General features: G+C 67.1%; 53 protein-coding genes and 2 tRNA genes (1 of these 55 only partly in view). 39 read left to right on the plus strand and 16 right to left on the minus strand.

Features of this window, described 5'->3' with window-relative positions; all coding sequences use genetic code 11:
* The first annotated feature begins 51 nt into the window (after positions 1-51).
* From EH231_RS01705 to EH231_RS01725, 5 genes are all read left to right on the plus strand, one after another.
* Positions 52-1,194: an alpha/beta hydrolase family protein gene (locus EH231_RS01705; protein ID WP_124711762.1), complete on the plus strand. Its 1,143-nt coding sequence runs from the start codon at positions 52-54 to the stop codon at positions 1,192-1,194.
* 60 nt (positions 1,195-1,254) lie between these two features.
* Positions 1,255-2,055 carry a fumarylacetoacetate hydrolase family protein gene (locus EH231_RS01710; RefSeq protein WP_090425025.1) on the plus strand — a complete coding sequence of 267 codons (801 nt, stop codon included), beginning with the start codon at positions 1,255-1,257 and terminating at the stop codon, positions 2,053-2,055.
* A gap of 9 nt (positions 2,056-2,064) precedes the next feature.
* Positions 2,065-3,531: a glutamate--tRNA ligase gene (gltX, locus tag EH231_RS01715; protein ID WP_124711763.1), complete on the plus strand. Its 1,467-nt coding sequence runs from the start codon at positions 2,065-2,067 to the stop codon at positions 3,529-3,531.
* A 141-nt stretch (positions 3,532-3,672) separates the two neighbouring features.
* A tRNA-Gln gene (locus EH231_RS01720) sits at positions 3,673-3,747 on the plus strand.
* Between the two features lie 68 nt (positions 3,748-3,815).
* Positions 3,816-3,888: transfer RNA gene (locus EH231_RS01725), tRNA-Glu, on the plus strand.
* 190 nt (positions 3,889-4,078) lie between these two features.
* On the opposite strand, the gene EH231_RS01730 is transcribed toward EH231_RS01725, so the two are convergent.
* A complete protein-coding gene (locus tag EH231_RS01730) occupies positions 4,079-4,780 on the minus strand; it encodes an IclR family transcriptional regulator (RefSeq protein WP_029111385.1) in 702 nt (233 codons plus the stop codon).
* Between the two features lie 118 nt (positions 4,781-4,898).
* Between EH231_RS01730 and leuC the strand changes: the two genes are divergently transcribed.
* From leuC to EH231_RS01745, 3 genes are all read left to right on the plus strand, one after another.
* Positions 4,899-6,353, plus strand: a complete 1,455-nt coding sequence (leuC, locus tag EH231_RS01735) for a 3-isopropylmalate dehydratase large subunit (protein ID WP_090425027.1) — start codon at positions 4,899-4,901, stop codon at positions 6,351-6,353.
* Positions 6,354-6,366: 13 nt separating this feature from the next.
* Positions 6,367-6,960, plus strand: a complete 594-nt coding sequence (gene leuD, locus EH231_RS01740; RefSeq protein ID WP_090425028.1) for a 3-isopropylmalate dehydratase small subunit — start codon at positions 6,367-6,369, stop codon at positions 6,958-6,960.
* Positions 6,961-7,175: 215 nt separating this feature from the next.
* Entirely contained in the window at positions 7,176-7,844 is a 669-nt protein-coding gene (locus tag EH231_RS01745) for an HU family DNA-binding protein (protein WP_124711764.1), read from the plus strand.
* A gap of 62 nt (positions 7,845-7,906) precedes the next feature.
* Here the strand turns inward: EH231_RS01745 and mutT1 are convergent, their stop codons facing one another.
* Genes mutT1 through cofC form a run of 3 tightly spaced genes read right to left on the minus strand, consistent with a single transcriptional unit; the run spans position 7,907 to position 11,794 of the window.
* Positions 7,907-8,845, minus strand: coding sequence for an 8-oxo-(d)GTP phosphatase MutT1 (gene mutT1 / locus EH231_RS01750; RefSeq protein WP_090425029.1), 939 nt, complete (start codon positions 8,843-8,845; stop codon positions 7,907-7,909).
* Positions 8,846-8,895: 50 nt separating this feature from the next.
* Positions 8,896-11,103 carry an RNA degradosome polyphosphate kinase gene (locus tag EH231_RS01755; protein ID WP_124711765.1) on the minus strand — a complete coding sequence of 736 codons (2,208 nt, stop codon included), beginning with the start codon at positions 11,101-11,103 and terminating at the stop codon, positions 8,896-8,898.
* A 22-nt stretch (positions 11,104-11,125) separates the two neighbouring features.
* On the minus strand, positions 11,126-11,794 hold the full coding sequence (cofC, locus tag EH231_RS01760) for a 2-phospho-L-lactate guanylyltransferase (RefSeq protein WP_090425031.1): 669 nt from the start codon (positions 11,792-11,794) through the stop codon (positions 11,126-11,128).
* A gap of 64 nt (positions 11,795-11,858) precedes the next feature.
* Here cofC and EH231_RS01765 point away from each other — a divergent pair, with 64 nt between their 5' ends.
* The 3 genes from EH231_RS01765 (at position 11,859) to EH231_RS01775 (ending at position 15,188) form a co-directional block, all read left to right on the plus strand.
* Positions 11,859-12,857, plus strand: a complete 999-nt coding sequence (locus EH231_RS01765) for an NAD(P)H-dependent glycerol-3-phosphate dehydrogenase (protein WP_205263319.1) — start codon at positions 11,859-11,861, stop codon at positions 12,855-12,857.
* Positions 12,858-12,886: 29 nt separating this feature from the next.
* A complete protein-coding gene (locus EH231_RS01770; protein WP_090425032.1) occupies positions 12,887-13,993 on the plus strand; it encodes a cystathionine gamma-lyase in 1,107 nt (368 codons plus the stop codon).
* Between the two features lie 61 nt (positions 13,994-14,054).
* Positions 14,055-15,188, plus strand: coding sequence for a D-alanine--D-alanine ligase family protein (locus EH231_RS01775; protein ID WP_090425033.1), 1,134 nt, complete (start codon positions 14,055-14,057; stop codon positions 15,186-15,188).
* A 4-nt stretch (positions 15,189-15,192) separates the two neighbouring features.
* Here EH231_RS01775 and EH231_RS01780 read toward each other — a convergent pair whose 3' ends face one another.
* Both EH231_RS01780 and EH231_RS01785 read right to left on the minus strand, forming a co-directional pair.
* Positions 15,193-15,756: a DUF3515 domain-containing protein gene (locus EH231_RS01780; RefSeq protein WP_090425034.1), complete on the minus strand. Its 564-nt coding sequence runs from the start codon at positions 15,754-15,756 to the stop codon at positions 15,193-15,195.
* Between the two features lie 10 nt (positions 15,757-15,766).
* Complete coding sequence (locus EH231_RS01785) at positions 15,767-16,009, minus strand: Lrp/AsnC ligand binding domain-containing protein (protein WP_044517483.1); 243 nt, start codon at positions 16,007-16,009, stop codon at positions 15,767-15,769.
* A 106-nt stretch (positions 16,010-16,115) separates the two neighbouring features.
* Here EH231_RS01785 and EH231_RS01790 point away from each other — a divergent pair, with 106 nt between their 5' ends.
* Together EH231_RS01790 and EH231_RS01795 are read left to right on the plus strand one after the other, a co-directional pair.
* Complete coding sequence (locus tag EH231_RS01790) at positions 16,116-17,108, plus strand: thiamine-phosphate kinase (protein ID WP_090425035.1); 993 nt, start codon at positions 16,116-16,118, stop codon at positions 17,106-17,108.
* Between the two features lie 24 nt (positions 17,109-17,132).
* Complete coding sequence (locus tag EH231_RS01795) at positions 17,133-17,846, plus strand: uracil-DNA glycosylase (RefSeq protein WP_124711766.1); 714 nt, start codon at positions 17,133-17,135, stop codon at positions 17,844-17,846.
* Between the two features lie 5 nt (positions 17,847-17,851).
* On the opposite strand, the gene EH231_RS01800 is transcribed toward EH231_RS01795, so the two are convergent.
* Together EH231_RS01800 and rpmB are read right to left on the minus strand one after the other, a co-directional pair.
* Complete coding sequence (locus EH231_RS01800) at positions 17,852-18,187, minus strand: hypothetical protein (RefSeq protein ID WP_124711767.1); 336 nt, start codon at positions 18,185-18,187, stop codon at positions 17,852-17,854.
* A 69-nt stretch (positions 18,188-18,256) separates the two neighbouring features.
* The gene (gene rpmB / locus EH231_RS01805) at positions 18,257-18,451 is read right to left on the minus strand and encodes a 50S ribosomal protein L28 (protein ID WP_003881125.1); all 195 of its coding nucleotides are present in this window, start codon (positions 18,449-18,451) and stop codon (positions 18,257-18,259) included.
* 262 nt (positions 18,452-18,713) lie between these two features.
* On the opposite strand from rpmB, the gene EH231_RS01810 reads away from it, so the two are divergent.
* From EH231_RS01810 to EH231_RS01820, 3 genes are read left to right on the plus strand one after another with little or no spacing between them, the layout of a single operon-like run.
* Positions 18,714-20,354, plus strand: a complete 1,641-nt coding sequence (locus tag EH231_RS01810) for a fatty acid kinase ATP-binding subunit FakA (protein ID WP_090425038.1) — start codon at positions 18,714-18,716, stop codon at positions 20,352-20,354.
* Positions 20,354-22,603, plus strand: coding sequence for an ATP-dependent DNA helicase RecG (gene recG, locus EH231_RS01815; protein ID WP_090425039.1), 2,250 nt, complete (start codon positions 20,354-20,356; stop codon positions 22,601-22,603). The genes EH231_RS01810 and recG overlap by 1 nt, the downstream gene beginning before the upstream one ends.
* Entirely contained in the window at positions 22,600-23,307 is a 708-nt protein-coding gene (locus EH231_RS01820) for an HNH endonuclease family protein (protein ID WP_124711768.1), read from the plus strand. Before recG ends, EH231_RS01820 begins: the two co-directional genes overlap by 4 nt.
* Before the next feature lie 251 nt (positions 23,308-23,558).
* Here the strand turns inward: EH231_RS01820 and EH231_RS01830 are convergent, their stop codons facing one another.
* Complete coding sequence (locus EH231_RS01830) at positions 23,559-24,401, minus strand: aldo/keto reductase (RefSeq protein ID WP_090425041.1); 843 nt, start codon at positions 24,399-24,401, stop codon at positions 23,559-23,561.
* 5 nt (positions 24,402-24,406) lie between these two features.
* Entirely contained in the window at positions 24,407-25,234 is an 828-nt protein-coding gene (locus tag EH231_RS01835) for an aldo/keto reductase (RefSeq protein ID WP_090425042.1), read from the minus strand.
* 13 nt (positions 25,235-25,247) lie between these two features.
* Here EH231_RS01835 and EH231_RS01840 point away from each other — a divergent pair, with 13 nt between their 5' ends.
* The 10 genes from EH231_RS01840 to mutM all read left to right on the plus strand — a co-directional run bounded on the left by EH231_RS01840 (position 25,248) and on the right by mutM (position 35,531).
* Positions 25,248-26,384 (plus strand): alpha/beta hydrolase, encoded by a 1,137-nt coding sequence (locus EH231_RS01840; RefSeq protein ID WP_124711769.1) that lies wholly within the window; start codon positions 25,248-25,250, stop codon positions 26,382-26,384.
* A gap of 27 nt (positions 26,385-26,411) precedes the next feature.
* The gene (locus EH231_RS01845; RefSeq protein ID WP_124711770.1) at positions 26,412-27,275 is read left to right on the plus strand and encodes a DsbA family protein; all 864 of its coding nucleotides are present in this window, start codon (positions 26,412-26,414) and stop codon (positions 27,273-27,275) included.
* Positions 27,272-27,898 (plus strand): vitamin K epoxide reductase family protein, encoded by a 627-nt coding sequence (locus EH231_RS01850; RefSeq protein ID WP_090425045.1) that lies wholly within the window; start codon positions 27,272-27,274, stop codon positions 27,896-27,898. The genes EH231_RS01845 and EH231_RS01850 overlap by 4 nt, the downstream gene beginning before the upstream one ends.
* Before the next feature lie 34 nt (positions 27,899-27,932).
* Positions 27,933-31,361, plus strand: a complete 3,429-nt coding sequence (locus EH231_RS01855; protein ID WP_090425046.1) for a pyruvate carboxylase — start codon at positions 27,933-27,935, stop codon at positions 31,359-31,361.
* Positions 31,358-31,912, plus strand: a complete 555-nt coding sequence (rsmD, locus tag EH231_RS01860; RefSeq protein WP_164481132.1) for a 16S rRNA (guanine(966)-N(2))-methyltransferase RsmD — start codon at positions 31,358-31,360, stop codon at positions 31,910-31,912. The genes EH231_RS01855 and rsmD overlap by 4 nt, the downstream gene beginning before the upstream one ends.
* Before the next feature lie 38 nt (positions 31,913-31,950).
* Complete coding sequence (gene coaD / locus EH231_RS01865) at positions 31,951-32,427, plus strand: pantetheine-phosphate adenylyltransferase (protein ID WP_090425048.1); 477 nt, start codon at positions 31,951-31,953, stop codon at positions 32,425-32,427.
* Between the two features lie 110 nt (positions 32,428-32,537).
* Positions 32,538-33,275 carry a cell division protein SepIVA gene (gene sepIVA / locus EH231_RS01870; protein ID WP_090425049.1) on the plus strand — a complete coding sequence of 246 codons (738 nt, stop codon included), beginning with the start codon at positions 32,538-32,540 and terminating at the stop codon, positions 33,273-33,275.
* Positions 33,276-33,342: 67 nt separating this feature from the next.
* Positions 33,343-33,960 (plus strand): YceD family protein, encoded by a 618-nt coding sequence (locus EH231_RS01875; RefSeq protein ID WP_044517498.1) that lies wholly within the window; start codon positions 33,343-33,345, stop codon positions 33,958-33,960.
* Positions 33,957-34,658 (plus strand): ribonuclease III, encoded by a 702-nt coding sequence (gene rnc, locus EH231_RS01880; RefSeq protein ID WP_044517499.1) that lies wholly within the window; start codon positions 33,957-33,959, stop codon positions 34,656-34,658. The genes EH231_RS01875 and rnc overlap by 4 nt, the downstream gene beginning before the upstream one ends.
* Positions 34,659-34,664: 6 nt before the next feature.
* Entirely contained in the window at positions 34,665-35,531 is an 867-nt protein-coding gene (gene mutM, locus EH231_RS01885) for a bifunctional DNA-formamidopyrimidine glycosylase/DNA-(apurinic or apyrimidinic site) lyase (RefSeq protein ID WP_090425050.1), read from the plus strand.
* A 10-nt stretch (positions 35,532-35,541) separates the two neighbouring features.
* Here mutM and EH231_RS01890 read toward each other — a convergent pair whose 3' ends face one another.
* On the minus strand, positions 35,542-36,342 hold the full coding sequence (locus tag EH231_RS01890; protein ID WP_124711771.1) for an Rv0361 family membrane protein: 801 nt from the start codon (positions 36,340-36,342) through the stop codon (positions 35,542-35,544).
* Positions 36,343-36,480: 138 nt separating this feature from the next.
* On the opposite strand from EH231_RS01890, the gene EH231_RS01895 reads away from it, so the two are divergent.
* From EH231_RS01895 to smc, 3 genes are read left to right on the plus strand one after another with little or no spacing between them, the layout of a single operon-like run.
* Entirely contained in the window at positions 36,481-36,888 is a 408-nt protein-coding gene (locus EH231_RS01895) for an OsmC family protein (protein ID WP_044517502.1), read from the plus strand.
* A complete protein-coding gene (locus EH231_RS01900) occupies positions 36,885-37,193 on the plus strand; it encodes an acylphosphatase (protein WP_090425053.1) in 309 nt (102 codons plus the stop codon). Before EH231_RS01895 ends, EH231_RS01900 begins: the two co-directional genes overlap by 4 nt.
* Before the next feature lie 26 nt (positions 37,194-37,219).
* On the plus strand, positions 37,220-40,807 hold the full coding sequence (smc, locus tag EH231_RS01905) for a chromosome segregation protein SMC (protein WP_090425054.1): 3,588 nt from the start codon (positions 37,220-37,222) through the stop codon (positions 40,805-40,807).
* 79 nt (positions 40,808-40,886) lie between these two features.
* Here the strand turns inward: smc and EH231_RS01910 are convergent, their stop codons facing one another.
* Positions 40,887-42,458 (minus strand): PE-PPE domain-containing protein, encoded by a 1,572-nt coding sequence (locus tag EH231_RS01910; RefSeq protein ID WP_124711772.1) that lies wholly within the window; start codon positions 42,456-42,458, stop codon positions 40,887-40,889.
* 403 nt (positions 42,459-42,861) lie between these two features.
* Between EH231_RS01910 and ftsY the strand changes: the two genes are divergently transcribed.
* From ftsY to EH231_RS01940, 6 genes are all read left to right on the plus strand, one after another.
* Positions 42,862-44,217: a signal recognition particle-docking protein FtsY gene (ftsY, locus tag EH231_RS01915; RefSeq protein WP_205263328.1), complete on the plus strand. Its 1,356-nt coding sequence runs from the start codon at positions 42,862-42,864 to the stop codon at positions 44,215-44,217.
* 233 nt (positions 44,218-44,450) lie between these two features.
* The gene (locus EH231_RS01920; protein WP_205266331.1) at positions 44,451-45,755 is read left to right on the plus strand and encodes an ammonium transporter; all 1,305 of its coding nucleotides are present in this window, start codon (positions 44,451-44,453) and stop codon (positions 45,753-45,755) included.
* Between the two features lie 6 nt (positions 45,756-45,761).
* Positions 45,762-46,100: a P-II family nitrogen regulator gene (locus tag EH231_RS01925; protein WP_003881099.1), complete on the plus strand. Its 339-nt coding sequence runs from the start codon at positions 45,762-45,764 to the stop codon at positions 46,098-46,100.
* A gap of 81 nt (positions 46,101-46,181) precedes the next feature.
* The gene (locus tag EH231_RS01930) at positions 46,182-48,680 is read left to right on the plus strand and encodes a [protein-PII] uridylyltransferase (protein WP_090425056.1); all 2,499 of its coding nucleotides are present in this window, start codon (positions 46,182-46,184) and stop codon (positions 48,678-48,680) included.
* Positions 48,681-48,743: 63 nt separating this feature from the next.
* Positions 48,744-50,297: a signal recognition particle protein gene (gene ffh / locus EH231_RS01935; protein ID WP_090425057.1), complete on the plus strand. Its 1,554-nt coding sequence runs from the start codon at positions 48,744-48,746 to the stop codon at positions 50,295-50,297.
* 4 nt (positions 50,298-50,301) lie between these two features.
* On the plus strand, positions 50,302-51,360 hold the full coding sequence (locus EH231_RS01940; protein WP_090425058.1) for a metal-dependent hydrolase family protein: 1,059 nt from the start codon (positions 50,302-50,304) through the stop codon (positions 51,358-51,360).
* A gap of 77 nt (positions 51,361-51,437) precedes the next feature.
* Here the strand turns inward: EH231_RS01940 and EH231_RS01945 are convergent, their stop codons facing one another.
* The 3 genes from EH231_RS01945 to EH231_RS01955 form a co-directional block, all read right to left on the minus strand.
* Positions 51,438-52,934: a diflavin oxidoreductase gene (locus tag EH231_RS01945; protein ID WP_241178074.1), complete on the minus strand. Its 1,497-nt coding sequence runs from the start codon at positions 52,932-52,934 to the stop codon at positions 51,438-51,440.
* A gap of 150 nt (positions 52,935-53,084) precedes the next feature.
* Complete coding sequence (locus EH231_RS01950) at positions 53,085-53,912, minus strand: D-alanyl-D-alanine carboxypeptidase (protein ID WP_090425060.1); 828 nt, start codon at positions 53,910-53,912, stop codon at positions 53,085-53,087.
* 78 nt (positions 53,913-53,990) lie between these two features.
* A complete protein-coding gene (locus EH231_RS01955; RefSeq protein ID WP_164480735.1) occupies positions 53,991-54,893 on the minus strand; it encodes a D-alanyl-D-alanine carboxypeptidase family protein in 903 nt (300 codons plus the stop codon).
* A 32-nt stretch (positions 54,894-54,925) separates the two neighbouring features.
* Between EH231_RS01955 and EH231_RS01960 the strand changes: the two genes are divergently transcribed.
* A complete protein-coding gene (locus EH231_RS01960) occupies positions 54,926-55,345 on the plus strand; it encodes a nuclear transport factor 2 family protein (RefSeq protein ID WP_090425061.1) in 420 nt (139 codons plus the stop codon).
* A gap of 31 nt (positions 55,346-55,376) precedes the next feature.
* On the opposite strand, the gene EH231_RS01965 is transcribed toward EH231_RS01960, so the two are convergent.
* Positions 55,377-56,006, minus strand: a complete 630-nt coding sequence (locus EH231_RS01965) for an Rv0361 family membrane protein (RefSeq protein ID WP_124711774.1) — start codon at positions 56,004-56,006, stop codon at positions 55,377-55,379.
* A 308-nt stretch (positions 56,007-56,314) separates the two neighbouring features.
* Between EH231_RS01965 and rpsP the strand changes: the two genes are divergently transcribed.
* The 3 genes in view from rpsP to rimM are tightly spaced (at most 10 nt apart) and all read left to right on the plus strand, a layout consistent with a single transcriptional unit that may run on beyond the window.
* Positions 56,315-56,791 carry a 30S ribosomal protein S16 gene (rpsP, locus tag EH231_RS01970; RefSeq protein ID WP_036445451.1) on the plus strand — a complete coding sequence of 159 codons (477 nt, stop codon included), beginning with the start codon at positions 56,315-56,317 and terminating at the stop codon, positions 56,789-56,791.
* Between the two features lie 8 nt (positions 56,792-56,799).
* Entirely contained in the window at positions 56,800-57,042 is a 243-nt protein-coding gene (locus tag EH231_RS01975; protein WP_003881089.1) for an RNA-binding protein, read from the plus strand.
* Between the two features lie 10 nt (positions 57,043-57,052).
* On the plus strand, positions 57,053-57,296 hold the 5' end (the start) of the coding sequence (gene rimM / locus EH231_RS01980) for a ribosome maturation factor RimM (protein ID WP_090425063.1). The gene runs 284 nt beyond the window's last position; 244 of the gene's 528 nt are visible here — the first part of the coding sequence; the start codon lies at positions 57,053-57,055; its stop codon lies beyond the right edge, outside the window.

Here is a 57,296-nt window from a genome sequence, read left to right on the forward strand (position 1 = left end):
CTGCCATAGGCTGTGGCGGTGAAGTTGTGGCTGACAGCAACCGTTTTGCTGATGTGTGGACTCCTGGCGGCACCGACTGCGGCGGCGGCCGCGCCGAACTGGTCAGGTCTGGATGCTCGTCACTACGACGCGCCGGTTCCCGCGCCAGGCACGCTGATCGAGACGGTCCCGTTGGATCCCGCACTGTCGGTGCCGGGTGCGGCGAGCGCCTACCGCATCCTGTATTCGACTGTTGATCAGCATGATTCGCCGGCGCTGAGTACGGCCGTGGTGTTCATCCCGAAGGGACAGGTGCCCGAGGGCGGCTGGCCCACGATCGCGTGGGCGCACGGCACGGTCGGACTCGGTGACGATTGCGCACCGTCGGCGCAGCCGCGCAGCGCGAGGGACGTCGAGTATCTGACGCACTGGCTCGAACAGGGCTACGCCGTCGTCGGCTCCGATTACGCCGGACTGGGTACCCCGGGACTGATGAGCTACCTCAACAGCGTGGCCACCGCCCACAGCGTTGTCGACTCGGTGATCGCGATGCACCGGATGGACCTGCCGTTGTCGCCGAAATGGGCCATCGTCGGTCAGTCTCAGGGTGGCGGAGCCGCGGTCAACAGCGCGCGCTGGGCCACCGAATTCAGCCGGGGGACCGGTCTGGACTATCGCGGCGTGGTCGCCACCGGTACGCCGTTCAATGTCGAGGGCATCGTCAAGCAGGCCGGCCCCGACATGGCGCTGCCGCCGAATCTCGGTCCTGCGGCCAACAGCTACACCGGGTACATCCTGGCCGGCCTGCGGGAGGCGCGGCCCGACCTGGACATCGACAGCGTGCTCACCCCTGCCGGGCTGGATGCGGTCGACAAGGCCGAGGTGTTGTGCAAGCCGCAGCTGGACCAGGCGCTCGCCGGCATGACGCCGACCGGTTACTTCCGCGCGCCGCTGTCCACCCTGCCCGGTGCCCCGGAAGCTCTCGACGCCTACCTGGGCACGCCGACCAGCGGTTACGACCGGCCGATCTTCCTCGGCGTCGGACTCCTGGACCGCGATGTCCCGCCGAACATGTCGCTGCAGCTTGACGAGCAGCTGCGGGCAAACGGACAGAACGTCACCCTGAAGGTCTATCCGGACGAAGATCACTCGGGCACCGTGCTGGCGTCGGTTCCGGACTCCACACCGTTCCTCGCCGCGGCGTTCGCCGGCTGACGGAGACTGACAGGAGGCGTCAACACTGGCGGTAAGACGCTGCGCACTACCCTGGTCAAAATGCGCTTAGGTCGAATCGCCAGTCCCGACGGCGTCGCTTTCGTCAGTGTCGAAGGCGACGGTGCCGATGCCGTCTGCAAAGAAATCGCCGAGCATCCGTTCGGCAATCCCAACTTCACCGGACGGAGCTGGCCGCTGGCCGACGTCCGTCTGCTGGCGCCCATCCTGGCCAGCAAGGTGATCTGCATGGGCAAGAACTACGAGGCCCACGCCGCGGAGATGGGTGGGGTAGCTCCCGAGGATCCGGTGATCTTCCTCAAGCCCAACACCGCGATCATCGGCCCCAACGTGCCGATCCAGCTGCCTGCCGACGCCAATCCGGTTCACCACGAGGGCGAGCTGGCCATAGTCATCGGGCGTCCCTGCAAGGACGTGCCCGCCGCGCGCGCCGCCGAGAACATCCTGGGCTACACCATCGCCAACGACATCTCGGCGCGTGATCAGCAAGCCAAGGACGGTCAGTGGATGCGGGCCAAGGGCCACGACACCTTCTGCCCGGTGGGCCCATGGATCGTCACCGACCTCGACCCATCGGACCTGGAGATCCGCACCGAGGTGACCAGTGGAATTGCCGGCACCGCCGGCGTCGAAGTGCGGCAGCTCAGCCGGACCTCGCTGATGATCCATGACATCGGTGCCATCGTCGAATGGGTCTCGGCGGTGATGACGCTGCTGCCGGGCGACCTGATCCTCACCGGCACCCCAGAGGGTGTCGGCCCCATCGAGGACGGGGACACCGTGAGCGTCACCGTCGAGGGCATCGGCACCCTGACCAATCCCGTTGTACGCAAGCAGAAGTAGAGGTAAGTGATGACATCTCCCTCTGGTCATGTCAGGGTGCGGTTCTGCCCGTCGCCGACCGGAACCCCGCACGTCGGGTTGGTGCGCACCGCGCTGTTCAACTGGGCCTACGCCCGGCACACCGGCGGAGCATTCGTCTTCCGGATCGAGGACACCGACGCCGCGCGGGACAGCGACGAGAGCTACGCCGCGATCCTCGACGCCCTGCGGTGGCTGGGTCTGGACTGGGATGAGGGGCCTGAGGTCGGCGGCCCGTACGAGCCATACCGGCAGTCGCAGCGCGGCGAGATCTATCGCGACGTGATCGCACGTCTACTCGAGGCCGGCGAGGTCTACGAGGCCTATTCGACACCGGAAGAGGTCGAGGCGCGCCATGTGGCGGCCGGGCGGAATCCCAAACTCGGGTACGACAATTACGACCGCGACCTCACCGACGAGCAGCGCAAGGTATTTGCCGACGAGGGTCGTAAACCCGTGCTGCGCCTGCGTATGCCCGACGATGACCTCGCCTGGACCGATCTGGTGCGCGGTCCGGTGAGCTTCCCGGCGGGCTCGGTACCCGATTTCGCGATCACGCGGGCCAACGGAGATCCGTTGTACACCTTGGTCAATCCGGTCGACGACGCGCTGATGAAGATCACTCACGTGCTGCGCGGCGAGGACATCATGCCCTCGACCCCGCGTCAGATCGCGCTGTACCGGGCGCTGATGCGGATCGGTGTGGCCGAGCGGGTACCCGAATTCGCTCATTTGCCAAGTGTTCTCGGCGAGGGCAACAAAAAGCTGTCCAAGCGTGATCCGCAGTCGAATCTGTTCCTGCACCGCGACCGCGGCTTCCTGCCGGAGGGGCTGCTGAACTACCTGGCGCTGCTGGGCTGGGGCATCGCCGACGATCACGACGTGTTCAGCCTCGAGGAGATGGTGGCCGCGTTCGACGTGGCCAACGTCAACTCCAATCCGGCGCGCTTCGACCAGAAGAAGGCCGACGCGATCAACGCGGAGCACATCCGGCTGCTCACGCCGGAGGATTTCACGGCCCGGCTCCGTGCCTATCTCGATGCCCACGGTCACGACACCGGTTTGGACGACGCGGCATTCGCCGAAGCCGCCGCGCTGACCCAGACCCGCATCGTCGTGCTCGGCGATGCGTGGGGACTGCTGAAGTTCTTCGACGACGACTCCTACGAGATCGACGAGAAGGCCGCCGCCAAGGAGCTTCGTGAGGAGGCCGCGCCGGTCCTGGATGCCGCTCTGAGCGCCCTGGAGGGCGTCGGGGAGTGGAACACCGCCAACATCGAGGCAGCGCTCAAGACGGCGCTTCTGGACGGTCTTGAGCTCAAGCCCCGTAAGGCGTTCGGACCCATCCGCGTCGCCGTCACGGGCGCGACGATCAGCCCGCCGCTGTTCGAGTCCATGGAACTGCTGGGCGCCGACCGCAGCCTGACGCGGTTGCGGGCTGCCCGGGGCCGGCTGTGAACGCCCGGGCGTGACGGGGCTTGGTAAAGAGAGCCGAAAATCTTTGGTAGTCTGCTCGTCGGTCCGAAAAGCAAAACGGGGAAGCCCCCGCTGAGCCGATCGGATCGAAATTGCCTGTGACCTGCGGTGATGGGCAATTATTGGGGTATGGTGTAATTGGCAACACAGCGGTTTCTGGTACCGCCATTCTAGGTTCGAGTCCTGGTACCCCAGCCATCCGGACGGCATCAGACGGATTAGGTGAGCAGGACCGCCTAGGCTATGCTGACCATCCGGAAGTTCTAGCCCCCGTCGTCTAGCGGCCTAGGACGCCGCCCTCTCACGGCGGTAGCGTGGGTTCGAATCCCATCGGGGGTACAGAAGTAAAAGCGCTCAGTTCTCACGAACTGGGCGCTTTTGCGTTATCCGGACACAGCGCCCGACCGCACCCCTTCACCACGCCAGAGTGGGTCTGGGTGTCGAACGTCACGCCGGCGTGACAGCCGTCGGATTTCGACGCGACGCCGGCCCGCCACGCCGGGCGCTCAACCGCGTGCTGAGATTCGCCTCACAGTCGGCGGGTGAGTGCGTCGGCGGCGGCAAGCAGATCGGCGGCCCAGCGGGCTCCGGGGCGCCGGCCCATGCGGTCGATCGGTCCGGATACCGACACCGCGGCGATCACGGCGCCCCTGCCGTCGCGCACCGGCGCCGAGACGCTGGCCACACCCGGCTCACGCTCGGCGGCGCTCTGCGCCCAGCCGCGCTTGCGGACCTCGGCCAGCGTGCGGTCGGTGAACTTGGCGGCCGGCAGCACCGCCTGCTGGGTCGCCGGGTCGGCATAGGCCAGTAGCACTTTGGCGCCCGAACCGGCCGTCATCGGGAGGTGGGTGCCCACCGGCACGGTGTCGCGCAACCCGGCCGGAGGCTCCAGCGCCACCACGCAGACCCGGGATTGCCCTTCGCGCCGGTACAACTGCACGCTCTCGCCGGTGATCTCACGCAGGCGGGGCAGGACCGCGGCCCCGGCCGCCAGGAGCGGATCGTTGACGTGGGAGGCCAATTCGGTCAATGCCGGGCCGAGCCGCCAGCGTCCGTCGCCGTCGCGGGCCAACAGGCGGTGGGTTTCCAGCCCGGCGGCCAGCCGGTGTGCGGTCGCCCGCGGCAGCCCGGTCCGCTCGCACAGTTCGGCCAGCCCGCAAGGTGACTCGGCCACGGTGTGCAGCACACCCACGGCTTTGTCGAGAACGCCGATGCCGCTATCATTTCTCACAGAGAGATACTAGCGTCTCGCATTGTGAGATGACAGATGAGATGGCGACAGTAACTCCCAGCCCTGGCGGACTCTTGATGCAAGCCCGCATTGCCGTTAATCGAATCGAGAAGTAGCGATGGACCAATCGACACAGACATCCGTGAAGCCGCGCACCCTGGCCGAGAAGGTTTGGGAAGACCACGTCGTGGCGCGCGGTGAGGGAGAGGGCGCTGCCAGAGAGCCCGATCTGATCTATATCGACCTGCATCTCGTGCACGAGGTCACCAGCCCGCAGGCGTTCGACGGCCTGCGATTGGCGGGCCGGCCGGTGCGACGGCCTGACCTGACGATCGCCACCGAGGACCACAACGTGCCCACGGTCGACATCGACAAGCCGATCGCGGATCCGGTTTCTCGCACCCAGGTCGAGACATTGCGGCGCAACTGCGAGGAATTCGGCATCCGGCTGCACCCGATGGGCGATGCGGAACAGGGCATCGTGCACATCATCGGCCCGCAGCTGGGGCTGACGCAGCCGGGCATGACGGTCGTGTGTGGGGACAGCCACACTTCAACCCATGGTGCGTTCGGCGCCATCGCCATGGGCATCGGCACATCCGAGGTCGAACACGTGATGGCCACGCAGACACTGCCGCTCAAGCCGTTCAAGACCATGGCGGTCAACGTCGACGGCGTGCTGCCGCCCGGCGTGAGCGCCAAGGACATCATCCTGGCCGTGATCGCCAAGATCGGCACCGGCGGCGGCCAGGGTCACGTCATCGAATACCGGGGCAGTGCCATCGAGGCGCTGTCCATGGAAGGCCGGATGACGATCTGCAACATGAGCATCGAGGCAGGGGCACGGGCCGGAATGGTCGCTCCGGACGAGACCACGTTCGAGTTCCTCAAGGGCCGTCCGAACGCTCCCAAGGGGGCCGACTGGGACGCCGCTATCGAGGCGTGGAGCCAGTTGCGTACCGATGAGGGCGCCGAATTCGACACCGAGGTCTACCTGGACGCCGCCACGTTGAGCCCGTTCGTGACGTGGGGCACGAACCCGGGACAGGGAATCCCGCTGTCGGCGTCGGTCCCGGATCCGGAGTTGATGGGCGACGACGGAGAGCGTCAGTCGGCGGAGAAGGCTTTGGCCTACATGGACCTTCGGCCCGGGATGGCGATGCGCGACATCGCCGTGGACACCGTGTTCGTCGGGTCCTGCACCAACGGCCGGATCGAGGACCTGCGGGTGGTCGCCGACGTGCTGCGCGATCGCAAGGTCGCCGACGGGGTTCGGATGCTGGTCGTGCCGGGCTCGATGCGGGTCCGGGCCCAAGCCGAATCGGAAGGGCTCGACCGGATATTCACCGCCGCGGGCGCCGAGTGGCGTCAGGCCGGCTGCTCGATGTGCCTGGGCATGAACCCCGACCAACTGTCGCCGGGGCAGCGCTGCGCCTCGACTTCCAACCGGAATTTCGAAGGTCGGCAGGGCAAGGGTGGCCGCACCCACCTCGTCTCGCCGGCCGTCGCGGCAGCCACCGCCGTACGCGGAAAGCTGGCGTCCCCTGCCGATCTGCCTGCCGCGTCCCGCTGAGAGGAACCCAAGAATGGAAGCGTTCAACACTCACACCGGCATCGGCGTCCCGCTGCGGCGGTCCAATGTCGACACCGACCAGATCATCCCCGCCGTCTATTTGAAGCGGGTCACCCGAACGGGTTTCGAGGACGGATTGTTCGCCGCGTGGCGCACGGATCCGTCGTTCATTCTGAATCTCCCGCCATTCGACAAAGGCTCGGTGTTGGTCGCCGGACCCGATTTCGGCACCGGATCATCACGCGAACATGCCGTCTGGGCGCTCATGGACTATGGCTTCCGGGTGGTTATCTCATCTCGTTTCGCCGACATTTTCCGCGGCAACGCCGGCAAGGCCGGGCTATTGGCGGCTGAAGTCGCTCAAGATGATGTCGAGCTCTTATGGAAGCTGATCGAGCAGAATCCTGGGCTGGAAATCACTGTGAATCTTCAAGATCGAAATATCGTCGCCGGAACGGTTGTGCTGCCGTTCAGAATTGACGACTACACGGCTTGGCGCCTGCTCGAGGGACTCGACGATATAGGCCTTACGCTGCGGAAACTCTCGTCGATCGAGGATTACGAGAAGCGTCGGCCGACCTGGAAGCCGCGCACTCTGCCGGCCTGATCGAGGGCCCCGTACGGGTGCTTCCGCGCCCGAATTAGCCGCGTGCCGAACCGCTTCAGAACCCAACCGGGCGGAGTCCAAGTGGGGCAAGCGGATTGCCGGATTGTTCGCTAGCTACGCCTGAAATTGCGCGTGGCTCTTGGAAATCAGTGGTCGCAGGGTTTACCGTGTCCTCTAGTCGGTCCAAGGAGGACCACTGGTTTCGGAGGTTTTGGATGAACAAAGCGGAGCTCATCGACGTACTCACAACCAAACTGGGCACCGATCGTCGGCAGGCTACCGCCGCGGTGGAGAACGTTGTGGACACCATCGTCCGCGCGGTGCACAAGGGCGACAGCGTCACGATCACCGGCTTCGGTGTTTTCGAGCAGCGCCGCCGCGCTGCCCGTGTGGCGCGTAACCCGCGCACCGGCGAAACGGTGAAGGTCAAGCCCACCTCGGTGCCGGCTTTCCGTCCGGGCGCTCAGTTCAAGGCGGTTGTTTCTGGGGCGCAGCGTCTCCCGTCTGACGGCCCGGCCGTCAAGCGTGGCGTCACCGCAGGCCCGGTCAAGCGTGCCGCCGTCAAGAAGGCCGTCGCCAAGAAGGCTCCGGCCAAGAAGGCTGCGACCAAGGCTCCGGCCAAGAAGGCCGCGACCAAGGCTCCGGCCAAGAAGGCCGCGACCAAGGCTCCGGCCAAGAAGGCCGCGACCAAGGCTCCGGCCAAGAAGGCCGCGACCAAGGCTCCGGCCAAGAAGGCCGCGACCAAGGCTCCCGCCAAGAAGGCCGCGACCAAGGCTCCCGCCAAGAAGGCCGCGACCAAGGCACCGGCCAAGAAGGCCGCGACCAAGGCTCCCGCCAAGAAGGTGGCTGCCAAGAAGGCGCCGGCCAAGAAGGGCCGCAAGTAATTACGGTAAAGGCACGTCGTGAGCCGTAGGTCAGCTCACGACGTGCCTTTTCTCGTGTGGGTCTAGCTGCCGGAGGGCAGCGGACTGCCGAGGTGGTCCGCAGCGATCAGCCGGCCGTCCGCCATCGACAGCACCCAGGTGCTGCCCTTGCGATTTCCGGTCGTCTGCGGGCGAACCTGTGAGCGCGAGCACCACCACGAGATGAGATCGGGAATCACCTTGCCCTGCGTGCAGATCACCGGGGTCCCCGCCCGGGTCGCTAGTTCGAGTACGCGGTTGCGACCGGCCTTGTGGTCGGAGTTGTAGGCCTCCTCGGTCAGCGCCGGCTCATTGTGGATGTCCACGCCGAGTTCCTGGGCCAGGGGCTCCAGGGTCTGATGACAGCGCAACCGATCGGCCGCGTAAAGCGTTGTGGCACCGAATGCCGATAGTTGGGCGACCAGAGCCTCGGCCTGTGCCCGGCCCTTCTTGTCCAGCGGACGCTTGCGGTCATCGCCCTTGAAACGTGATCGTCGTCCGGCCGTGCCGTGCCGGACGATGAGCACCGTCTTGGTATCGGGTGGCTGTTTTGCAAAGCGCCGCAATACTTTTCGATCGTGCGGGTAAACCAGCTGATCCGCTGCCGCATGCACCGGCAGCCAGATGAGCTTGTCCACCTCGTCGTTGGGGGTGAAGTCACCTCCCGTCGCGCGGGCAGCCCAGTACCAGACCCTTTTGGTCCCCTGTGGGATGTCGTACGAGATCGAGCCGAGCCGGCGACCGAGCTGCGCGGTGTAGCCCGTCTCCTCGTGGACCTCGCGCACGGCGGCCACCGGATCGGTTTCGTCGAGCTCGACCTTGCCCTTCGGCAGGGACCAATCGTCGTACCGCGGGCGGTGGATGACGGCCACCTCGGTCACGGCTACGCCTGCGGCGTCCTCGCCGCCGCGCCACAACACGGCGCCCGCCGCGGGTACCAGCTTGGTGCCCGGCTTGGCCGCCTTCGTGCTGTCGTCGGACACGTCAACTCCTGCAGGTCATTCACCGGCCAGGGCAGTCGGCCCGGTGGGGATCAGGGGTGCCGGTGACGTTCCATCAGCGACACCTGGTGGTCGCGGACTGTCTGCCCCTCCTGGGGCAGCGCTGTCCAGTGACCATCGTGTCGCAACTCCCAGCACCGGGTGGCCGGATCCATCGCGGACTCGAACACCTCGTTGAGTTGCGCGGTCAGCCTCGGATCCTTGACCTGAGCCATCACTTCGACACGGCGGTCGAGATTACGATGCATCATGTCGGCACTGCCGATCCAGAACTCGTTGGTGGCGCGGAAGTGAATAATCCGCGAGTGCTCGAGGAAGCGCCCGAGGATCGAGCGCACCCTGATGTTGTCGGAGTATCCGGGAACGCCGGGGCGTAGGGCGCAGATGCCCCGGACCACGATCTCGACCGGGATGCCGGCCTGCGACGCCCGATAGAGCGCATCGATCACCTGCTCGTCGACCAGAGCATTGGCCTTCAGCCGGATTCCGGTCGTGGCCCCGTCGTGATGCGCGGCGATCTCGCGGTCGATGCGCTCGATGATTCCCTTGCGCACACCCCTCGGCGCCACCAGCAGATTGCGGTAGGAGTCCTTGCGCGAGTAGCCGGTCAGCGAATTGAACAGGTCGGTCAGGTCGGCGCCGATGTCGGGATCGGCGGTGAGCAGGCCGACGTCTTCATACAGTCGCGCGGTTTTCGGGTTGTAGTTGCCGGTGCCGATGTGGCAGTAGCGCCGGATCGTCGACCCTTCACGCCGGACCACAAGGCAGGTCTTGCAGTGGGTTTTCAGGCCGATCAACCCGTAGACCACGTGTACCCCGGCTTGTTCGAGAGCCCTGGCCCACTTGATGTTGGCCTGTTCGTCGAAGCGGGCCTTGATCTCGACGAGCGCGACCACCTGCTTGCCGGCCTCGGCCGCGTCGATCAGCGCGTTGACGATCGGTGAATCGCCGGAGGTGCGGTAGAGAGTCTGTTTGATCGCCAGCACGTTGGGGTCGGCGGCGGCCTGCTCGATGAAGCGTTGCACCGTGGTGGAGAACGAGTCATAGGGGTGGTGCACCAGCACGTCCCCGTCGCGCAGCGTCGAGAAGATGCTCTTGGGCGTCTCGCGTTCGCCGAAAGCCGGTGGGGTGGCGGGCACGAACGGCCGATCCTTGAGTGCGGGCCGGTCCACGGCGTAGATCTGCCAGAGCGCGGACAGATCCAGCAGCCCGGGCACCTCGATCACGTCGCTCGGGGCCACATCCAGTTCCCGCAGCAGCAATTCGAGCATGCTCTCGGTCATGTCGTCCGACACTTCCAGCCGGACCGGCGAGCCGAACCGCCTTCGGGCGAGTTCGCGTTCGAGCGCCTGCAGCAGATCCTCGTCGCGGTCCTCTTCGACCTCGAAGTCGGCGTTGCGGGTGATCCGGAACGCGTGGTGCTCGACGATCTCAAGCCCGGGGAACAACACCGGCAGGAACGCGGCGATGAGTTCCTCCATCGGCAGGAACCGCACCGCGGTCGATCCGTCGGTGGGTGCGCTCAGCTCTACGAAGCGCCCGACGTTGTCGGGGACCTTGATCCTGGCGAAGTGCTGCCCGCCGTCTTCGGGATGTTTGACGGTGATGGCCAGATTCAGGCTCAGCCCGCTGACGAACGGGAACGGGTGGGCCGGGTCCACCGCCAGCGGCGTGAGGACCGGGAATACCTGTTCGTGGAAGTAGGTGGAGAGCTTTGCCCGCTCGGCCTCGTCGAGCTCGGCCCAGTTGACGATGACGATGCCCTCTTCGGCCAGCGCCGGGCGGACCGAGCTGAGGAACACACTGGCATGACGGCTGGCGATCTGCTGGGTGCGTTCGTTGATCCGGCGCAGCTGCTCGCGTGGCGACAGACCGTCGGCCGAACGCACCGAAAGTCCCATCTCGTCGCGGCGTTTGAGGCCGGCCACCCGGACCATGTAGAACTCGTCGAGATTGGACGCGAAGATCGCCAGGAACTTTGCCCGCTCGAGCAGTGGCAGTGACGGGTCGGCGGCCAGGGCCAGCACCCGCGCGTTGAAGTCCAGCCAGCTCAGTTCGCGGTTGAGGTAGCGGTCCTCGGGCAGCGCGTCGTCCACGGCCGGCCAGGTGGCCGCCGGTGGTGCCTCAGGTGTCGCCGACTCGATGGGCTGCCCCGATGAGGTTGAGGTCGTGTCCCGTTCATAGGTGTCGGATCGGGTCGTTGGCTCGGCTTCGGTGGCTTCGCTCATCTGTCCGATCATTCCCTATGCCAGGGGTGCGGGGCTACCTACTGGCGTGCCTGCCGAGGGTGCGCGCGGTTGCGGCTCCGACACCGAGGCGTCGCGCCACCTGGAGATCGTCGGGTGTGTCGATGTCGCAGCGCAGACCGGGCCACGCGCCGGTGAGTTCGATCGCACCGGAGTGCCGATGGCGCGCAGCCGAATCGGATCCGAAGTGCGGAGCCAGCGAAGTGCCGAATGCGAACAGCGCAGAGGTGCCCGTGCCGTGCCGGTCTCCGACGAAACTGCGTTGATAGCCGCGGGCCAGGGTCAGGGCCTCGGCCAGCTCCTGGGGCTGCAGGGCAGGCAGATCTCCTTGGAGAACAACGATATTCGGTGCGGTGGAGCGGAGTTCGGCCTCGGCCGCGGCGATGGCGTTGTTGAGTGGGTCACGATGCCCGGGCGGTGTCGGGTCCATCAGCACCCCGGCACCGAGTTGTCTGGCGGCGTCGGCCGCGGTGTCGTCGGGGGTGACGACTGTCACCGGGGCGATGGACGACGCGGCAGTGATGGTGTCGACGAGCATCGCCAGCACCACGGCCTCGCGGGTGGCCGCGGAGAAGATGGGCGCCAGCCGGGTTTTGGCCGCCGACAGCCGTTTCACCGCAATCACCAGCGTGACGTCAGCGGCCTGCGTTGCTGCTGCGGCGGTGTCGCTTCGGGAGCCGCTCATGGGTTCATCCTGCCAGCCCGGCTGGCGTCGGCGCGTGGCGCAGCCGCCGGGTTAGGGTGAGCGGGTGGTAGAGGCTGCGGTGATGGGTGCCGGTGCGTGGGGAACGGCGCTGGCCAAGGTGCTGGCGGACGCGGGCAATCCGGTGACGATGTGGGCCCGGCGCCCCGAGGTTGCCGACGAGATCAACACCGAGCATCGCAACAGTCGCTACCTCGGCGACGTCGTGCTGCCCTCGACGATCAAGGCCACCACCGATCCGGCCGAGGCGCTGACCGGTGCCTGCACGGTGCTGCTCGGGGTTCCGGCGCAGCAGCTGCGGGCGAACCTGGAGGGCTGGAAGCATCTGATCGGTGACGACGTGACGCTGGTGAGCCTGGCCAAGGGAATCGAACTCGGCTCACTCATGCGGATGAGCCAGGTCATCGTCCAGGTGACCGGCGCCGATCCGTCCCGGGTGGCGGTGGTGACCGGGCCGAACCTGGCCAGCGAGATCGCTGACGAGCAGCCCGCGGCCACCGTCGTCGCGTGCAGCGACTCCGGCCGCGCGGTAACACTGCAACGCGCCCTGGCCACCGGATACTTCCGGCCCTACACCAACGCCGATGTGGTCGGTGCCGAGGTGGGCGGGGCCTGCAAGAACGTCATCGCGCTGGCCTGCGGAATGGCCGTGGGTGTGGGGCTGGGGGAGAACACCGTCGCCGCCATCATCACCCGCGGTCTGGCCGAGGTGATGCGGTTGGGTATCGCGCTGGGTGCCACTCCGGCGACGCTCGCCGGATTGGCCGGCGTCGGGGATCTCGTGGCCACGTGCACCTCCAGACATTCCCGTAACCGCACCTTCGGTGAGCGACTGGGCAAGGGCGGCACCATGGAATCGGCCTTGACCGCGGCAGGCGGACATGTGGCCGAGGGAGTGGCCTCGTGCGAATCGGTGTTGGCGCTGGCATCAAGCTACGGCGTCGAGATGCCGTTGACCGACGCCGTTCATAGGGTGTGCCACAAGGGATTGTCGGTTCACGAGGCCGTCGCAGGACTGTTGGGACGCAGTACCAAACCGGAGTGACGGCCTCTGGACGCGAGGAGGTAGCAGGTATGGACGGCATGTACGGCGATTCCACCCGGAGCGTCAAAGCCGTTGGTCTGGAATCGATTCCGGGACAGCCTGTGGCCCCGATCCCGGTACCGGCGTCGACATTCCATCTCTCGCCCGACGAGACCGAGCCGTTGGACAGCTACGGGCGCAGCTCCAACCCGTCGTGGCGCCAGCTGGAATCAGCACTCGCCGAACTGGAAGGGGCCGGCGCCGCGCTCACGTTCGGGTCCGGCATGGCCGCCATCACCTCGGCGCTGCGGGTGCTCGCCAAACCAGGAACCACGCTGGTGGTCCCGGCCGACGGCTACTACCAGGTCCGCCGGTATGCGGCCGAATATCTTGCACCGCAAGGGATCACGGTGATCGAGGCGAATGTCGCCGATATCTGTGAGGCGGCCGCCCACGCTGACGTGGTGCTCGCCGAGACGCCGGCCAACCCCGGGCTCGACGTCGTGGATCTGCACCGGCTGGCGATGACCTGCCGCGGTCGCGGCGCCACTCTCGTCGTCGACAACACCACCGCCACACCACTGGGTCAACAGCCGCTTTCGCTGGGCGCTGACCTCGTGGTGGCCAGTGCCACCAAATCACTGTCGGGTCACAGCGATCTGGTGGCCGGCTACGTGGCGGGCAGCCAGCCCGAGCTGATGGCCGCGGTGGAGCGGGACCGGCTGCTGGCCGGTCCGATCCTGGGCGCGTTCGAGGCGTGGCTCGTGTTGCGTAGCCTCGGCAGCGCCGGGCTGCGTTTCGAGCGGCAGTGCCAGAACGCCGCGGCCCTGGCGCTGATGCTGCGCAGCCATCCGGCGGTGCGCTCGGTGCGCTATCCCGGGCTGCCCGAAGATCCGGCGCACGAGCTGGCGGCCGCCCAGATGAAGCGGTTCGGCGGATTGGTGTCGATCGAGCTGGCAGATGCCGCGGCTGTCCACGGCCTGGTGGACCGCAGCGCCCTGCTCATCGCCTCGACCAGCTTCGGCGGGATTCACACCTCGGTCGACCGCCGGGCCCGCTGGGGCGACCCGGTGCCTGCCGGGTTCGCCCGTATCTCGGCCGGGATCGAGGACACCGAAGACCTGCTGACCGATGTCGAGCAGGCGCTTCGGGCGTGAAAGCCCAGGTCAGGATGCGCCGAAATGCAGGGACCGACCGGGACGGTAGCCTCTCTAGGTTGTGACAGGCCGTAATCAGACCGGATCCCGCACGCGCGTCGCCGTTGTCTACGGCGGGCGTAGCTCGGAGCATGCGATCTCCTGCGTATCGGCAGGCAGCATCCTGCGCAATCTCGACCCCGAGCGGTTCGAGGTGATCCCGGTCGGGATCACCCCCGACGGTTCGTGGATGTTGACCGACGGACGGCCCGAGACCCTCGCGATCACCGACGGCCAGCTGCCCGAGGTCACCGAGACGTCCGGTACCGAACTCGCGCTGCCTGCCGCCCCCAACCGCAGCGGGCAGCTGCTGGCGCTGAGCAACGGTCCCGGTGAGCTGCTGGCCGCCGTAGATGTGGTCTTTCCCGTGCTGCACGGCCCCTACGGCGAGGACGGCACCATCCAGGGCCTGCTGGAGTTGGCCGGGATTCCGTATGTGGGTTCCGGTGTGCTGTCCAGTGCTGCCGGGATGGACAAGGAGTTCACCAAGAAGCTCCTCGTCGCCGAGGGCCTGCCGATCGGCGACTTCGTCGTGCTGCGTCCCAGCCGCGACGATTCTGTACCCACGCTCAGTCTTGAGCAGCGGGAACGCCTCGGCCTGCCGGTCTTCGTCAAGCCCGCCCGGGGTGGCTCCTCGATCGGCGTCAGCCGGGTCGCGGCGTGGGATGAACTGCCCGCCGCGATCGAACTCGCGCGCCGCCATGATCCGAAGGTCATCGTCGAGGCCGCGGTGCCGGGCCGCGAACTGGAATGCGGTGTACTCGAATTCCCTGATGGCAGCGTCGAAGCCAGCACAGTGGGCGAGATCCGCGTGGCCGGAGTGCGTGGACGCGAGGACGGCTTCTACGACTTCGCCACCAAATACCTTGTCGACGCGGCCGAATTGGATGTGCCGGCCAAGGTCGACGACGATGTGTCCGAGGAGGTCCGCCGGCTGGCCGTGCGCGCGTTCACCGCGATCGACTGCCAGGGGCTGGCTCGCGTCGACTTCTTCCTGACCGACAACGGACCGGTGATCAACGAGATCAACACCATGCCGGGGTTCACCACCATCTCGATGTTCCCGCGCATGTGGGCGGCCAGCGGCGTCGACTATCCGACGTTGCTGACCGCGATGGTCGAGACCGCGCTCGCTCGCGGCACCGGCCTGCGCTGAAACCTCACCGCACCGGGGCCGGTGCCGGCTCCTGGGCGGTCATGGTGCGGGCGATCTGACCGGAGATCTGCTGAATGGGTGTCGGACCCGAGCCGGCGGGCAGGGTCAGCGCGACGTACACCGGGCGGTCCACGGCGTACCACGTGCTGCGGCCCTGGTCATCGGCGGCGGGGCCGGCTTCTCCCACTCTGAACCACTGGATCTCGTCGACCACCTGCAGCGGAGTGCCCACGACGAAATCGGTGGGGCGTTCCAGCCCGCACCTCAGGACGACGGGCTCGGTGTCGGGCTCGGCGCGCCAGGCCGCGGTGCCAGGAGGCGTGGGGTCGACGGTCGGGGCGCGGCGGAAATCACCGAGCTGCTGGGGGAGTGCGTTCAGCAGATCGTGGCATTGCTGGCTGTCGGCCTGCGGTGCCGGTATCGCCGGGATGGCGACGGGTTGCTGCTCGGGTGAGCGCTGCCGGGACGCCGCGATACCGAGGACGGTGATCAGCACCGAGACCGCGACGACGACCGCCGCGATCAACAGGGCGCGGGGCGGTCCATCGGCGGTGTGCGAGTCGGTCACACCACCAACTCTATGGCTGGCCGGCGTTGGCGATCGGGCAGGTCAGGGTCCGGGTGATCCCGGGCACCTGCTGCACGGCGGGGACCACGTCGGACTGCAGCAGCGCCAACGTGTCGGCACTGATGCGCAGGACCACGTCATAGGGCCCGGTCACGTATTCCGCGGACACCACGCCCGGCAGGGCGGAGAGTTGTTTGGCGACGACTTCGGCGCGGCCCACCTCGGTCTGGATCAGCACGTAAGCCTCCACCACCGGCTGTCTCCTCCGTCTCGCTGCATAAACTGCTGGCCGCAGGCACCAAACGTACCGCAGGTCGGGTTCGGGTTCAGGACGCGGCAGCCGACCGGCAGGAGGCCACATGACCGGCGAGACCATCGGCAGCGATTCCGCTGACGACAACGACGACACCTTGGCGGCAGCCGGGGAATTCGCCGTCATCGACCGATTGGTCGCCGGACGCACGCAAGCCGACGCGGTGACCCTGGGCCCCGGCGACGACGCGGCCGTCGTGACGGCGGCCGACGGCCGCACGGTGGTCTCCACGGACATGTTGGTGCAGGACCGCCATTTCCGGCTGGATTGGTCGACGCCGCACGATATCGGCCGTAAGGCCATCGCCCAGAACGCCGCCGACATCGAAGCGATGGGCGGGCGGCCCACGGCCTTCGTGGTGGCGTTCGGCGCCCCTTCGGACACCTCCGTCTCTGTCGCGGCGAGCGTGACGGACGGACTGTGGGACGAGGCGCGTCAGCTGGGCGCCAGCATCGCAGGCGGCGATCTGGTCAGCGCCCCGCTGTGGGTGATATCGGTCACGGTGCTCGGCGACCTCGGTGGCCGGGAACCGGTGCGCCGCAGCGGTGCCCGGGCTGGCGACACCGTGGCGGTGGCCGGCGAACTGGGTCGTTCGGCAGCCGGATACGCACTGTTGCACCGCGGCATAGAAGGACAGGCCGGGTTCTCCGAACTACGGCAGCGGCACCTGACCCCGCAGCCGCCCTACGGGCAGGGCGCATGCGCCGCCGACGCCGGCGCCACCGCGATGACTGATGTGTCCGACGGCCTGCTCGCCGACCTGGGCCACATCGCGACGGCTTCGGGGGTCGGCATCGACGTGGACAGGCGCCTTCTCGACGGCGATCGGCAGGCGGTCGCCGAGGCCGCCGCGGCAGTGGGTGCGGACCCCTGGGAGTGGGTGCTCGGCGGCGGTGAGGACCACGCGCTGGCCGCGACGTTCCCCGGCGCGCTGCCTCCGGGCTGGCGGGCCGTCGGACGGGTGCTCGACGGCCCGCCGACAGTCCTGGTCGACGGCGGCGCGTGGGCCGGAAATGCGGGATGGCAATCGTTTGACTGAGGGCTCACGCTAAGTTGGCTTTCCGTGACTGCTGCGGATGCGACGAGCGATTCAACAGGTGCACGCCCCCTGAATGAACTTGTCGAGGACGGCTGGGCCCGCGCGCTCGAGCCGGTGGGGGCGCACGTGGCGCAGATGGGGGAGTTCCTGCGCGCTGAACTCGCCGCCGGCAGACGCTATCTGCCTGCCGGCCAGAATGTTCTGCGTGCCTTCACCTTTCCTTTCGACAAGGTGCGGGTGCTGATCGTCGGTCAGGACCCGTATCCGACGCCGGGGCATGCCGTCGGCCTCAGTTTCTCGGTGGGTGCCGACGTACGCCCGTTGCCGCGCAGTCTGTCGAACATCTTCACCGAGTACACCGAGGATCTGGGCCATCCCCAGCCGGCCAACGGGGACCTCACCCCGTGGGCGCAGCAAGGCGTGATGCTGCTCAACAGGGTGCTCACGGTGTCCCCGGGGACACCGGCCTCGCACCGGGGCAAGGGCTGGGAAGCGGTGACGGAGTGCGCGATCCGGGCGCTGGTGGCGCGCGAGCAACCAATGGTGGCGGTGCTGTGGGGCCGTGATGCCTCGACGCTGAAACCGCTACTGGCCGAAGGTGACTGCGCGACGATCGAATCGCCGCATCCGTCGCCGTTGTCGGCGTCGCGGGGATTCTTCGGGTCACGTCCGTTCAGTCGTGCCAACGAACTGCTGCAGCAGAAAGGCGCCGACCCGATCGACTGGCGGTTGCCCTGAGAGGATCAGGGCATCGGGCCCGGCGGCTGCGGAATGGCCGGCGGGGCCGGAATACCCGGTGAGGGGATCTCGATGGTGACGTCCCCGCTACCTTCACCTGGAGAGGTGGGCATCTCGGCGGGCGACGTGGGCGCAGGGGACACCGGGGTTTCGATGACCGTGGTCTCGGTGCGGGTCACCGGGCCTTCCGAGGTCACCGGTGCCTCGGTCGTCGAAGACGTCTCCGAGGTGATGGTGTTGCCATCGGTGGAGGTGCCGCCACACGCGGTCAGCATCGAGCCGACCGCGATGGCGGCAGCGAATGTGCAGAACGGTGCATGTGATGCACGACATAGGGCCATGACGGCAGGACGTACCCTGCCGTGCCCTTGAATAAACGAGCCGGTCGCGCGCCGATCAGGCGTGCAACGTCAGCCGCGCGAGACCTTGCCGGCCTTGATGCAGGAGGTGCAGGCGTTCACGCGCTGCTTGTTGCCACCCGGACGCGCCACGGCACGCACCGACTGGATGTTCGGATCCCAGCGCCGGCTGGTCCGCCGATGCGAGTGCGACACCGACTTGCCGAAGCCCGGGGCCTTTCCGCAGATATCGCACACGGCAGCCATATCAACAACTCCTCGAAATCAGTCCTTGGGGGGTCTGGGCCCGCTCGCCGCAAAACGGCGGGGCTCAACCCGACAACCTGATCAGAATACCGGGAGGCCAGAGGATCGCCAAAACGGCCCGTGAACACGACCCCAGGTTGTCCACAGCCGGCGGTGCTCTGATCAAGTTTGTCGCTGTCAGTCGATAGGCTGGCGCCCACGGCGGTGACCGCGGAGGATGACCGCGGATTTCTGTGGGATCTGATGGGGATTGGGAGGTCCGATGTCGGCTCGGCGGCTGGATGCCCCCGCTCTGCGGGCATGGGCCCACGCTGCCGTCGACGACCTGATCACCCATACCGACGAGATCAACCGGCTCAACGTCTTCCCGGTTGCCGATGCGGACACCGGGACCAACATGCTGTTCACCATGCGTTCGGCATGGGCGCATGTCGACGCCGAGCCGGCCGACGGGGACATCCCCGCAGTGGCCAGCGCCTTGGCGGCCGGAGCGTTGCAGGGGGCCCGGGGGAACTCCGGGGTGATCCTGTCGCAGATCCTGCTCGGGCTGGCCGAGGTCATCACCACCGCGGCGGCCCAGCGTGACGGCGACCTGTCGGCCGTGGATGCCGCGCTGTTCGGAGCTGCGCTGCGCCATGCCGCTGCCTTGGCCGTCACGTCGATGGGTGAGCCCGTGCCCGGGACCATCGTGTCGGTGCTGCAGGCCGCGGCCGAGGCCGCCGCACGCTGCGCGGCCGAGGGCGGTGACGTCGCCGACGCGGCCGCGGCCGCCGGCGAAGCCGCATCAGCCGCCCTGGATCGCACACCGCAACAACTCGACGTACTGGCCAAGGCCGGCGTGGTCGATTCCGGTGGTCGCGGCTTGCTGGTCCTGCTGGACGCGATGACGGCCACACTGGCCGGGCATGCGCCCCGCCGGCCGGTCTACACCCCGGCCTCACCGCAGGCCGCGCTTGCCGCCACCGAACTGGCCGCCACACAGGCCCCGCCTCAGTTCGAGGTCATGTACCTGCTGACCGGTTGCGGCGCGCCCGCCGTCGAGGGGTTACGGGCCGCGCTTGAGCAGATGGGTGAGTCGGTGGCGATCGCCGCTTCCGGCGGTGATCAGTACTCGGTTCACGTCCACGCGGATGACGCCGGGGCGGCAGTCGAGGCCGGGCTCGCGGTGGGGTCCTTGAACCGCATCCAGATCACCGCGCTGACCGTGGCCCCGGGCCTCAGATCTGCCGGGGGCTGGGCTCGTGAGCGCGCCGTGCTGGCCGTCGTCGACGGAGACGGTGGCGTCGAGCTGTTCGCGGGTGAGGGCGCGCACGTGTTGCGGCCCGACGAGGGCGAGCCCGTCAACGCCCAGCAGTTGTTGCGCGCCCTGGTCGACGTGGGTGCTGCCCAGGTCATGGTGCTGCCCAATGGGTACGTCGCCGCCGAAGAATTGGTGGCGGGCTGCACGGCGGCGATCGGGCGGGGCATCGATGTCGTGCCGGTGCCGGCCGGATCGATGGTGCAGGGGCTGGCCGCGCTGGCCGTTCACGACGAGACCAGGCAAGCGGTCGACGACGGGTACACCATGGCGCGGGCGGCCGCGGGTGCGCGGCATGGCGCGGTGCGGATCGCCACCGAAGAGGCGTTGACCTGGGCGGGCTCCTGCAAGCCGGGCGACGGGCTTGGCATCGCCGGCGATGAGGTGCTGATCGTGGGACCCGACATCACCACGGCTGCCGCCGGGTTGATCGACCTGTTGATGGTGGCGGGCGGGGAACTGATCACGGTGCTGACCGGCGACGGGGTGGACGGCGCCGTGGGGCAGGCGCTGAAGGCTCATGTGCATCGTGCTCACCTCGGCGTCGAGTTGGTGACCTACCACACCGGTCACCGCGGCGACGCCCTGCTGATCGGGGTGGAGTAGTGGTCAACCTCAGTGACCGCCTCGAGTTCGTGATCGGAAAGAAGAACGCGGAAAAGCTGAACGCCAATTTCGGCCTGCGCACGGTCAACGATCTGCTGCGGCACTACCCGCGCAAGTACAGCGACGGCATGACGGTGCGCGGTGAGGGGGAGGCCCTCGACCTGGAGGAGGGCGAGCACGTCACCTTCATCGAGGTCGTCACCGAAACCAAGGTCGGCGACATGAAGCCGGTCTTCAACAAGACGACGGGTAGGCAGAAGAGCCGAAAGTGGTTGCGGGTCACCCTGGGTGATCACCGGCCCACCGTGACGGCGACGTTCTTCAACGCCGGGTGGATGGTCGACAAGCTGGAAACCGGCACACGGCTCATGCTTTCGGGCGAGGTCAAGTACTTCCGCAATACCCTTCAGCTGGACCATCCGGCCTTCCTGGTCTTGAATCCACCGCCCGGGAAGCAGATCGGGACCAAGTCGCTCAAGACCATCGCAACCGCATCTGGAGCCACCGGGGAAGAGATGCTCGCGGAGTTCGAGCGCGACTTCTTCCCGATCTATCCGGCTTCGAAGCAGGTGCAGAGCTGGGACATCTACGCATGCGTGCGTCAGGCCCTCGACGTCCTCGACCCGGTCCCGGACCCTCTGCCGGAATCCTTTGTGCGCGAACATAATCTGATGTCAGAGGATGCGGCCCTGCGGGCCATTCACCTGGCCGAGAATGCAGTTGAACGTGAACGGGCCAGTGAGAGGCTGACCTTCGATGAGGCCATCGGTCTCCAGTGGGGTCTGGTGGGCAGGCGTTACAGCGAGTTGAGCGAATCCGGTCCTCCCGCACCGCCCGTCGACGGCGGGTTGGCGGCCGCGATGCGCAGTCGGATGCCGTTCGAGCTGACCGCGGGCCAATCTGAAGTGCTGGAGGTGATCTCGGGCGAACTGGCCTCCACGCGGCCGATGAACCGGATGCTGCAGGGCGAGGTGGGTTCGGGCAAGACCATCGTGTCGGTGCTGGCGATGCTGCAGATGGTCGACGCGGGCTACCAGTGCGCCTTGCTGGCGCCCACGGAAGTGCTTGCCGCCCAGCATGCACGCTCGATCCGTGACGTGCTGGGGCCGCTGGCGATGGCGGGGCAACTCGGCGGCGCCGAGGCGTCGACCGGTGTCGCGTTGCTGACCGGATCGATGACAGCACCGCAGAAGCGTGCCGTGCGCGGCGAGGTGGCCTCCGGGCAGGCCGGCATCGTCGTCGGTACGCACGCCCTGCTGCAGGATGCGGTGGAGTTCCACAACCTCGGCATGGTGGTCGTCGACGAGCAGCACCGGTTCGGCGTCGAGCAGCGGGATGCGTTGCGTGCCAAGGCACGTGATGGTCTGACTCCCCATCTCCTGGTGATGACGGCCACGCCCATCCCGCGCACGGTGGCGCTCACGGTGTACGGCGATCTGGAGACCTCGACACTGCGCGAGCTACCCCGCGGCCGTCAACCCATCACCACCAACACCATTTTCATCTCGCAGAAGCCGGCCTGGCTGGACCGGGCCTGGGCGCGCATCCGCGAGGAGGTGGGCGCGGGGCGACAGGCTTATGTGGTCGCCTCGCGTATCGACGAGTCGGACAAACCCGGAGACGCGAACGGCGGGCGCGGCGGGCCGCCGCCCGTCACGGTGGTCGAACTGTTCGATCGGTTGAGTGCGGGCCCGTTGTCCGGGTTGCGGCTCGGGCTGATGCACGGCCGGTTGTCCGGCGACGAGAAGGATGCGGTGATGGGCGCGTTCCGGGCCGGCGAGATCGATGTCCTGGTGTGTACCACCGTCATCGAGGTCGGTGTCGACGTGCCGAACGCGACCATGATGGTGGTGATGGACGCCGACCGGTTCGGCATCAGCCAGCTACATCAGCTGCGCGGCCGGATCGGTCGTGGTCAGCATCCCAGCCTGTGCCTGCTGGCCACCCGGCTGCCCGAGACCTCCAAGGCCGGTGAGCGGATCACCGCCGTCGCCGGGACACTCGACGGCTTCGCTCTGGCCGATCTCGATCTCGATGAGCGTCGTGAGGGAGATGTGCTGGGCCTCAACCAGTCCGGGCGCACCATCAACCTGCGTTTCCTGTCGCTGCGGGATCACCTCGAGGTGATCCAGGAGGCCCGGGCGTTCTGCGAGCAGCGTTACGAGCAGAGTCCGCACGATCCCGGAATGGATCTGCTGGCGGCACAATTCGTGAACACCGACCGCGTCGAATACCTGGACAAGGCATGACCCGCCGGCGGGTGTGGTGGCTGGCCGCGGCCGTCGCACTCGCGGTGGTGGTCGCCATCCAGGTGACCACGTCGACACCGCACTCCGTCCGGTTCGCCGCCGAGGCGCAACCGCCCAGCATGGCACCGGGGGTGGATCTGCTGGCCGGGGTGTCAGAGGTGCCCGTGCGGGTGCGCGGCAACGACTATCGCCGCGCGGCGTTCGGTGAGTCCTGGGACGACGACAACAGCGCGCCCGGTGGTCACAACGGCTGCGACACCCGCAACGACATCCTCAACCGTGACCTCGTCGACAAGACGTTCGTCGCGATCAAGCGCTGTCCGTCCGCCGTGGCGACGGGCACGCTGCACGATCCGTACACCAATGCGTTGGTGTCGTTCGTACGCGGCAATCAGACGGGTGCCTCGGTGCAGATCGACCACATCGTGCCGCTGGCGCTGGCCTGGGATCTGGGCGCTCGTGACTGGCCCGGCGATCTGCGGCTGCGGTTCGCCAACGACCCGGCCAATCTGCTGGCGGTCGCGGGTAAACCCAATCAGGACAAGGGCGATCAGGAGCCCGCCCGTTGGATGCCACCCAACCGGTCGTTCTGGTGTCAGTACGCGGTGCAGTTCGCCGAGGTGCTGCGCGGCTACACGCTCCCGGTCGACGCCGCGTCAGCCGGGGTCCTGCGCGAAGCCGCGGGTACCTGCCCCACGGGCTGAGCAGCCGCAAGTCCGCCGCCGTTGAACATCGGCCGCTGTTGACACTGTGGGCCGAGGCCTATGCCCGCTCACTTGTCGAGCCAGATGGTGCGTGGGCGGGATTTGCGCGGGCGACCGTCGAGGACTGGCTGGAGGTGCTGTCCGAATGTCAACCGGTACACGAGAAGAACAGCAAGAAGGGCATGGCCGCCCGCACCCTGGCGTTGGCGGTGTTGCGAGGCGCCCTGCTCGACCTGCTCGTGGAAGAGGAATTAACCCGTGAAAGTCGCCGGGTCCGGCCGGAACCGGGTGCCGTCATCGAGGCCGTTGAGGCTGTCCATCTGCTCGTCGGTCAACTCGAAGCCGAACACGTCGAGGTTGGACGCGATCCGCTCCGGGTTGGTCGACCGCGAGATCACGATGTTGCCCAGCTGGATGCTCCAGCGGATCAGTACCTGCGCCGGGGTCCTGCCGTGCGCCCCGGCGATGGCCGTGACGGCCGGGTTGTCGAGCAGATTGCCGACGCCGAGCGGGCTGTAGGCCTCCGTGACGACGTTGTACTTGGCGTTGGCGGCCCGCCAGGCACTCTGGTTGAGCAACGGGTGAAGTTCGATCTGGTTGACCGCAGGAGCGACGAACGTCAGGTCGACGATCGTCGACAGGTTCTCGGGGCTGAAGTTGGACACGCCCGTCGAGCGGGCCAGCCCCTCCTGCTTGAGTGCCATCAGCCCACCCCAGCTGTCGACATACTTGCCGATGTCGTTGCCGGGCCAATGGATCAGGTAGAGGTCCACGTAGTCCAGACCGAGCCGCTCCAAGCTGGCTCGCCCGGCGTTCTGGGACGACTGGAAACCCTGATCGGTGATGGCCAGCTTGGTGGTGACCGAGATCTCCTCGCGCGGAATGCCCGATGCCGCGATGGCCCGGCCGACGCCGGCCTCGTTGCCGTAGGCGGCGGCGGTGTCGATCAACCGGTGGCCGGCCTCCAGGGCGGCCGAAACCACGCGCTCTGCCTCGGAATCCGAGAGTCCGCCGACGCCCAGACCGACGACGGGGATCGTACGGTCGTCGTTGAGCGTGACGGTGGGAATCGCAGCCCCGTCCGAGGAGGTCATGGCACCTATCCTGTGAAGTTGAAGGTTCGCGGATCGGGGCCCAGGCGGGTGTCCGTCTCCAACGAGGCGATGGCCGCCATATCCGTTTCGTCCAGGTCGAAATCGAATACGTCGAAATTACTGACAATCCGCTCGGGGTTCACCGACTTGGGGATGACGATATTACCCAGATGTATATGCCACCTAATCAGTACCTGTGCGGGGGTTTTACCGTGCCGTTCGGCGATGCCGGTGATCACCGGATCGGCGAGTAACGACCCCTGGCCAAGGGGGCTCCATGCCTCGGTGGCGATGCCCAGTTCGGCGTGCACCTCACGAAGCTCGTGTTGCGGTAGCAGCGGGTGCAATTCGATCTGATTGACCACGGGCACGATGCCGGTGGAGTCGATGAGCACGGTGAGGTGTTCGGGCGCGAAGTTGCTCACCCCGATGGACCGGACCCGGCCTTGATCGCGCAGGTGCGCGAAGGCCTTGAACGTGTCGACGTAGGCGTTGTTGGCCGGCACGGGCCAGTGGATGAGATACAGGTCGAGGTAGTCCACACCGAGCCGATCCAGGCTGGCGTCGAACGCCGCCAGCGTCGAGTCATACCCCTGGTCGCTGTTCCACAGCTTGGTCACCAGGAACACGTCCTCGCGGGGAACCCCGGATTCGACCAGGCCGCGGCCCGTCTCGGGCTCGTTGCGGTACGCGGCGGCGGTGTCGATGTGCCGGTAGCCTGCCTGCAGCGCCGCGGCCACTGCGCGTTCGGTCTCTTCGGCGGGGGTCTGCCAAACCCCCAACCCGACTTGCGGTATCGAATTACCGTCGTTGAGCGTGACACGAGGACTCACAGAGGAATCAGCCATGACTGAAAGTCTGCCAGCAGGGCAGGCCCGAGGGGGATCTGACGGTCGCCCCGGGGACACCGTCAAACAGCAGCTGCTCGTGCAGGCGACCAAGGTGGCGCTGGCCGCGATCCCGCGGATCTCCGACCGGGTCAAGCGCCTGCTGCTGGGCGGCCGTTCGGTGACGGTAGACGGCAACACCCTGGACACCACGCTGCAATTCACCCTGGCCGCCGAACATGCGGCCGGTGTCGGAGGCCTGGTCGCCGATCACAGCCCGGAGTCGGGCGTCGCCGTCTCGCGGGCCGCGCTGCGGGCCACCGCAGCCATGATGAAGGTCCGCATCGATGCGGATGTGAGCGAGATTTCGATTCCGGGACCGGCCGGGCCCATCCCGGCGCGACGATATGTCCCCGACGGCACGGGGTCCCCGGCGACGTCCGCGCTGTTGCTGTACTTCCACGGCGGCGGCTTCGTGATCGGTGACCTCGACACCCATGACAACCTGTGCCGGCTGATCTGCCGGGACGGCGGAATCCAGGTGATCTCCGTCGACTACCGGCTCGCGCCCGAGCACAAGGCGCCGGCCGCCGTCGACGACGCGTATGCCGCCTACCGCTGGGCGCTCGACCACGCTGCCGGTCTGGGCGCCACGCGCATCGTGGTCGGGGGAGACAGCGCGGGCGGCAATCTGGCTGCCGTGGTGGCTCAGCAGGCCCGCGATTCCGAGCTGCCGCTGCCTGCGCTGCAGCTGTTGCTCTATCCGGTCACCGATATGTCGAGCGACACGCGATCCAAGACGCTGTTCGCCGACGGCTACTTCCTGAGCACGCGCGACATGGACTGGTTCACCGGGCACTATCTCGACGGTGCCGACGTGACCGCCGATGACCCGGTGATCTCACCGCTGCTGAACGAGGATCTCACCGGCTTGCCGCCCGCGCTGGTGGTCACCGCCGGGTTCGATCCGCTGCGTGACGAGGGCAACCGCTACGCGAGGGCGCTGCAGGACGCCGGGGTGGTGGTGGACCTCCGCGAGGAGCGCTCGATGATCCACGCGTTCGCCAACTTCTTCCCGCTGGGAGGCGGCAGCGCCACCGCGACGAGCGCGATGATCTCTGCCCTGCGCGCCCATCTCAGCCGCGCCGAAAGCTGACCTGGCAGCGCCGGTACGCTTGTCGACGTGGCCAAACCGAAGAAGACCGCGAAGTACGACCTCAAGGCGGCTGACCGCAAGCGCAACCTGTGGGTTCAGATCGGGCTGACAGCCGTTGTGGTGCTGTTCGCCGTCGGCCTGGTGCTCTACATCGTGACGACCGGCCACAAGCGCCCGGCCTCCGGCGAGGCCCGGGCCGTGCATGTGGCGGCGCCCAACGTGATCACCAAAGAGGGCACGACCGAGCCCAAGGTGACGCTGAGCCTCTTCGAGGATTTCCTGTGCCCCGCGTGCGGTCATCTGGAACAGCAGTTCGGCCCGACCATCAACAAGCTCATCGACGCCGGTGCGGTAGCAGTCGACTACCACATGGTGGCGATCCTGGACAAGGCGGGCAACGGCTACTCGTCGCGGGCCGGAGGTGCCGCCTACTGCGTCGCCGACGAGTCCATCGATGCCTTCCGCCGTTTCCACTCCGCGCTCTACACCCCCGGAATCCAGCCGGAGGAGGGCGGCGGTGTCTACCCCGACAACGCCCGGATCATCGAACTCGCCCGCCAGGCCGGTGCGGCCGGTGAGGTGCCCGACTGCATCACCAAGGGCCGCTACGTGGAGATGGTCCAGGGCATGGCCGCAGCCACCGGGATCAACTCGACCCCGACCGTTCGGTTCAACGGCGAGGAGTACAACCCGACCACACCCGATGCCCTGATCGCGAAGGTCAAGGAGATCGTCGGCGACCTGCCCGCCCTGAAGGGCCCGGCCCCCGGCCCCGGCGCTCCCGCGGCGCCCGCTCCCGCAGCGCCGGCCGCTCCCGCCGCGCCCGCTCCCGCCGCGCCCGCTCCCGCCGCGCCTGCCGCACCCGCGACTCCGGCACCGGCTCAGCCATGACCGACACCGCCGCGTCCGAGCTAGACGAGTCGGGGACCGAGAAAGCCCCGGGAGTGGCCGTCGGCAAGGCCGGGGCGGTCTGGATTCTGATCGCCGGTGTCCTCGGTCTGGCCTCCGCGCTGGCGCTCACGGTCGAGAAGATCGAGCTGCTGATCGATCCGTCGTACGTTCCGACCTGCAGCATCAACCCGGTGATCTCCTGCGGGTCGGTGATGACGACCTGGCAGGCATCGGTCTTCGGATTCCCCAACTCGCTGATCGGGGTGGTCGCCTTCACGGTCACCCTGGTCACCGGTGTGCTGGCCGTGGCGGGTGTTCGGCTGCCCCGGTGGTACTGGTCCGGGCTTGCGGCCGGAACCCTGCTCGGTGCCGTCATGGTGCACTGGCTGATCTTCCAGAGCCTCTACCGCATCGGCGCCCTGTGCCCGTACTGCATGGTGGTGTGGTCGGTGACCATCCCGCTGCTCGTGGTGACGAGCTCCATCGCGCTCCGGCCGCTGCACACCAACGGAGTTGCCCGGGCGATCTATCAGTGGCGGTGGTCGCTGGTGGCGCTCTGGTTCACCTCACTTGTGCTGTTGATCTTGGTGCGTTTCTGGGAATACTGGTCAACGCTGCTGTAACACTTCCGAAATAACTTGTCGGTTAGGTCTACCCGTGATTTCCAAGCTGTTAGTCGCCAATCGTGGCGAGATCGCGATCCGTGCATTTCGTGCTGCCTATGAGATGGGCATCGCAACGGTGGCGGTGTATCCGTACGAGGATCGCAATTCGCTGCACCGCCTGAAGGCCGACGAGTCATATCAGATCGGCGAGATCGGCCATCCGGTACGGGCGTACCTATCGGTGGACGAGATCATCAGGGTCGCCAGGCATTCCGGTGCGGATGCGGTGTATCCGGGTTACGGCTTCTTGTCGGAGAATCCGGAACTGGCCTCGGCCTGTGCGGAAGCCGGAATCACCTTTGTGGGGCCCTCGGCGCAGGTTCTGGAACTGACCGGCAACAAGGCGCGGGCGATCGCGGCGGCGAAGGCAGCGGGACTGCCGGTGCTGGCATCCTCGGCGCCATCATCGTCGGTGGACGAATTGGTTGCTGCCGCACGGGATATGACGTTCCCGCTGTTCGTCAAGGCGGTTTCCGGTGGTGGTGGGCGCGGAATGCGCCGTGTCACCGACCCGGAGGCGCTGCCCGAGGCGGTGGAGGCGGCTTCGCGTGAGGCGGAGTCGGCGTTCGGCGATCCCGAGGTGTACCTGGAGCAGGCCGTCATCAATCCGCGCCACATCGAGGTGCAGATCCTGGCCGATACGCAGGGCAACGTGATGCACCTGTTCGAGCGGGATTGCAGCGTGCAGCGGCGGCACCAGAAGGTGATCGAGCTGGCACCCGCGCCGAATCTGGATCCTGCTCTGCGCGAACAGATTTGCGCGGATGCGGTGGCCCTGGCCCGCCAGATCGGCTACAGCTGCGCGGGCACCATCGAGTTCCTGCTCGACGAGCGCGGTCATCACGTGTTCATCGAGTGCAATCCACGGATCCAGGTCGAGCACACGGTGACCGAGGAGATCACCGATGTGGACCTGGTGGGCTCACAGTTGCGGATCGCGGCCGGGGAGAGCCTGGCCGATCTGGGTTTGAGCCAGGACTCGCTGGTCATTCGCGGGGCGGCGATGCAGTGCCGGATCACGACCGAGGATCCGGCCAACGGATTCCGTCCGGACACCGGCCGGATCACCGCCTACCGATCGCCCGGTGGCGCCGGCATCCGCCTGGACGGTGGATCCAACCTGGGTGCGGAGATCTCCGCGCATTTCGACTCGATGCTGGTCAAGCTGACCTGTCGTGGACGGGACTTCTCCACGGCCGTCTCACGGGCCCGCCGTGCCCTGGCCGAGTTCCGCATCCGCGGTGTGTCGACGAACATCCCGTTCCTGCAGGCCGTGATCGAGGATCCGGATTTCCGTGCCGGACGGGTCACGACGTCGTTCATCGACGATCGCCCGCAGTTGCTGACCGCGCACACCCCTGCCGATCGCGGTACCAAGATCTTGAACTACCTGGCCGATATCACCGTGAACAAGCCGAACGGGGAACGGCCGACGGGGGTGTATCCGCAGGACAAACTGCCTGCGCTGGATCTGTCGTCGGTACCGGCGCCGGGCTCCAAGCAACGCCTGATCGAGTTGGGGCCCGAAGGCTTCGCGCGGTGGATGCGTGACAGCAAGGCGGTCGGGGTCACCGACACGACGTTCCGTGATGCGCACCAGTCACTGTTGGCCACCCGGTTGCGGTCCACCGGCCTGCTGAAGGTGGCGCCGTATGTGGCCCGGACGATGCCGCAGTTGCTGTCCATCGAGTGCTGGGGTGGCGCGACTTACGATGTGGCGCTTCGGTTCCTGAAGGAAGATCCGTGGGAGCGGCTGGCCGCCCTGCGGGAGGCGGTCCCCAATATCTGTCTGCAGATGTTGCTGCGGGGCCGCAACACCGTGGGATACACGCCGTATCCGGAATTGGTGTGTTCGGCCTTTGTAGAAGAAGCAGCGGCGACTGGAATCGACATCTTCCGGATCTTCGATGCGCTCAACAACGTCGAGTCGATGCGCCCGGCGATCGATGCGGTCCGCGAGACGGGCACGGCCATCGCCGAAGTGGCGATGTCCTACACCGGGGATCTCAGCAACCCCAGCGAGAACCTGTACACGCTGGACTACTACCTCAAGCTGGCCGAGCAGATCGTCGATGCGGGCGCGCACGTGCTCGCGATCAAGGACATGGCCGGGTTGTTGCGTCCGCACTCGGCGCACACGCTGGTCTCGGCGTTGCGGTCGCGGTTCGACCTGCCGGTGCATGTGCACACCCATGACACTCCGGGTGGGCAGCTGGCGACGTACCTGGCGGCCTGGCAGGCCGGGGCGTCGGCGGTGGACGGTGCCGCGGCCCCGTTGGCCGGCACCACCAGTCAGCCTGCGTTGTCCTCGATCGTGGCCGCCGCCGCGCACACCGAGTACGACACCGGGTTGTCGCTGGACGCGGTCTGCGATCTTGAGCCCTACTGGGAGGCGTTGCGGAAGGTCTACGCGCCATTCGATGTTGCGGCGTCGGGTCCTCCATGTCCGACCGGGCGGGTGTACACCCACGAGATCCCCGGCGGACAGTTGAGCAACCTGCGCCAGCAGGCCATCGCCCTGGGGCTGGGGGACCGGTTCGAGGAGATCGAGACCAGCTATGCCGCGGCCGATCGGGTACTGGGCCGGCTGGTGAAGGTGACCCCGTCGAGCAAGGTGGTCGGGGATCTGGCGCTGGCGCTGGTGGGTGCCGGGGTCAGCGCGCAGGAATTCGCCGCCGATCCAGCCCGCTACGACATCCCCGACAGCGTGATCGGGTTCCTGCGTGGCGAACTCGGCGATCCTCCTGGCGGATGGCCGGAACCGTTGCGCACCAAGGCACTTGAGGGCAGGGAACCGGCCAAGCCGATTCAGGAGCTCTCGGTCGAGGACGAGGCGCTGCTGGCGGCGCCCGGGCCCAAGCGTCAGGCGGCGTTGAACCGGTTGCTGTTCCCGGCGCCGACCAAGGAGTTCGAGGCGCACCGCGAAATCTACGGCGACACCTCGAGCCTGAGCGCCAACCAGTTCTTCTACGGGCTGCGCTACGGCGAGGAGCATCGCGTCGAGCTCGAGCGCGGTGTGCAGTTGCTGATCGGTCTTGAGGCGATCTCGGATGCCGACGAGCGCGGGATGCGCACGGTGATGTGCATTCTCAACGGGCAGCTGCGTCCGATCACGGTGCGCGACCGCAGCATCGCCAGTGAGGTCCCGGCGGCGGAGAAGGCTGACCGCAACAACCCGAATCATGTCGCGGCCCCGTTCGCGGGTGTGGTCACCGTCGGTGTCGCCGCGGGCGACACCGTGGAGGCGGGCGCGACCATCGCGACCATCGAGGCGATGAAGATGGAAGCCGCCATCACCGCCCCCAAGGCCGGCATCGTCGAACGCGTCGCGGTGGCTGCCACGGCGCAGGTCGAGGGTGGTGACCTCCTCGTGGTGGTCGGTTCGGCGGGCAGGAGCGAAGCGACCGGGGGATCGATCTGACCCGCATCATCGCCGGTGCGCTCGGCGGGCGGCGGATTGCGGTGCCCCGCAGCGGCACCCGACCCACCTCAGATCGGGTCAGGGAGGCTGTGTTCAACGCGTTGACGGCGCGGCTGGATTTCGCGGGATTGTCCGTGCTTGATCTGTACGCCGGTTCGGGAGCGCTTGGCCTGGAAGCGCTTTCGCGTGGTGCGACCTCGGCGACCTTTGTCGAGGCCGACGCGCGCGCGGCTGCCGTCATCACCGAGAACATCGCCTCCCTGGGCGTTCGCGGGGCCACCGTGCGCCGCGGCACTGTCGAGACCGTGCTGGCCGGGGGCGCCACGCGGCCGGTGGATCTGGTGTTCGCCGACCCGCCCTACGATCTCGACGACGGTGCGGTCGATGCGATGCTCGTGGCGTTGGCCGACGCCGGGTGGGTGACCCCCGGCAGCGTCGTGCTGGTGGAGCGGCGCGCGTCGAGCCGGCCGGCGAGCTGGCCCGCGGGCTGGGACGAGCTGAGTACCCGGCGATACGGCGATACCCGCGTCGAACTCGCCGAAGTGGGCTAGCGGATCCGTTGATACGGCGGCCTGTACCGTCGTCACCCATGAGTGGCGCGGTATGCCCCGGCTCCTTCGACCCGGTGACCCTTGGCCATGTCGACATCTTCGAGCGTGCGGCTGCGCAGTTCGACGAGGTCGTGGTGGCGGTTCTGGTGAACCCCAACAAGAAGGGCATGTTCGATCTCGACGAGCGCATCGCGATGATCGCCGAGTCGACCACGCACCTGCCGAATCTGCGGGTCGAGTCCGGTCAGGGCCTGGTGGTCGATTTCGTCAAGACGCGCGGGCTCACCGCGATCGTCAAGGGTCTGCGCACCGGTACGGACTTCGAATATGAGCTGCAGATGGCGCAGATGAACAAGCATGTGGCCGGAGTCGACACGTTCTTCGTCGCGACCACCCCGCAGTACTCGTTTGTGTCGTCGTCGCTGGCCAAGGAGGTCGCCTCCCTGGGCGGCGACGTTTCTGCGCTGCTTCCCGAGCCGGTCAATCGCAGGTTGCAGGCCAAACTGAACGGCTGACGCCGGTTGCCGGGCATGGTCCGGCGGCGACACACCGATTGTGCTCCCAAGTCACAGGCGTAACACCAGGCACACTGGTTACTAACAACGACGACCTGGAGGGTTTTGCCGTGTACCGAGTTTTTGAAGCGCTCGACGAGCTCGGCGCGATCGTCGAAGAAGCGCGTGGTGTGCCGATGACCGCCGGTTGCGTGGTCCCGCGCGGTGATGTGCTCGAACTGATCGATGACATCAAGGACGCGATCCCCGGTGAGCTCGACGATGCCCAGGACGTGCTCGACGCGCGTGATTCGCTGCTGCGCGAGGCCAAGGAACACTCCGAGTCGGTGATGTCCAAGGTCAATGCCGACGCCGACGGCATGATCAATCACGCCAGGGGTGAGGCCGACCGACTGCTGGCCGACGCCAAGGCGCAGGCCGACCGGATGGTCGCCGAGGCCCGTCAGCACAGTGAGCGCATGGTCGGCGAGGCGCGTGAAGAGGCGGCGCGGGTCGCGACCGCGGCGAAGCGTGAGTACGACGCGACCACGGGCCGCGCCAAGGCCGAAGCCGATCGTCTGATCGAGAACGGCAACATCTCCTACGAGAAGGCCGTACAAGAGGGCATCAAGGAGCAACAGCGCCTGGTGTCGCAGACCGAGATCGTCTCGACCGCCACCGCCGAGGCCACCCGGCTCGTCGACGCGGCGCACGCCGAGGCCGACCGGCTTCGCGGCGAGTGCGACATCTACGTCGACAGCAAACTGGCTGAGTTCGAGGACTTCCTCAACGGCACGCTGCGCTCCGTCGGCCGCGGACGTCACCAACTACGCACGACCGCCGGCACGCACGACTACGCCACCCGCTGACGACCTTGCACAGTTGTCGGTGTGCACTGCGTCGTGACGTGATCTGATACCGCCGTAGGATCGATGCATGGCGACGCATGCGAAATCAGCTGGACGGGGAGGGCCTGAGAGGCGCTTTGATTCCCGGTCGCCGCTGGTGATCGATGTCTCCCGACTCGGCCGGCGCCCGGGTTCGTTCCTGGCTTACCAGGAGACGGTGCCGAGTCCGGTGCGGATCGGGGCCGAGCTGGTCGCCATCGAGAAGGGCGCACCGCTCGACCTCGACCTGCAATTGCAGTCGGTGTCGGAGGGCGTGCTGGTCAGTGGGACCGTATCGGCCCCCACCGTCGGCGAATGTGCGCGCTGCCTGACCGAACTCACCGGTGACGTCGAGATCGACCTCACCGAGCTCTACGCGTACCCCGACAGCACTACCGACGAGACGACCGAGGCCGACGAGATGGGCCGGGTGGGCGCCTCCGGTCATGCCGACACGGTGAACCTGGAACAGCCGATCATCGACGCTGTCGGATTGGCGTTGCCGTTCTCCCCGCTGTGCCGTCCTGACTGCCCGGGACTGTGCCCCGATTGCGGTGTCGCACTGGCCACCGCAGAGCCGGGGCACCACCACGACAAGATCGATCCCCGCTGGGCCAAGCTGGCGGCGATGATGCCCGACGACGAGCGCCCCGGGGGCGACGAGTGACCGACGCGACCGACTCGCATGCGGCGCTGCTGGAAGTACTCGGCGTCGACTTGCCCGCCGAACTGCTCACCATCGCGTTGACGCATCGCAGCTACTCCTACGAGAACGGCGGCCTGCCGACCAACGAGCGGCTGGAGTTTCTCGGCGACGCGGTGCTGGGGTTGACGATCACCGAGGAGCTCTATCACCGCCACCCCGAGCGGTCGGAGGGTGACCTGGCCAAGCTCCGGGCCAGCATCGTCAACACCCAGGCTCTCGCCGATGTCGGCCGTGGGCTCACCGACGGCGGCCTCGGCAGCCACCTGCTGCTGGGCAAGGGGGAGGAGAACTCCGGCGGTGCCGACAAGTCGAGCATTCTCGCCGATGGCGTCGAATCCCTGCTCGGCGCAATCTATCTGCAGCACGGACTGACCACTTCGCGTGAGGTGATCCTGCGGTTGTTCGGTGAACTGCTCGACACCGCCCCGACGCTGGGAGCCGGTCTGGACTGGAAGAGCAGCCTGCAGGAGCTGACCGCGTCCCGCGGGCTCGGTGCACCCACCTATGTGGTGACGTCCACCGGGCCCGACCACGACAAGGAATTCTCGGCGTCGGTGGTGGTGGCCGATGTCGAATACGGCAGGGGCGTGGGGCGCAACAAGAAAGAGGCCGAGCTCAAGGCGGCGGCCGCGGCCTGGAACGCACTCGACAATGCGTGAGCACCGATGCCCGAACTGCCCGAGGTAGAGGTCGTCCGCCGCGGGTTGCAGGAACATGTTGCGGGCAAGACGATTTCAGCGGTACGCGTGCATCATCCGCGTGCCGTACGCCGTCACGAGGCCGGTCCCGCCGATCTGACCGCGCGACTGCTGGGCGCCCGCATCACCGGAACCGGCCGCCGGGGCAAGTACCTCTGGCTGACGCTGGGGGAGGATGGCAGCCAGGACGCGACCGATGCCCTGGTGGTGCATCTGGGGATGAGCGGCCAGATGCTGTTGGGGCCGCTGCGCGACGACCGGCATCTGCGGATCGCCGCGCTGCTCGACGACGGCACGGCCCTGAGCTTCGTCGACCAACGGACGTTCGGGGGCTGGCAGCTGGCCGATCTGGTGACGGTCGACGGCGCCGCGTTGCCCGAGCCTGTCGCTCACATCGCGCGCGATCCGCTCGACCCGCGCTTCGATCGAGACAGCGTGGTTACCGTGTTGCGGCGCAAGCACTCTGAGATCAAGCGTCAGCTGCTCGACCAGACCGTGGTATCTGGTATCGGCAACATCTACGCCGACGAGGCGCTGTGGCGGACCAAGGTCAACGGCGCCAGAACCGCCGCCCTGCTGCCGCGCCGCCGGCTGGCCGAAGTGCTCGATGCCGCCGCCGCGGTGATGACCGATGCGCTCAGCCAGGGTGGTACGTCATTCGATTCGCTCTATGTGAACGTCAACGGCGAATCGGGCTACTTCGAGCGGTCTTTGGACGCCTACGGCCGCGAAGGGGAGCCGTGCCGGCGGTGCGGCGCGGTGATGCGCCGCGAGAAGTTCATGAACCGATCGTCGTTCTACTGCCCGAAATGTCAGCCCCGTCCCCGGGGCTGACCCGGACGGATCACGGCATGCTGGGCATGCCCGGCATATCGGACATGCAGATCTTCCACGATCCGCTTTCCTTGCGCAGGTACAACTTGCCGGGGCCGGCGCTGCTGGAGATGTCGACGACGGCCTTGCTCCCGTTCACCGTGATCTTGGTGATCTCTGCCGTCCCGCTGGAATCAGTGGTCTTCGGAATGTCGATGGCATCCAGACCGCCGATCTTGTCGAACAGGTCCTGATCCGCCTGGCAGAAATAGGGCAGGGCTTCGTTGAGGTCGCTGCTGCTCGACATCACCTCATCGAGGAAATCCCGGACCTCCTGCTCGGCCGCGCTCTCGCTGGACGACTGTGACGACCCCGCGTTGGTGCGGCCGTCCTTCGAGTCGCCGCTCAACGCGAAGATGGCGATGCCGCCGACCAGGATCACCACGGCCAGTACGGCGCCGGCGATCGCCAGCCACTTACCGTTGCCGCTCTTGGGTGGCTGGGGAGCGGGATAGCCGTACGGCTGCTGCGGCGCGCCGTAAGGCGGCTGGGCTCCGTAGGGCGAGCCGTAGGGCTGCTGGGGCGCTCCGTATGGAGCTCCATATGGAGACTGGGGCTGCTGGGGTGCCCCGTAGGGCTGCTGAGGTGCGCCGTAGGGCGAGCCGTAGGGCTGCTCGGGCTGCTGAGGTGCGCCGTAAGGCGAGCCGTAGGGCTGCTCGGGGTTGGCACCGGTGTTCGGATACCCCTGAGGCCCGCCCGGCTGATACGGCTGCTGCCAGGGCTCGGGGGAGCCTGATGGCGGGGTGGGCGGATTGCTCGGCGGGTACGTCACGGTGCTCCTCGGCGAAGTCGGTCTGCCGAGTCTATCGTCGCTGCATGGTTCACCGCTGTGGTGAACTGGGGCCCCCAAGCAGGGTGCGCGGCCATCACCGCTGGAATAACAGTGTGTCGCGACGTGTAGAAATACCGCATGACCGAACTTTGGGTTGACCGCACCGGCGTGCGCCGGTATGTCGGGCGCAGTTCGCGCGGTGCAGAGGTACTCGTCGGCAGTGAGGACGTCGAGGGCGTGTTCACCCCGGGTGAGCTGATGAAGATCGCCCTCGCGGCGTGCAGCGGGATGTCCAGCGATCAGCCACTGCGCCGGCGTCTGGGCGACGACTATCCGGCGACCATCAGGGTGTCCGGGCCGGCGGACCGGGAGCAGGAGCGCTACCCGCTGCTGGAGGAGAAACTCGAAATCGACCTGTCGGGTCTTTCGGAGTCCGAGGTGGCCAGGCTGTTGACCGTGGTCGAGCGCGCCATCGACCAGGTCTGCACGGTGGGCCGCACCCTCAAGTCCGGCACCGAGGTGAAGTTCGAGGTCGCCACTCGATGACCGGCCCGGAACTCCCCGCGGCCGGGCCCGACGCCGAAGTGCGTCTGAGTGCCTGGGTGCACGGTCATGTGCAGGGCGTGGGGTTCCGGTGGTGGACCCGGGCACGGGCGCTGGAGCTCGGTCTGACCGGGTTTGCTTCGAATCGGCCCGACGGCCGGGTGCACGTCGTGGCGCAGGGGCCGCGCGCGAAATGTCAGCGATTGCTTGAGCTGCTGCAGAGCGGTGAAACCCCAGGGTCGGTGGATAACGTCGTCGCAGATTGGGCGGATGCCGACGCCCCGATGGCGGGGTTTCACGAACGGTAGCCGAGTCGGCGGTAGGGTTTGACTCCGTGCACCTCAAGAGTCTGACGCTGAAGGGCTTCAAGTCCTTCGCCTCGCCGACGACTCTGCGGTTCGAACCCGGCATCACCTGCGTCGTCGGCCCCAACGGGTCGGGCAAGTCGAACGTGGTCGACGCCCTCACCTGGGTGATGGGCGAGCAGGGCGCCAAGACCCTGCGCGGCGGCAAGATGGAGGACGTCATCTTCGCCGGTACGTCCTCGCGGGCGCCGCTGGGCCGCGCCGAGGTGACGCTGACCATCGACAACTCCGACAACGCGCTGCCGATCGAGTACTCCGAGGTGTCGATCACCCGCCGCGTGTTCCGTGACGGCGCAGGCGAATACGAGATTAACGGCAGCAGCTGCCGGCTGATGGACGTTCAAGAACTGCTGAGTGATTCGGGCATCGGCCGCGAGATGCACGTCATCGTCGGCCAGGGCAAGCTCGCCGAGATCCTGGAGTCGCGTCCCGAGGATCGCCGCGCCTTCATCGAGGAGGCCGCCGGGGTTCTCAAGCACCGCAAACGCAAGGAAAAGGCGGTCCGCAAGCTCGACTCGATGGCGGCGAACCTGGCCCGTCTGACCGATCTGACAACCGAGTTGCGCCGCCAGCTCAAACCGCTGGGCCGCCAGGCCGAGATGGCGCGGCGCGCGGCGACGATCCAGGCCGATCTGCGTGACGCCCGCCTGCGCCTGGCCGCCGATGATCTGGTGAGAAGGCAGGTCGAGTTCCACAACACCAACCAGGCCGAGACCACGCTGCGCCGCGAGCATGATGAGGCGACCGTCCGGCTGGAGACGTCGACGGTCGAACTGCAGGCGCACGAGGCCGCGGTGGCCGAACTGACCAGGCGCGCCGAGGCCGCCCAACAGACTTGGTTCCGGGCCTCGGCCCTGGCCGAACGGGTGAGCGCCACCGTGCGGATCGCGACCGACCGGGCCCAGTCGTTCGAGGCGGAGGCCGAGGTTTCCACCGGGCAGGACCCCGAGGCGCTGGAAGCCGAGGCCGACGAGGTCGCCGAGCTCGAGATGGAGCTGCTGGGCGAGCTCGAAGAGTCGCGCATCGTCTTGGAGAGTGCCCGCGCCGAGCTGGCCGAACGTGAACAGATCGCCGCGGAGGCCGAGCGGGCGCATCTGGCCGCGGCCCGGGCCGAGGCGGACCGTCGGGAGGGGCTGGCCCGGTTGGCCGGGCAGGTCGACACCATGCGCACCCGGGTCGAGTCGATCGACGACGGGGTCATGCGGATGTCGGTCAACATCGAGGAAGCCGCCGCCAAGGCCCAACTGACACGGGCCGAATTCGAGACTGTGCAGAGCCGGGTCAGCGAACTCGATGCCGGGGAAGTGGGTCTGGACGAGCAGCACGACCGCTCGGTGGCAGCCCTGCGGATCGCCGATGAACGGGTGGCCGAACTGCAGTCGGCCGAGCGTGCCGCCGAACGGCAGGTCGCCTCGCTGCGGGCCCGCATCGAGGCCCTCTCCGTCAGCCTGGACCGACGCGACGGTGCTGCCTGGTTGCAGAAGAACCACAGCGGCTCAGGGCTTTTCGGCACCATCGGGGAATTCCTGAAAGTGCAGCCGGGGCATGAGGTGGCGGTGGCCACCGTTCTGGGCGCCGCCGCCGACGCGTTGGCCGCCGAGGATTTCGGTGTTGCCGCCGCCGCCGTGGCCGCGCTCAAGGAATCCGACGGCGGGCGGGCCGCTCTGCTGCTGGGGGACTGGAAGGTCAACGGCTCGGCAGCATCGGGCACGCTTCCCGACGGCGCGATCTGGGCCAACGACGTGGTCACCGTCCCGGATCGGTTGCGCGGGGCGATCACCGCGATGTTGGCCGGGGTGGCGGTGGTGACCGATCTGCCCGCCGGGGTGCAACTGGTGTCGGCGCGCCCGGACCTGCGCGCGGTGACCGCCGACGGCGATCTGGTCGGTGCCGGCTGGATCAGTGGTGGGTCCGACCGCAAGCCCTCCACCCTTGAGATCAGTTCCGAGATCGACAAGGCGAGACACGAACTGGAGATCGTCGAGCGGCAGACCGGTGAGCTGGCGGCCGCATTGTCGGGGGCCCTGGCCGAGCAGGCGGCCCGACAGGAGTCGGCCGAAGAGGCGATGGCCGCGCTCAACGAATCCGACGCCGCGATCTCGGCCATCTACGAACAGCTGGGCCGCCTGGGACAGGATGCCCGTGGCGCCGGTGACGAGTGGCAGCGGCTGATCCGCCAGCGCGACGAGCTCGAGGCCGGGCGCACCAAGACGGTCGAGGAACTCACCGAACTCGAGTCGCGGCTGCGCAACGCCGAACAGCTTCCGACGTTCGAGGCCGAGCCCGTGGACCGCCAGGCCTCGATGGCCGCCGCGGAGGCGGCGCGTTCGGTCGAGGTGGAGGCCCGGCTGTCGGTGCGTACAGCCGAAGAGCGAGCGAATGCGGTTCGCGGACGGGCTGATTCACTACGCCGCGCCGCTGCCGCCGAGCGCGAGGCTCGGGCGCGTGCGCAACGGGCCCGGGAGGCGCGCGAACATGCGGCGCGGGTGGCCGCGGCGGTGTCCGAAGCGGGACGCATTGTGGCGGGGCGGTTGAGCGCTGTGGTTTCGGTGGCTTCGCGGATGCGCGACGAGCTGGCCACCGAGCGGCAGATTCGGGCCACCGCGCTGTCCCAGGTGCGCGAAGCGGTCACCGAACTCAACGCGAGGATCACGGCGCTGACCGATGCGCTGCACCGTGACGAGATGGCCAAAGCGCAAGCGTCCCTTCGTATCGAGCAGCTCGAGGCTCAGGTGCTCGAGCAGTTCGGGATGCCGGCCGCCGACCTGATCGCCGAGTACGGCCCCCAGGTGGCGCTGCCGCCCACCGAGCTGGAGATGGCGGAGTACGAGCAGGCGCGCGAGCGGGGCGAACAGGTTATGGCGCCCGCACCGATGCCGTTCGACCGGCCGACCCAGGAACGTCGGGCCAAGAAGGCCGAACGCGAACTCTCGGAGTTGGGCCGGGTCAATCCTCTTGCGCTGGAAGAGTTTGCCGCCCTGGAGGAGCGCTACAACTTCCTGTCCACGCAGCTTGAGGACGTCAAAGCCGCGCGAACCGATCTGCTCGATGTGATCGCCGATGTCGACACGCGCATCCTGCAGGTGTTCACCGAGGCATATGTCGATGTCGAGCGCGAGTTCGAGCAGGTGTTTTCCACGCTGTTCCCCGGCGGCGAGGGCCGGCTGCTGCTGACCAACCCCAGTGACATGCTGACCACCGGCATCGAGGTCGAGGCCAGGCCGCCGGGGAAGAAGATCAAGCGACTCTCGCTGCTGTCCGGCGGCGAGAAGTCCCTGACTGCGGTGGCCATGCTGGTGGCGATCTTCCGGGCCCGCCCATCCCCGTTCTACGTGATGGACGAGGTCGAGGCCGCGCTCGACGATGTGAACCTGCGCCGGCTGATCAGCCTGTTCGAGCAGCTGCGGGAAAAGTCTCAGCTGATCGTGATCACCCACCAGAAGCCCACCATGGAGGTCGCCGACGCGCTCTACGGTGTGACGATGCGCGGTGACGGCATCACCACCGTGATCTCGCAGCGGATGCGGGGACAGGAACTGGCGGCCAACCCGAGCTGATCGGGTGCCGAGCGTGGGGGTGAGATCCGGATTCCCCCGCGGATCTGGATCTCACCCCGCACGCTTGACCGATGTGCCCCTATGCCGCGTCGGAGTGTGCGGCGCGGTGGCTACGGCGTGGCTTATCTTGTGTACCGCTGTCTTTCGCCTCCGCGGTTCCGGATGTGGGCTGGGCCGAACCGCTTTCGTCGGTGCGATGAATCTTGCGGGTCGGATGGGGGTCGGCGCCCGATTCGTCGACCTTGACGCCGTCGGACGCCTTGGGCGAGAGTGCCTGCCGCACTGTCTGCCTGATTCGCTCGGCCGCCGATCTCGGCTTCGGTGGCGTCTTGGTCTTGACCTCGCTCTTGATGTCGCCCTCGGCTTTGACGACCGCGTCCACGGCTGTGTCGACGGCGGTGTCGGCCTCAGGATCCTTCGTCTCCGGATCGGATTTCGGGATGTCGGTGTCGGCTACGGCGAGGATGGCGTTATCCGTTGTGGGATGCGTGCGGGGCACGTGCAGTCGGGTCAGCCCGGGCGGAAGCCCCTCCGGCGTCGAAACGCCGGGTGTCACCTTCTCGGTCACCGATTTATCCAGTGCGGCAACGGTTTCTGTGTGACGATCGGCTGTGTCGGCTGTGTTGATCCCCAGGCCGGCGAGGGCATTGCGCACGCCCTCCTCGGCCGCGGCTCTCAGGTCCGATGCCAACTTGTCGAGATTGATGTGGGGTATCAGCCCGGCGCGGGTCGGGACACCCATGTTGGCCGGCGTGCGGTCATAGGCGAGCTCGATCAACACCCGCAGGGTGGGCTCGACCAGGTCGATGACCGGCGTCGGGATCCCTATGTCGCGGAACGGCTGCAGCAGCGGAAGGTGCTCGGTGTGCACCAGGTAGTAGGTGGTGTTGCCGGACGTGTAGGAGTCGTATGTGCTCGGATCGTTCAGGTCGACCACCGATGACCCGTAGTTCGGATGTAGGTAGACGTAGCCCATCAGGGCGTTGAGATCGGCCAGCAGATTGAGCGGATACTTGGGAAAGTCGGCGATCAGGTCGTACTGGCGCGCGACATCGATCGTCGTGTATTCATCATCCGGGGTGGCGCCGTCGAAGCTGACCCCGAGGATCGGGATGTAGAGGCCCTCGAACCGGGCCAGGATTCCGCCGTTGGGCCGGTTGGGGTTGGCCACGAACACGAATGACAGCTCGTCAGGCGAGGGCACCGTGGCGCCCTGGGCGCGCAACTCGGCCAGGTTCCGCTTCTCCCGGGTGGCGATGTTGGCACTCTGTGAGTAGCCGACGACGACCTTTTCGCCCGGTGTGCTCATTACGGCGTTGTTGAGGCTGAGGACGCCGCGGGCCACCGAGGTGTCGAAGCTGATGTCGGTCAGGCTGGTCGCGGGCCAGAACTGCTCCGGTGTCTGTACCCATTTCAAATCGTCCTCGTCGAGGTGCCGATCGGACAGATAGGTGTTGTTCACCTGGTCCAGGTACGTGCCGGCACCCCACTGATGCGGATCTCCCAGCGCCTTCATTCCGGTCCCGCCCATGATGAGCGCCGTGGCCGCCAGTTGAACCAACGTCGTCATGCTCGCCGTCACGACCAGCCCGACGGTGCCGACCAGGGCGACCAGCGTCACTGCCAGCCCCCGAAGCACACGAATGTGCATCCTTTTCCTCCCTTTCGCGAAAATCCCAAGGGAAGGACCACATGCCGACCAAACGCTGAAGCCATTCCCGACCCACGTGGATCGTGAACCACATTCCGGCCCGTTGTCAGCGAATTGAAAGAAGTGCGCTGGAAAACTGCAAAATCATAGGTAGAGGGCAGGTTTAGAATGGCATAAATCATCACGTCAGCTAAGCCGTAGAGGATATCTACGGCTGGAACGAGCGCGTTCGTCCGGTGGCGTGGTGAGTGAAAGATACCGCTTCGGTACGTTCGTGTACCACGGTTTTGAGCAATCCGCTGAGCCGAGTTTTCGCCGGCATCGGTGGACGCGGCGATCGGCGGCAGGTCGGCCGGCAACGGGGCCGGTCGTTCCCACACCGCCGCCCTGCGACAATGACGGCGTGACAGAAGGTGCGTTGTTGGGTCTGTGGATCGCTATCGCGGTCGTCGCCGTTCTCGTTGTCGTCGCTCTCACCGTGGGGCTGGTGCGATACCGCCGGCGGCGGATCAGCCTGTCCGAGCGAGACGCCGCGAAACCGATCGACCGCTCCGGCGGCTACACGGCTTCGTCGGGCATCACGTTCAGCCAGTCGGGCACCGCGACCGTTGAGCGCATCGACACCAGTGGGCTGCCCGCGGTCGGCGATGACGCCACCATTCCGCGCGACGCACCCAAACGCACCATCTCCGATGTGCAGCTGCCGGAGCCGCCGGTCGAGCCGGTCGCTCCGCAGACGCCGGTCGAACCGGCCGAGCCGGAAGTGGTCGTCGAACCGGAACCAGCCGTCGAGCCGGCCGAAACCCCCGATCCGGTCGCTGCCGCCGTCGAGGACATCGCCCCGGCCGAAGGCCGGATGGACCGGCTGCGCGGACGCCTGGCCAAGTCACAGAACGCGTTGGGCCGCAGCATGCTCGGGTTGCTCGGTGGCGGCGATCTCGACGAAGACTCCTGGGAGGCTGTCGAGGACACCCTGTTGATCGCCGACCTCGGCCCGGTGGTCACCGAATCCGTCGTCGCGGCATTGCGTGAGCGGATGGCCAGCAAGAGCGTGCGCAGCGAAGCCGATGCGCGTGCGGTGCTGCGCGAGGTGCTGATGGCCGAGCTGCGACCCGAGATGGACCGATCGATCAAGGCGCTGCCGCATGCCGAGAAGCCGTCCGTGCTGTTGGTGGTCGGCGTGAACGGCACCGGTAAGACCACCACCGTGGGCAAGCTGGCGCGGGTGCTGGTGGCCGACGGCCGCCGGGTCGTGCTCGGCGCCGCCGACACGTTCCGCGCCGCGGCCGCCGACCAGCTGCAGACCTGGGCCGCTCGCGTCGGTGCAGAGGTGGTGCGGGGCGCCGAGGGTGCCGACCCCGCATCGGTGGCGTTCGACGCCGTCGACGAGGGCGTCAGGGCCGGGGCCGATGTCGTGGTGATCGATACTGCGGGCCGCCTGCACACCAAGACCGGCCTGATGGACGAACTCGGCAAGGTAAAGCGAGTGGTGGAGAAGCGGGCCGCAGTCGATGAGGTGCTGCTGGTACTCGATGCCACGATCGGGCAGAACAGCCTGCCGCAGGCCAAGGTGTTCGCCGAGGTCGTCGACATCACCGGGGTGGTGCTGACCAAACTCGACGGGACCGCCAAGGGCGGGATCGTGTTCCGGGTCCAGCAGGAACTCGGTGTCCCGGTCAAACTCGTCGGACTCGGGGAAGGTCCCGACGACCTCGCTCCGTTCGAGCCGGCGGCCTTCGTCGACGCCCTTCTGGGCTGAAATCCCGCGGAAAAACCCCGGGAAAGGCACGGTGTAACACCGGCGAAACGCAGCCTGGCTATCCGTTCACACGAGCGAAACGCAACGGCGCCGTGGCTGAAACATCCACTCAGCATTGTTCTGGACCAGGTCAATGGTCGTAAATCCTTGCGGCCGTGGCGTGGTGAAGGAGGAAACTGCGAGTGGAGCAATTCCCGATATTGGGTGCGCCGGACACCGGTGACACAGCATGGATGCTGGCCAGCGCCGCACTTGTGCTGCTGATGACGCCGGGCCTGGCCTTCTTCTACGGCGGCATGGTCCGTGCCAAGGGCGTGCTCAACATGATCATGATGAGCGTCAGCGCCATGGGTGTCGTGACCGTCCTGTGGGCGCTGTACGGCTATTCGGTCGCATTCGGCGACAACACCGCCGGCGTGATCGGCAATCCGGCACAGTTCTTCGGTCTCAAGGGCCTGATCGGCGGGAACGGTTCGGCCGATGCGCCCATCGCGCTGGCCGGGACCATCCCGGCCTCCGTGTTCGTGGGCTTCCAGCTGATGTTCGCGATCATCACGGTCGCACTGATCTCCGGTGCTGTCGCCGACCGCATCAAGTTCGGCGGCTGGCTGCTGTTCGCCGCGCTGTGGGCGACTGTTGTCTACTTCCCGGTCGCGCACTGGGTCTTCGACTTCGACGTCAAGGGCTCCGACGGTGAGACCGTGATTCACCACGGGGGATGGATCGCCAACCAGCTCAAGGCAATTGACTTCGCGGGTGGTACTGCGGTGCACATCAACGCAGGTACGGCCGGCCTGGTCCTGGCCATCATCCTCGGCAAGCGGCTCGGTTGGCCCGGCACGCCGATGCGCCCGCACAACCTCCCGTTCGTGATGCTCGGCGCCGGCCTGCTGTGGTTCGGTTGGTACGGATTCAACGCCGGTTCCGCGGTGTCGGCCAACGGAGTTGCCGGTTCGACCTTCGTCACGACCACGGTGGCGACCGCGGCGGCCATGCTGGCATGGCTGCTCACCGAGCGCATCCGCGACGGCCACGCCACATCGCTGGGTGCGGCTTCGGGCATCGTTGCCGGCCTGGTGGCGATCACGCCGTCCTGCTCGTCGGTGAATGTGGTGGGCGCACTCGTGATTGGTGTTTCCGCAGGTGTGCTGTGTGCGCTGGCGGTGGGCCTGAAGTTCAAGTTCGGTTTCGATGATTCGCTCGACGTCGTGGGTGTCCACCTGGTCGGTGGCATCGTGGGCACGTTGCTGGTCGGCCTGGTGGCCACCAAGGAGGCGCCTGCCGCTGTCGCCGGTCTGTTCTACGGTGGCGGGTTCGATCAGTTGTGGCGACAGGCCGTCGGGGCGGGTGCTGTTCTGCTCTATTCGGCGGTGGGTACGGCTATCTTGGCGTTGATTGTGAAATACACCGTGGGCCTGCGCCTGGACAAAGAAGAGGAGGCTTCCGGTATCGACGAGTCCGAGCACGCGGAGAGCGCTTACGACTTCGTCGCTGTCGGAACCGGTTCTGTTCTTGGTCGTCACGGCGGGGAGGAATAAGGAAATATGAAGCTGATCACTGCGATCGTCAAACCGTTCACGCTGGAGGATGTCAAGACCGGCCTTGAACAGACGGGCATTCTGGGAATGACCGTCAGTGAGGTGCAGGGCTACGGCCGTCAGAAGGGTCACACCGAGGTCTACCGGGGTGCTGAGTACTCGGTCGATTTCGTGCCGAAGGTCCGGGTGGAGGTCGTTGTCGACGACTCCGCGGTCGACAAGGTCGTGGATGTCATCGTGCAGGCCGCACGTACCGGCAAGATCGGTGACGGCAAGGTGTGGGTCAGCCCGGTCGACACCGTGGTTCGGGTGCGTACCGGTGAGCGAGGAGCTGACGCGCTGTAGTCGGAGCGTCCGTCGAGACGCCTTCTCCCCGGCCAGCAATCGCGTGAGCACAACCCGGTGATCGGCCGGGGAGGAGTCGAAATGACAGAGAACAACGCAGAATCCGCCGGAGTCTCTCCCCAAGGGGCTCCGGCGGTTTCGTCCCGGCCCGCCAACGATCTGACGGCGGCCACCAAGCAGTTGCTCAGCGGGGGATCGCGCCAGCTGGATGCGGCCGCTCTGCGCAACGCGTTACTCGATCTGCACGAATTCTGGCTCACCACAAAGGCTGCCGAGATCGGGATCACCGCCACCAGTGGATTCTCGATCGTGGCCACGGGTGGTTTGGGCCGCGGCGAGATGTTGCCCTACTCCGACCTCGACCTCACGTTGCTGCACGACAACATGCCTGTCGAACTCGTCTCCGAAGTAGCCGAGAAACTCTGGTACCCCTTGTGGGACGCCAACATTCGTATCGATCACAGCGTCCGTACTGTGCCCGAGGCGCTCAAAGTCGCAGGTGAAGACATCTCGGTGGGTCTGGCGATGCTCGACGCGCGTCATATCGCCGGTGATGCCGATCTGTCGGCACTGCTGGTCGGCGGCTCGCGCCGGCAGTGGCGGATCGGAATCGCTTCGCGGTTCGACGAACTCGTCGAGCATGCGCAGTCGCGGTGGGAGCGCAGCGGCCAGATCGCGCACCGAGCCGAACCTGACCTGAAATCGGGCCGGGGCGGTCTGCGGGACGTTCAGCTGCTCAACGCGCTCGCGATAGCGCAACTGGCCGACGTGTATCCGAGCCGGGCTCTGGCCTCGCCGACCGGAACTCTGGGTGATGCACACCTGGCGCTGCTCAATGTCCGGACCGAACTGCACCGGGCTTCCGGCCGGGGCCGGGAGTTGTTGCTGGCACAGCATGCCGACGAGATCGGCGCGGCCCTGCGGATCGGGGACCGATTCGATCTGGCCCGCACCCTCTCGGATGCCGCGCGCACCGTCAGTTACTACGTCGATTCCGGGATTCGCACAGCCGCCAATGCCTTACCGCGGCGTGGCTTTGCCGCTCTGCGCCGCCCGGTGCGCCGTCCTCTCGACGAAGGGGTGATCGAGTACGCGGGCGAGGTGATCCTGGCCCGCGACGCCCGGCCGGAACGCGATCCCGGCCTGATCCTGCGGGTGGCGGCCGCGTCGGCCACTACCGGGTTGCCGATGGCGGTGTCCACGTTGAGCCGACTGGCCGAAACCGCACCTGAACTGCGCACGCCCTGGCCTCGCCAGGCGCTGAAGGACCTGCTGGTGCTGCTCGCGTCCGGCGCCGCAGCGGTCGCCACCATCGAGGCGCTGGACCGTACCGGTCTGTGGGGCAGGCTGTTCCCGGAGTGGGGCGCGGTGCGAGACCTGCCGCCGCGGGATGTCGTGCACACCTGGACAGTTGACCGGCATCTGGTCGAAACCGTCTCGCGGGCAGGTGCTTTCACCACCCGGGTGTCACGTCCGGACCTGCTGCTGCTGGGTGCGCTGTGCCACGACATCGGCAAGGGGCGCGGCGGCGACCACAGTGTGATCGGTGCAGAACTGGCCACCCAGATCGGCACCCGGCTGGGTCTGTGGCCATCCGACATCGATGTGCTGTCGAAGATCGTGCGGTACCACCTCCTGCTGCCCGACACCGCGACACGGCGAGATCTGCAGGATCCCAAGACCATTGACGCCGTAGCCGATGCACTCGGCGGCGATATGGTGCTGTTGGAGCTGCTCCACGTCCTGGCCGAGGCCGATTCGCTGGCCACCGGACCGGGGGTGTGGGGGGACTGGAAGGCATCGCTGATCGGTGACCTGGTCCGCCGGTGCCGGCTGGTGATGGCCGGTGAATCGCTGCCGAAACCCGATCCCATCGAGCCGCGGTTCATGGCGCTGGCCGCCGAGGCGGGTGTCCATGTCGAGCTCACCGAGGGCGACAGCCCGCACATCTACAACGTGACGATGATCGCCGCGGACCGGCGCGGCCTGCTGTCCAAGGCGGCGGGCGTGCTGGCGTTGAACTCCCTGCGGGTCCACTCGGCCTCGGTCAACAGTCACGAGGGCTCGGCGATCAACACCTTCGCGGTGTCCCCGCATTTCGGTGCCCCACCACCTGCCGAGCTGCTGCGTCAGCAGTTCATCCTGGCGCTCGACGGCGAACTGGACGTGATCGGTGCGCTGGAACGGCGGGATCTGGAGGCTGCCCAGCATCCGACGACCCGGGCCGGCGAGATCCTGGCCTCGGTACCGGCCAATCACGTGCCCGCCCCGCCGCGCATCCTGTGGTCGGTGGGCACCGCGCCCGAAGACCTGATCGTCCAGATCCGCACGATCGACCGGTCCGGTCTGTTGGCCCGTCTGACCGCGGTGTTCGAGCGAGACGGCGTGGATGTCTCCTGGGCGAAGGTGACCACGCTGGGCTCTTCGGTGGTCGACGTGTTCTGCATCACCGCGCCGGCACTGGCTGCCGACGAGGAGCGGCGGGCCGCGTTCCGCGAGGAACTTGAGCGCGACATGTTCGCGATCCTTCCCGCGCCGCCGCCGGCCAAACCGGCCAAACCGGCTGAGCACGCCAGCTGACCTCTGAGCGGGTTGGCTGGTGGGCTCACCACCCCGTCCGTGCCCGGCCGCTAGGCTTACCACGTGTTTGAGAGCTTGTCTGACCGGTTGACCGGAGCCCTGCAGGGTCTACGCGGCAAGGGGCGGTTGACCGACGCCGATATCGACGCCACGGCGCGCGAGATCCGGTTGGCCCTGCTGGAGGCCGACGTCTCGCTGCCGGTGGTGCGTGCCTTCGTCGCGCGCATCAAGGATCGTGCCAAGGGCGCCGAGGTCTCGGCCGCGCTGAACCCAGCGCAGCAGGTGGTCAAGATCGTCAACGAGGAGCTGATCGGCATCCTCGGCGGCGAGACCCGTCAGCTGGCGTTCGCCAAGAACCCGCCGACGGTGATCATGCTGGCCGGTCTGCAAGGTGCCGGTAAGACCACCCTGGCCGGCAAGCTGGCGAAATGGCTTAAGGGACTGGGCCATACCCCGTTGCTCGTGGCGTGTGACCTGCAGCGGCCCGGCGCGGTCAACCAGCTGCAGATCGTCGGTGAGCGCGCCGGTGTGGGTGTCTTCGCCCCGCACCCGGGCACCTCACCCGACGGCCTGGCGATCGGCGGCCACGGCGATCCCGTGGCGGTCGCGTCGGCCGGTATGGCTGAGGCCCGGGCCAAGCACTACGACGTCGTCATCGTCGACACCGCCGGCCGGCTGGGTATCGACGACGAGCTGATGGGTCAGGCCGCGGCGATTCGCGATGCCGTGAAACCCGACGAGACGCTGTTCGTCCTCGACGCGATGATCGGTCAGGACGCCGTCGCCACCGCCGAGGCGTTCCGCGAGGGCGTCGGCTTCACCGGTGTCGTGCTGACCAAGCTCGACGGCGACGCCCGTGGTGGCGCGGCCCTGTCGGTCCGCGAGATCACCGGTGTGCCGATCCTGTTCGCCTCCGCGGGGGAGAAGCTCGAAGACTTCGACGTCTTCCACCCCGACCGGATGGCCAGCCGCATCCTGGGCATGGGCGATGTGCTCACCCTCATCGAGCAGGCCGAGCAGGTCTTCGATCAGCAGAAGGCCGAGGAGGCCGCTGCCAAGATCGGCTCCGGCGAGCTGACGCTGGAGGACTTCCTCGAGCAGATGCTGGCCATCCGCAAGATGGGCCCGATCGGCAACCTGCTGGGCATGCTGCCCGGGGCCGGCCAGATGAAGGACGCGCTGGCCGCGGTCGACGACAAGCAGCTGGACCGGGTGCAGGCCATCATCCGCGGCATGACCCCGGCCGAGCGGGCCGACCCCAAGATCATCAACGCCTCGCGCCGGCTCCGTATCGCCAACGGCTCCGGTGTCGAGGTCTCCGAGGTCAACCAGCTCGTCGACCGGTTCTTCGACGCCCGCAAGATGATGTCGTCGATGGCCGGCCAGATGGGCATGCCGTTCGGACGCAAGAACTCTCCGCGCAAGGCCGCCAAGGGCAAGAACAAGCAGGCCGGCAAGAAGAAGGGCCGCGGTCCGACCCCGCCGAAGAACCCGTTCGGCGCCGGGATGCCTGCCGGTTTCCCGGACCTGTCGAACATGCCCAAGGGTCTGGACGAGCTGCCGCCCGGCCTGGCCGATTTCGACCTTTCCAAGCTGAAGTTCCCCGGCCAGAAGTAGCGCTGTGCTCCACGTCCGGGGACGCGGCCTACCCGACGGCGAACCCGTCGAGTGGTGGGTGGACCGGGGCGTGCTGTCAGCGGAGCCGATTGCCAACGCCGACACCGTGTTTGACGGTGGCTGGATCATCCCCGGCCTGGTCGACGCGCACTGTCATGTCGGGCTGGGGCCCGGCGGCGCGGTGTCACTGGACGAGTCGGTGGCGCAGGCCGAAACCGAACGCGATGCCGGCGCATTGTTGTTGCGGGATGCCGGATCACCGGTGGACACCCGGAGCTTCGACGAGCGCGACGACCTGCCACGGATCATCCGGGCGGGCCGGCACCTGGCGCGGCCCAAGCGGTACTCACCCGGGCTGCCGATCGACATCGAGGACGAATCGCAGCTGCCCGACGCGGTGGCCCAGCAGGCCCGCTGGGGCGACGGCTGGGTGAAGCTGGTCGGTGACTGGATCGACCGGAGCGTCGGGGACCTGGCGCCGCTGTGGTCCGACGAGATCCTCAAGGCGGCGATCGACGCCGCCCACGCCGAGGGGGCGCGGGTCACCGCGCACGTGTTCGGCGAGGAGGCCCTGCCCGGGCTCATCAACGCCGGAATCGACTGCATCGAGCACGGCACGGGAATCACCGACGACACCATCGAGTTGATGCTCGAACACGGCACGGCGCTGGTGCCCACCCTGATCAACATCGACAACTTCCCGGGCATCGCCGACGCGGCAGGCAAGTACCCGGCGTATGCCAAGCACATGCGCGATCTCTACGCGTCTTGCCGCAGCCGGGTCGGCGCGGCCCACGAGGCGGGCGTGCCGATCTTCGCGGGCACCGATGCCGGCGGCATGATCGCCCACGGCCGCATCGCCGACGAGATCGAGGCACTCAAAGGCATCGGGATGAGTCCCACCGCCGCGTTGGGGGCGGCCAGCTGGGACGCCAGGGCCTGGCTCGGCCGGCCCGCTCTGGAGCACGGGGCGTCAGCGGACCTGGTCTGCTACACCGAGGATCCGCGCCACGGCGGGGTCAGCCGCCCGGATCTGGTGATCCTGCGCGGCCGGGTGTACTGACCATTCGGCGAGCAGACGCGTAGGTACCCGAAATTCCGCGTTCTCGGGTACCTACGCGTCTGCTCGCGGAGTAGGCCTCAGTACACGTCCCGCAGGTAGCGGTGGGTCTTGATCAGGTCGTTGACATAGGCGTGCGCGGCACCGGCGTCCATGCCGCCGCTCTCGGCGACGATCTCGTGCAGAGTGGCGTCGACGTCCTTGGCCATGCGTTCGGCGTCACCGCACACATAAAGGTGGGCACCGTCTTGCAGCCAGGCGAACAGCTCGGCTGAATTCTCCCGCATACGTTGCTGCACATACACTTTGGTGTCCTGGTCACGGGAGAACGCCACATCGAGCCGGGTCAACACGCCGGACTCGACAAATCCAGTGAGCTCCTGGCCGTAGAGGAAGTCGGTGGCCCGGCGCCGGTCCCCGAAGAACAGCCAGGACCGGCCCGACGCTCCGGCGGCCTGTCGTTCCTGCAGGAAGGCGCGGAACGGTGCGATACCGGTGCCCGGCCCGATCATGATGATCGGTACATCGGCGGCGGGCAGCCGGAAATGATGGTTGGGGCGCAGGTGAATCCGAACGCTCTGGGTGCGCTCCGCAAGGTACGTCGACGCCACGCCGCCGTGTTGGCGGTCGGTGGCGGGGTAGCGCACCGTGGCCACGGTCAGGTGCACGTGATCGGGGTGAACCAGGGGGCTTGAGGCGATCGAGTAGTCGCGGAACTGCAACGGGCGCAACGTATCGACGACCTCATCGACGGTGAGGTCGGCCCGCTTGATGAGATCGAGGACGTCCTCGCCGTAGGCGGCGGGACCCGCCAATTCCTGCAGTGCGCGCGAGGGTGTGCGGATCTCGAGCTGCTCGGAGAGCAGAACCCCCAATGTCTCATCGGCTCCGGCTACGCGGTGGGCGGGTCCCACTTTGAGTTCGGTCAGGATCGCCGCTACCAGACCAGGATCGTTGAGCGGGTGGACGGCCAGCGAATCGCCGGCCTGGTAGGCGATCCCGGAACCGGTGAGGTCGAGCTCGTAGTGGCGAACCTCCTTGTCGGATTCCGCCGAGGTGAGCAGCCGATTGACCGTCAGGGGTGCTGCGAAGCGTTCCTGGCTGCGTTGTGGGGGGTCGGCCGGGGGGCTTTCGATGACGGTGACAGCACCGATCGTGGGTCCGCTCTGGGCGGCGGTGAGCTGCTTGACGAGGTCGGTGGTCCAGGCAGCGGCAGGTTGTTCGTAATAGCCGTCGACGTCGACCCGGTCTGTCAGCCGGGTTGCGCCGAGCTCTTCCAGCCGCGCGTCGAGGAGTATTCCTGCGTTGCAGAACAATTCGTAGGACGAGTCTCCGAGGGCGAGCACAGCGAAACTCATGTGCTCCAGCCGCTCGGTCGAGGCACTGATCGCCTCCCAGAACAATGTGGCGGTGTCCGGGAATTCGCCGTCGCCGAAGGTTGACGTCACCACGATGAAATGCGTTGTGGTAGTGAGATGGTGGAGTTCCACCTGGTTGAGTTCGACGGCCTCGGCGGGAATTCCGGCGGCAGTGGCGGCTTCGGCGAACGACATGGCGGCGTCTTCGGCGTTGCCCATGTCGGTGCCGTAGGCGACCACCAACGAGAACTCACGGTCGGACAAGTCGGCTCCCCTCATCGCGCGCGGGCACACCACGCGAATTTAGGGTGACCTTAATTTGTTGCGAGTCTTGGTGGGGCCCTACCTCTTACCCCTCGGCGTTCACCGTCAGTGTGAGAAGCCGTAGTCGAACAAGTCGATCGCCTGACCGTACAGATCGCCGGTGCCGTACATCTGCACCACGATCAGACGTCGGTTACCGCGTTGGGCAGCACCCACGTACGTCTTGCGGGCGAGATCGGTGTATCCGGTCTTGCCGGCGATGTCACCGGGGTAGCGCTGCAGCAGTTCGTTCTGGTTGGTCAGGGTCTTGCCCGGGAACTGGGCCGACGGTTGCGCCATGATCTGGGCGATCAGCGGGTATCTCAGCGCTGCCCGCAGGATCACCGCGAGGTCGTGCGGGGTGGTGACGGTTTCCCAGCCGGGGCCGTCGAGGCCCGATGGTGAGCCGGCCCGGGTGTTGCGGGCGCCGACGCTCGCCGCTTTGCGCGTCATCGCCGCCACGGTGGCGGGCCGCCCACCGAGCATGTCGGCGAGCATGTTCGCCGCGTCGTTGCCCGACACCATCAGCAGTGCTTCGAGCAGTTGGCGGGTGGTGTACGGCTGCCCTGGCTTGAGCCCCACGCACGAGCATTCGACCTTGGTGTGCGACTCGTTGGCCCTGGCGAAATTGTCGGGCCGAAGGTGGTCGAGCACCACCATCGCCAGCAGCGGCTTGATGGTGCTGGCCGGGGCGTACGAGCCGTTGGGATCCTTGGATGCCAGCACCTGGCCGGTGTCCATATCGGCGACCAGCCACGCCTTGGCCGGCCCGTCGGGAATCTGGGCGCCCGCAGGCTGAACACCGGGCTGCGCAGCGACCGGAGGGGACCCGATGGCCGCGGCGGTCATTGCCGTGCCGAGGGCGAGCGCGAGCGCCCCGAACAGTCTTCGCACGAGCGCCGACGCTACGGAGCTTCGGACTCGATCAGCGCGCGGTCAGGTTTCCTTCAGATATCGACTGAATCGCGCAGCCTAGAGCGACCCGATGCTGGCGGACCGATCCTGGGCGAAACCCCAGTCCAGAAGTGTGGCGGCCTGATCCCAGTAGGTAGGGCCACCCTCCTTGACCAGCCCGTACATCATCGTGACTACCAGTCGGCGGCCGTCTCGCTGTGCGGCGCCGACGAATGTCTTGCGGGCGATGTCGGTGAAGCCCGTCTTGCCGCCGATGGCACCGGGGTAGCGATGCAGCAGCTCGTCCTGGTTGACCAGGACCCGATTGCCGGTCTTGCTGGGGAAGGTGGTCGAGGGCATCGCGGTGATCTGCGCGAAGACCGGGTTGGCCATCGCTCCGCGGAAGATCGTCGCCATGTCGTGCGGTGTGGACCAGAACGGCATGCCGGGCCCGTCCAGTCCGGACGGCGTCGCGACGTTGGTGCTGTTCGCCCCGAGCGCGACCGCCTTGGCGTTCATCTTGGCCACGGCCGCTTCGGGGCCGCCGATCATGCGGGCCAGGGTGTTGGCGGCGTCGTTGCCCGAGGCCAGAAGTGCCGCCTCCAGCAGTTGGCGCGCGGTGTAGGTCTGCCCGGGCGCGACGCCGGCGCAGTTGCACTCGACTTTGGTATCGGCGTCGTCGGCCACGATCGTGGTGTCCAGCGGGACCTCGTCGAGCACCACCTGAGCCAGCAGGGTCTTGATAGTGCTCGCGGGCGCGTAGTGGGTGTTCTCGTTGCGGGCTGCCAATACCTGGCCGGTGTCGAGGTCGGCGACCACCCAGCCCTGCGCGGGACCGTCCGGGATGGGTGCGGATCCGACCTGCTGCACTTCGAGATCGGCTCTGGCCACCGGCACTGCTCCGGACACCGATGAGAGTGGGATCAGCGCGACGGCAACCGCGGCCGTCGCTGCAACAGAGAACCTGACGAACCTCCCCATGGCGGGCCAGCCTAATCGTGTTGAATCGAGACATGTTGAGCCTGGCCGAGATTTCGGATCGTCTGGAGATCCAGCAGTTGTTGATCGACTACTCCACGGCGATAGACCGTCGACTGTTCGATGACCTCGATGCGGTCTTCACTCCTGATGCCTACATCGACTACCGCGCGATGGGCGGTATCGACGGCCAGTATCCGGAGGTCAAGGCGTGGTTGGCCGAGGTGCTGCCGAACTTCCCGGCCTATGCGCACATGCTCGGCAACTTCGATGTCCGAATCGACGGCGACACCGCGTCGTCCCGCACCATCTGCTTCAACCCCATGGTGCTGCCCGGGCTGGAACAGCAGGTGTTGTTCTGCGGGCTCTGGTACGAGGACGAGTTCGTCCGGACCTCCGAGGGGTGGCGGATGAGCCGCCGGGTCGAGACCAAGTGTTTCGACAAGGTCGTTTAGGCGGGGCTCCGCTGGTGTCGTTGAGGCCGTATCAGGACCGTGGGGCCAGCTTCGGATCTTCGGCCATACAGAGTTTCCAATCGCCATCTTCCTTGCGGAAGTAGGCGGAGCCGTCGGGCTCCCCGTCTGTTATGACGGTGGCTGTGGCCCGGTCACCGTCGACTTTCACATCGGTGACCTCGACCGAGTCCGGTCGCCCCGTGGGTTCGGGGATGTCGGCGTCGAAGCTTCCGGGCATGCTCGATTCGTACTTCTTCATCATCTGCTGATCTTCTGCGCAGAAGTACTTCATCGACTCTGACGCTGATCCGGTCTCGCTGATGTCTTCGAAGACCTGCTTGATGGCGCGCTCGTCGCTGGACGACCCGGTGCCCATCACGATCACCATGACGATGACGACGAGCAGGATGACCGCCCCGCCGATGCCGCCGAGGATCAACGCGGTGCGCTTGCTGTTGTTCCGACCCGGCGGGGGCATGCCGTAGCCGTACGGCGCGGGTGTGCCGTAGCCGTACGGCGACGATGCCTGATACGGCGGCGGGCCTCCGTAGGGCTGCCCAGGAACCCCGAACGGGTTCGGGGTTCCTGGCTGCTGCGGCACCCCGAATTGCTGCGGCGGCGCTGATGACCACGGGTCTGGCGGTCCCGGCGGAAATGTCACGAAGACTCCTCTTGCTGCAGGGCTGTCAGAACCCTAACGGTGTGACCGGCCACCGCGACGCACCAAAATGTGGGACGCCGCAGTCACCTGAGCAGGCGATCATTCGCAGCGATGAGCAAGCGTCGATTCGTCAGCTCGAACTCCGCGATTTTGGCCGGTACTGCCTGCTCTGGCACAATTGGCGGCTGTCTGCCGTGCGACTCGTTCAATGCGCTGCGCGGCGGTCACACACGTAAGGCAAAACCGGATCGGGCAATTCCGTCCGCATCGCTGAATTGCAGCGTGACACAGAGGAGAAGTGCTTAACCATGGCTGTCAAGATCAAGCTCACCCGGCTTGGCAAGATCCGCAACCCCCAGTACCGCATCGCCGTCGCCGACGCGCGCACCCGCCGCGAAGGCCGCGCCATCGAGGTCATCGGCCGCTACCACCCCAAGGAAGAGCCGAGCCTGATCGAGATCGATTCGGAGCGCGCGCAGTACTGGCTGGGTGTCGGCGCCCAGCCCACCGAGCCGGTGCTGGCCCTGCTGAAGATCACCGGTGACTGGCAGAAGTTCAAGGGCCTGCCGGGTGCCGAGGGCACGCTGAAGGTCAAGGAGCCCAAGCCGTCCAAGCTGGAGCTGTTCAACGCGGCGCTGGCCGAGGCCGAGAGCGGCACCGGTGCCGCGGCCGTCACGCCCAAGAAGAAGAAGGCTCCCAAGAAGGACGAGGCTGCTGCCGAGACCGCCGAGGCCGAGGCGCCGGCTGCTGAGGCCGCTGCCGACGAAGCCGCAAGCGAGAGCTGAGCATCGCAGTGAGTTCTGTCGTGGTCGACGCCGTCGAGCACCTGGTCCGCGGCATCGTGGACAATCCCGACGACGTACGCGTCGACATGGTCACCAGCCGCCGCGGGCGCACGGTCGAGGTTCACGTGCACCCTGACGACCTGGGCAAGGTCATCGGGCGCGGAGGCCGTACCGCCACTGCGCTGCGGACCCTGGTCGCAGGCATCGGTGGGCGCGGCATCCGCGTCGACGTGGTGGACACCGACCAGTAGCGTCGGATCCATGGACCTGGTTGTCGGGCGGGTTGTCAAAGCTCACGGCATTTCCGGTGAGGTCGTTGTCGAGGTCCGTACCGACGACCCCGACGCTCGGTTCACCCCTGGCGTGGCCCTTCGGGGCCGCGCGAAGGGGGGTGCCGAGCGCACTTTCTCAGTCGAGTCCGTGCGTGATCACGCGGGTCGGCTACTGATCCGGCTGGCCGGTGTCGCCGACCGCAATGCGGCCGACGAATTGCGCGGCACGGTGT

The organism is Mycolicibacterium nivoides (assembly GCF_003855255.1).
Lineage (GTDB): Bacteria > Actinomycetota > Actinomycetes > Mycobacteriales > Mycobacteriaceae > Mycobacterium > Mycobacterium nivoides.

What these genes read in the sequence shown, in the direction of transcription:
- rpmB (WP_003881125.1), bottom strand. Translation starts at nt 18,451, where the DNA reads ATGGCTGCCGTGTGCGATATCTGCGGAAAGGCCCCGGGCTTCGGCAAG.
- EH231_RS01800 (WP_124711767.1), bottom strand. Translation starts at nt 18,187, where the DNA reads ATGGCCCTATGTCGTGCATCACATGCACCGTTCTGCACATTCGCTGCC.
- EH231_RS01900 (WP_090425053.1), top strand. Translation starts at nt 36,885, where the DNA reads ATGACCGGCCCGGAACTCCCCGCGGCCGGGCCCGACGCCGAAGTGCGT.
- EH231_RS01840 (WP_124711769.1), top strand. Translation starts at nt 25,248, where the DNA reads ATGACTGAAAGTCTGCCAGCAGGGCAGGCCCGAGGGGGATCTGACGGT.
- EH231_RS01755 (WP_124711765.1), bottom strand. Translation starts at nt 11,103, where the DNA reads ATGATCGGACAGATGAGCGAAGCCACCGAAGCCGAGCCAACGACCCGA.
- EH231_RS01705 (WP_124711762.1), top strand. Translation starts at nt 52, where the DNA reads ATGTGTGGACTCCTGGCGGCACCGACTGCGGCGGCGGCCGCGCCGAAC.
- EH231_RS01820 (WP_124711768.1), top strand. Translation starts at nt 22,600, where the DNA reads ATGACCCGCCGGCGGGTGTGGTGGCTGGCCGCGGCCGTCGCACTCGCG.
- EH231_RS01875 (WP_044517498.1), top strand. Translation starts at nt 33,343, where the DNA reads ATGGCGACGCATGCGAAATCAGCTGGACGGGGAGGGCCTGAGAGGCGC.
- EH231_RS01910 (WP_124711772.1), bottom strand. Translation starts at nt 42,458, where the DNA reads ATGCACATTCGTGTGCTTCGGGGGCTGGCAGTGACGCTGGTCGCCCTG.
- EH231_RS01955 (WP_164480735.1), bottom strand. Translation starts at nt 54,893, where the DNA reads ATGGGGAGGTTCGTCAGGTTCTCTGTTGCAGCGACGGCCGCGGTTGCC.
- EH231_RS01920 (WP_205266331.1), top strand. Translation starts at nt 44,451, where the DNA reads ATGCTGGCCAGCGCCGCACTTGTGCTGCTGATGACGCCGGGCCTGGCC.
- leuD (WP_090425028.1), top strand. Translation starts at nt 6,367, where the DNA reads ATGGAAGCGTTCAACACTCACACCGGCATCGGCGTCCCGCTGCGGCGG.
- leuC (WP_090425027.1), top strand. Translation starts at nt 4,899, where the DNA reads ATGGACCAATCGACACAGACATCCGTGAAGCCGCGCACCCTGGCCGAG.
- mutM (WP_090425050.1), top strand. Translation starts at nt 34,665, where the DNA reads ATGCCCGAACTGCCCGAGGTAGAGGTCGTCCGCCGCGGGTTGCAGGAA.
- EH231_RS01850 (WP_090425045.1), top strand. Translation starts at nt 27,272, where the DNA reads ATGACCGACACCGCCGCGTCCGAGCTAGACGAGTCGGGGACCGAGAAA.
- cofC (WP_090425031.1), bottom strand. Translation starts at nt 11,794, where the DNA reads ATGAGCGGCTCCCGAAGCGACACCGCCGCAGCAGCAACGCAGGCCGCT.
- EH231_RS01895 (WP_044517502.1), top strand. Translation starts at nt 36,481, where the DNA reads ATGACCGAACTTTGGGTTGACCGCACCGGCGTGCGCCGGTATGTCGGG.
- EH231_RS01745 (WP_124711764.1), top strand. Translation starts at nt 7,176, where the DNA reads ATGAACAAAGCGGAGCTCATCGACGTACTCACAACCAAACTGGGCACC.
- EH231_RS01790 (WP_090425035.1), top strand. Translation starts at nt 16,116, where the DNA reads ATGACCGGCGAGACCATCGGCAGCGATTCCGCTGACGACAACGACGAC.
- EH231_RS01810 (WP_090425038.1), top strand. Translation starts at nt 18,714, where the DNA reads ATGTCGGCTCGGCGGCTGGATGCCCCCGCTCTGCGGGCATGGGCCCAC.
- EH231_RS01710 (WP_090425025.1), top strand. Translation starts at nt 1,255, where the DNA reads ATGCGCTTAGGTCGAATCGCCAGTCCCGACGGCGTCGCTTTCGTCAGT.
- EH231_RS01945 (WP_241178074.1), bottom strand. Translation starts at nt 52,934, where the DNA reads ATGGGCAACGCCGAAGACGCCGCCATGTCGTTCGCCGAAGCCGCCACT.
- EH231_RS01830 (WP_090425041.1), bottom strand. Translation starts at nt 24,401, where the DNA reads ATGACCTCCTCGGACGGGGCTGCGATTCCCACCGTCACGCTCAACGAC.
- gltX (WP_124711763.1), top strand. Translation starts at nt 2,065, where the DNA reads ATGACATCTCCCTCTGGTCATGTCAGGGTGCGGTTCTGCCCGTCGCCG.
- EH231_RS01930 (WP_090425056.1), top strand. Translation starts at nt 46,182, where the DNA reads ATGACAGAGAACAACGCAGAATCCGCCGGAGTCTCTCCCCAAGGGGCT.
- EH231_RS01770 (WP_090425032.1), top strand. Translation starts at nt 12,887, where the DNA reads ATGGACGGCATGTACGGCGATTCCACCCGGAGCGTCAAAGCCGTTGGT.
- EH231_RS01960 (WP_090425061.1), top strand. Translation starts at nt 54,926, where the DNA reads ATGTTGAGCCTGGCCGAGATTTCGGATCGTCTGGAGATCCAGCAGTTG.
- coaD (WP_090425048.1), top strand. Translation starts at nt 31,951, where the DNA reads ATGAGTGGCGCGGTATGCCCCGGCTCCTTCGACCCGGTGACCCTTGGC.
- EH231_RS01925 (WP_003881099.1), top strand. Translation starts at nt 45,762, where the DNA reads ATGAAGCTGATCACTGCGATCGTCAAACCGTTCACGCTGGAGGATGTC.
- rpsP (WP_036445451.1), top strand. Translation starts at nt 56,315, where the DNA reads ATGGCTGTCAAGATCAAGCTCACCCGGCTTGGCAAGATCCGCAACCCC.